General features: G+C 69.7%; 42 protein-coding genes and 1 tRNA gene. 14 read left to right on the top strand and 29 right to left on the bottom strand.

Going from position 1 to position 42,800, the window contains the following annotated elements; all coding sequences use genetic code 11:
* Nucleotides 1-192: 192 nt before the first annotated feature.
* From QN141_10295 to QN141_10285, 3 genes are read right to left on the bottom strand one after another with little or no spacing between them, the layout of a single operon-like run.
* Nucleotides 193-1,422: an alcohol dehydrogenase catalytic domain-containing protein gene (locus QN141_10295; GenBank protein MDR7558865.1), complete on the bottom strand. Its 1,230-nt coding sequence runs from the start codon at nt 1,420-1,422 to the stop codon at nt 193-195.
* Nucleotides 1,419-2,501: a class II aldolase/adducin family protein gene (locus QN141_10290; protein MDR7558864.1), complete on the bottom strand. Its 1,083-nt coding sequence runs from the start codon at nt 2,499-2,501 to the stop codon at nt 1,419-1,421. The genes QN141_10295 and QN141_10290 overlap by 4 nt, the downstream gene beginning before the upstream one ends.
* 53 nt (nt 2,502-2,554) lie before the next feature.
* Nucleotides 2,555-3,724 (bottom strand): FAD-binding oxidoreductase, encoded by a 1,170-nt coding sequence (locus QN141_10285; GenBank protein MDR7558863.1) that lies wholly within the window; start codon nt 3,722-3,724, stop codon nt 2,555-2,557.
* Nucleotides 3,725-3,827: 103 nt separating this feature from the next.
* On the opposite strand from QN141_10285, the gene QN141_10280 reads away from it, so the two are divergent.
* The gene (locus QN141_10280) at nt 3,828-6,089 is read left to right on the top strand and encodes a copper-translocating P-type ATPase (GenBank protein MDR7558862.1); all 2,262 of its coding nucleotides are present in this window, start codon (nt 3,828-3,830) and stop codon (nt 6,087-6,089) included.
* 44 nt (nt 6,090-6,133) lie between these two features.
* On the opposite strand, the gene QN141_10275 is transcribed toward QN141_10280, so the two are convergent.
* On the bottom strand, nt 6,134-6,310 hold the full coding sequence (locus tag QN141_10275) for a hypothetical protein (protein ID MDR7558861.1): 177 nt from the start codon (nt 6,308-6,310) through the stop codon (nt 6,134-6,136).
* A 64-nt stretch (nt 6,311-6,374) separates the two neighbouring features.
* Nucleotides 6,375-7,346, bottom strand: coding sequence for an ATP-dependent 6-phosphofructokinase (locus QN141_10270; protein MDR7558860.1), 972 nt, complete (start codon nt 7,344-7,346; stop codon nt 6,375-6,377).
* A gap of 88 nt (nt 7,347-7,434) precedes the next feature.
* Between QN141_10270 and QN141_10265 the strand changes: the two genes are divergently transcribed.
* The 7 genes from QN141_10265 to QN141_10235 all read left to right on the top strand — a co-directional run bounded on the left by QN141_10265 (nt 7,435) and on the right by QN141_10235 (nt 14,287).
* Entirely contained in the window at nt 7,435-9,168 is a 1,734-nt protein-coding gene (locus QN141_10265; protein MDR7558859.1) for a GAF domain-containing sensor histidine kinase, read from the top strand.
* The gene (locus QN141_10260; GenBank protein MDR7558858.1) at nt 9,155-9,808 is read left to right on the top strand and encodes a response regulator transcription factor; all 654 of its coding nucleotides are present in this window, start codon (nt 9,155-9,157) and stop codon (nt 9,806-9,808) included. The genes QN141_10265 and QN141_10260 overlap by 14 nt, the downstream gene beginning before the upstream one ends.
* Nucleotides 9,809-9,945: 137 nt before the next feature.
* Entirely contained in the window at nt 9,946-10,779 is an 834-nt protein-coding gene (gene coxB, locus QN141_10255) for a cytochrome c oxidase subunit II (protein ID MDR7558857.1), read from the top strand.
* An 18-nt stretch (nt 10,780-10,797) separates the two neighbouring features.
* Nucleotides 10,798-12,609 carry a cbb3-type cytochrome c oxidase subunit I gene (locus tag QN141_10250; protein ID MDR7558856.1) on the top strand — a complete coding sequence of 604 codons (1,812 nt, stop codon included), beginning with the start codon at nt 10,798-10,800 and terminating at the stop codon, nt 12,607-12,609.
* Complete coding sequence (locus QN141_10245) at nt 12,606-13,250, top strand: cytochrome c oxidase subunit 3 (protein ID MDR7558855.1); 645 nt, start codon at nt 12,606-12,608, stop codon at nt 13,248-13,250. The genes QN141_10250 and QN141_10245 overlap by 4 nt, the downstream gene beginning before the upstream one ends.
* Before the next feature lie 14 nt (nt 13,251-13,264).
* Entirely contained in the window at nt 13,265-13,891 is a 627-nt protein-coding gene (locus QN141_10240) for a cytochrome c oxidase subunit 3 (GenBank protein MDR7558854.1), read from the top strand.
* 21 nt (nt 13,892-13,912) lie between these two features.
* Nucleotides 13,913-14,287 carry a cytochrome C oxidase subunit IV family protein gene (locus tag QN141_10235; protein ID MDR7558853.1) on the top strand — a complete coding sequence of 125 codons (375 nt, stop codon included), beginning with the start codon at nt 13,913-13,915 and terminating at the stop codon, nt 14,285-14,287.
* 23 nt (nt 14,288-14,310) lie between these two features.
* Here QN141_10235 and QN141_10230 read toward each other — a convergent pair whose 3' ends face one another.
* Complete coding sequence (locus QN141_10230) at nt 14,311-14,649, bottom strand: hypothetical protein (protein ID MDR7558852.1); 339 nt, start codon at nt 14,647-14,649, stop codon at nt 14,311-14,313.
* A 41-nt stretch (nt 14,650-14,690) separates the two neighbouring features.
* Between QN141_10230 and QN141_10225 the strand changes: the two genes are divergently transcribed.
* From QN141_10225 to QN141_10210, 4 genes are all read left to right on the top strand, one after another.
* Nucleotides 14,691-14,939 carry a hypothetical protein gene (locus QN141_10225; protein ID MDR7558851.1) on the top strand — a complete coding sequence of 83 codons (249 nt, stop codon included), beginning with the start codon at nt 14,691-14,693 and terminating at the stop codon, nt 14,937-14,939.
* 165 nt (nt 14,940-15,104) lie between these two features.
* On the top strand, nt 15,105-16,652 hold the full coding sequence (locus QN141_10220; GenBank protein ID MDR7558850.1) for a glutathione ABC transporter substrate-binding protein: 1,548 nt from the start codon (nt 15,105-15,107) through the stop codon (nt 16,650-16,652).
* Complete coding sequence (locus tag QN141_10215) at nt 16,637-17,557, top strand: ABC transporter permease (GenBank protein MDR7558849.1); 921 nt, start codon at nt 16,637-16,639, stop codon at nt 17,555-17,557. The genes QN141_10220 and QN141_10215 overlap by 16 nt, the downstream gene beginning before the upstream one ends.
* Nucleotides 17,514-18,428, top strand: a complete 915-nt coding sequence (locus tag QN141_10210) for an ABC transporter permease (GenBank protein MDR7558848.1) — start codon at nt 17,514-17,516, stop codon at nt 18,426-18,428. The genes QN141_10215 and QN141_10210 overlap by 44 nt, the downstream gene beginning before the upstream one ends.
* A 35-nt stretch (nt 18,429-18,463) precedes the next feature.
* Here the strand turns inward: QN141_10210 and QN141_10205 are convergent, their stop codons facing one another.
* From QN141_10205 to QN141_10170, 8 genes are all read right to left on the bottom strand, one after another.
* Nucleotides 18,464-19,243, bottom strand: a complete 780-nt coding sequence (locus QN141_10205) for an ABC transporter ATP-binding protein (GenBank protein ID MDR7558847.1) — start codon at nt 19,241-19,243, stop codon at nt 18,464-18,466.
* Nucleotides 19,240-21,072 carry a branched-chain amino acid ABC transporter ATP-binding protein/permease gene (locus QN141_10200; GenBank protein ID MDR7558846.1) on the bottom strand — a complete coding sequence of 611 codons (1,833 nt, stop codon included), beginning with the start codon at nt 21,070-21,072 and terminating at the stop codon, nt 19,240-19,242. The genes QN141_10205 and QN141_10200 overlap by 4 nt, the downstream gene beginning before the upstream one ends.
* Nucleotides 21,072-21,953 (bottom strand): branched-chain amino acid ABC transporter permease, encoded by an 882-nt coding sequence (locus tag QN141_10195; GenBank protein MDR7558845.1) that lies wholly within the window; start codon nt 21,951-21,953, stop codon nt 21,072-21,074. The genes QN141_10200 and QN141_10195 overlap by 1 nt, the downstream gene beginning before the upstream one ends.
* Nucleotides 21,938-23,218 carry an ABC transporter substrate-binding protein gene (locus QN141_10190; GenBank protein ID MDR7558844.1) on the bottom strand — a complete coding sequence of 427 codons (1,281 nt, stop codon included), beginning with the start codon at nt 23,216-23,218 and terminating at the stop codon, nt 21,938-21,940. The genes QN141_10195 and QN141_10190 overlap by 16 nt, the downstream gene beginning before the upstream one ends.
* Entirely contained in the window at nt 23,218-24,015 is a 798-nt protein-coding gene (locus tag QN141_10185) for a putative hydro-lyase (protein MDR7558843.1), read from the bottom strand. Before QN141_10185 ends, QN141_10190 begins: the two co-directional genes overlap by 1 nt.
* 118 nt (nt 24,016-24,133) lie before the next feature.
* A tRNA-Thr gene (locus QN141_10180) sits at nt 24,134-24,210 on the bottom strand.
* Nucleotides 24,211-24,326: 116 nt separating this feature from the next.
* Nucleotides 24,327-24,620: a hypothetical protein gene (locus QN141_10175; GenBank protein ID MDR7558842.1), complete on the bottom strand. Its 294-nt coding sequence runs from the start codon at nt 24,618-24,620 to the stop codon at nt 24,327-24,329.
* A gap of 383 nt (nt 24,621-25,003) precedes the next feature.
* Entirely contained in the window at nt 25,004-25,426 is a 423-nt protein-coding gene (locus tag QN141_10170; protein ID MDR7558841.1) for a MaoC family dehydratase, read from the bottom strand.
* 169 nt (nt 25,427-25,595) lie between these two features.
* On the opposite strand from QN141_10170, the gene moaA reads away from it, so the two are divergent.
* Entirely contained in the window at nt 25,596-26,573 is a 978-nt protein-coding gene (gene moaA / locus QN141_10165; protein MDR7558840.1) for a GTP 3',8-cyclase MoaA, read from the top strand.
* A 5-nt stretch (nt 26,574-26,578) separates the two neighbouring features.
* On the opposite strand, the gene QN141_10160 is transcribed toward moaA, so the two are convergent.
* The 8 genes from QN141_10160 to QN141_10125 form a co-directional block, all read right to left on the bottom strand.
* Nucleotides 26,579-26,719 carry a hypothetical protein gene (locus tag QN141_10160; protein ID MDR7558839.1) on the bottom strand — a complete coding sequence of 47 codons (141 nt, stop codon included), beginning with the start codon at nt 26,717-26,719 and terminating at the stop codon, nt 26,579-26,581.
* A 77-nt stretch (nt 26,720-26,796) separates the two neighbouring features.
* Entirely contained in the window at nt 26,797-27,435 is a 639-nt protein-coding gene (gene sigH / locus QN141_10155; GenBank protein MDR7558838.1) for an RNA polymerase sporulation sigma factor SigH, read from the bottom strand.
* A gap of 82 nt (nt 27,436-27,517) precedes the next feature.
* Nucleotides 27,518-28,873, bottom strand: a complete 1,356-nt coding sequence (locus tag QN141_10150; GenBank protein ID MDR7558837.1) for a VanW family protein — start codon at nt 28,871-28,873, stop codon at nt 27,518-27,520.
* A gap of 16 nt (nt 28,874-28,889) precedes the next feature.
* The gene (rlmB, locus tag QN141_10145; protein ID MDR7558836.1) at nt 28,890-29,663 is read right to left on the bottom strand and encodes a 23S rRNA (guanosine(2251)-2'-O)-methyltransferase RlmB; all 774 of its coding nucleotides are present in this window, start codon (nt 29,661-29,663) and stop codon (nt 28,890-28,892) included.
* Nucleotides 29,660-31,207 (bottom strand): cysteine--tRNA ligase, encoded by a 1,548-nt coding sequence (cysS, locus tag QN141_10140; protein ID MDR7558835.1) that lies wholly within the window; start codon nt 31,205-31,207, stop codon nt 29,660-29,662. Before cysS ends, rlmB begins: the two co-directional genes overlap by 4 nt.
* Before the next feature lie 12 nt (nt 31,208-31,219).
* A complete protein-coding gene (locus QN141_10135; GenBank protein MDR7558834.1) occupies nt 31,220-31,561 on the bottom strand; it encodes a hypothetical protein in 342 nt (113 codons plus the stop codon).
* A complete protein-coding gene (ispD, locus tag QN141_10130) occupies nt 31,530-32,696 on the bottom strand; it encodes a 2-C-methyl-D-erythritol 4-phosphate cytidylyltransferase (GenBank protein ID MDR7558833.1) in 1,167 nt (388 codons plus the stop codon). The genes QN141_10135 and ispD overlap by 32 nt, the downstream gene beginning before the upstream one ends.
* Nucleotides 32,693-33,772, bottom strand: coding sequence for a TRAM domain-containing protein (locus QN141_10125; protein ID MDR7558832.1), 1,080 nt, complete (start codon nt 33,770-33,772; stop codon nt 32,693-32,695). The genes ispD and QN141_10125 overlap by 4 nt, the downstream gene beginning before the upstream one ends.
* 161 nt (nt 33,773-33,933) lie before the next feature.
* Here QN141_10125 and QN141_10120 point away from each other — a divergent pair, with 161 nt between their 5' ends.
* Complete coding sequence (locus QN141_10120) at nt 33,934-34,329, top strand: DUF1573 domain-containing protein (protein ID MDR7558831.1); 396 nt, start codon at nt 33,934-33,936, stop codon at nt 34,327-34,329.
* 9 nt (nt 34,330-34,338) lie between these two features.
* On the opposite strand, the gene radA is transcribed toward QN141_10120, so the two are convergent.
* The 7 genes from radA to QN141_10085 all read right to left on the bottom strand — a co-directional run bounded on the left by radA (nt 34,339) and on the right by QN141_10085 (nt 42,740).
* Nucleotides 34,339-35,697 carry a DNA repair protein RadA gene (gene radA, locus QN141_10115; protein ID MDR7558830.1) on the bottom strand — a complete coding sequence of 453 codons (1,359 nt, stop codon included), beginning with the start codon at nt 35,695-35,697 and terminating at the stop codon, nt 34,339-34,341.
* Nucleotides 35,698-35,774: 77 nt separating this feature from the next.
* Nucleotides 35,775-38,237, bottom strand: a complete 2,463-nt coding sequence (locus QN141_10110; protein MDR7558829.1) for an ATP-dependent Clp protease ATP-binding subunit — start codon at nt 38,235-38,237, stop codon at nt 35,775-35,777.
* A 190-nt stretch (nt 38,238-38,427) separates the two neighbouring features.
* The gene (greA, locus tag QN141_10105; protein MDR7558828.1) at nt 38,428-38,910 is read right to left on the bottom strand and encodes a transcription elongation factor GreA; all 483 of its coding nucleotides are present in this window, start codon (nt 38,908-38,910) and stop codon (nt 38,428-38,430) included.
* 149 nt (nt 38,911-39,059) lie between these two features.
* Nucleotides 39,060-40,172, bottom strand: coding sequence for a shikimate dehydrogenase (locus QN141_10100; protein ID MDR7558827.1), 1,113 nt, complete (start codon nt 40,170-40,172; stop codon nt 39,060-39,062).
* Complete coding sequence (locus QN141_10095; GenBank protein ID MDR7558826.1) at nt 40,169-41,119, bottom strand: quinate 5-dehydrogenase; 951 nt, start codon at nt 41,117-41,119, stop codon at nt 40,169-40,171. The genes QN141_10100 and QN141_10095 overlap by 4 nt, the downstream gene beginning before the upstream one ends.
* Before the next feature lie 12 nt (nt 41,120-41,131).
* On the bottom strand, nt 41,132-41,989 hold the full coding sequence (locus QN141_10090; protein MDR7558825.1) for a type III pantothenate kinase: 858 nt from the start codon (nt 41,987-41,989) through the stop codon (nt 41,132-41,134).
* Nucleotides 41,990-41,996: 7 nt separating this feature from the next.
* The gene (locus QN141_10085; GenBank protein ID MDR7558824.1) at nt 41,997-42,740 is read right to left on the bottom strand and encodes an ECF transporter S component; all 744 of its coding nucleotides are present in this window, start codon (nt 42,738-42,740) and stop codon (nt 41,997-41,999) included.
* Nucleotides 42,741-42,800 lie beyond the last annotated feature (60 nt).

Raw genomic sequence — 42,800 nt, 5'->3', positions numbered from 1 at the left:
GGGAAGGATTCGAACCTCCGTAGGCACTCGGCCGGCTGATCTACAGTCAGCTGCTTTTGTCCGCTCAGCCACCCGCCCGAACCATCTGCATTATACGGTGGGCCCGAGGCCGCCATCAAGCGGAACAGGCGCCCCGGTGGCCCGGAGCACGACCTCGGGACGGACGGCTCGATGCCTGAGCTGAAGGCCGCCCTACGCCTGGGGCCGGAAGGCGACCTTGAAGGCGCGGGTGGCGGCCTTGCCCATGGCCGTGTGCAGGGCCCGGCGGAACTCCTCGAGGGGGAACTGGTGGGTGACGAGGTGGCTGAGATCGACCAGCCCGCGGGCCATCCAGTCCAGGACGATCTCCATGGTGCGCACGCGCCGGCCCCGCCAGGTCTCCCAGCGATAGATGTAACTCCCCGTGACCTGGAGCTCTTTCAGCCACAGCGGCGTCCAGTCCACGCTCCGGGCCCAGGAGGCCAGCCCGAGGAGCACCACGCGGCCCCCGGGGCGCGTCAGGCGCAGGCTGTCGTCGATGCTCCCTGCGCTGCCGACGCACTCCAGCGTGAGATCCGCGCCGCCGAGGAGGACGCGCTTGCCCATCATCGGGCGGCGCAGGCGGCCGCCGGTCAGGTCGGCGATCGCCGGATAGTGGCCGTCGCCGCGCTGCAGCCGCACCACCTCGTCCGCGCCCAGCCGCCGGGCCGCCTCCCCCTGAAAGCCGTGCTTCACCAGGGCGATGATCCGGGCCCCGCTCCCCGACGCGCGCAGGGCGGCGATGGCGCACTGGCCGATCACCCCTCCCCCGACCACGAGCACGGTGTCCGCCTCCGCGGGCGGGGAGGCGACGACGGCGTGCGCCGTCACGGCCAGGGGTTCGGCCAGCAGCGCATTCTCGTCGCTCACCGCCTCGGGGAGGGGGAACACCTGGGAGCGGTGGGCGACGAAGTTGGCCGCCCAGCTTCCCCCCGTATCCCGGCAGGCGCCGATCATCAACCCGGGCGCGAGGTGGCCTTCCGCCACCCGGAGGCACAGGTTGTAGTTTCCCGCGGCACAGGGCGGACACGGATCGACCAGCCCTCGCGCCAGACAGGGCAGCGCCGGCTCCACGGTGACGCGCTGACCGATCCGGAGGTCCCGGACCGCAGGGCCGACTTCGGCGATCGTCCCCACGTTCTCGTGACCCAAAACGAAAGGAAACGACGTGAGGGCGGAGAGGGCCGGGCTGGCCTCCAGACGAATCGTGTGCAGGTCACTCCCGCAGATCCCGCCCAGCCGTACCGCCACGCGCACCCAGTCCTCCCCGGGCAGCGGCGGATCGGGCACCTCCCGGAGCTGCAGCGGCGCCCACCGCCCCCACCAGGCGCGGCGGGAGACCGCACCCGCAACCTTCGTGGCGACGAACCGGGGGATGGTGGGGTGGAAGGTGAGGGCCTTCAAGACATGGGGACCTGCCGGATGAACCCCTTCTCCAGACGGTTGAAGATGTCGTCCAGCGTCGGTCCGGTGATGGTCAGGCCGTGGTTCTTCAGGCCGACCACGGCCCGGCCCGGATCGGGAGCCCGCCGCACCACCTCGGCCACCGCCTGCGCCAGCTGGATCGTGCCGCAGGGGTAGTTGATGGTCGTGGACTGGATGTCGGCCATCCAGGCGTGGACGTGGACGATGGCGCCGACCTGAGGGTGCTCGGTGTAGATCATCCAGTGCTCGATGGCGTCCACGGAGACCCGGCGCGGTGTGATGTGGGGCGGTACGCTGAGCAGCATCACGTTGCGCTGCGGGTCAAAGCCCTTGACCAGGAGCATGTCGCGACCGATGACCTGCATGTTGGCCTTGTCCACGCCGCTGGCGCTCATCCAGAAGCGCGTGCGGTCCTTGCGCACGCTCAGGTTGCCGTAGCTCAGGCCGCCGATCCCGTACAGCCGCTCGATGTGCCGCAGGTCCCGGGCGTCCACGATCTCATGGATGGGAAAGGGCGCGGGCAGGAGCTTCAACGCGTCCAGGCGCTTCCCGGCGGCGCTGAGCTGGCGGGTGAGGTCGTCCCCCTCCCACAGCTCCTCCTCCAGATCGGGATGGAACTCGTTGTCGATGACCAGCTGGGATTCGGCCAGCGGATCCAGACGGTCGTAGAGGTACTCGAAGTAGGCGTCGCCGTCCCGGACGGGGATGGGGTAGTACCCCTGCTCCAGCGTCACGAAGTAGGTCTGGACCTCCTCGCCCTCCCGCACGAGATAGATGCACAGGTTGGCCAGCGAGCGGACGAGGAGCGGGTAGGCCTGCCGCAGGACGTTATCGGGCCGCTGGTCGACGAGGGCGATGGAGACGACGAAGACCGCCTTGGCCCGGCGCCGGTAGGTCCGGGGCCTGACCGGGTCGATAAAGTTGAACACCAGACGCAGATCCGGATCCTCGGGATCGTCCACGTAGGTGTGGCCTTTGCGCGTGAACACCTCGCGCAGCCCCCGGGCCAGCCGTTCCTGAACGGGATCCGGGCGGTCGCCGACAAAGGTGAATCTCATGGCACCCTTAGATTCCCACGCCCGGGAGCGCTATCCTGCCCGAAAGGTCGGGGCTATCCAAGGATCCCCTGCGCATGCCTTCCTCGAAGCAGGCGACCCTCGGCGAAGCGCCGGAGGCCGAACATGGAGATCTCGATCTCGGGCCGACGGCCGGTGAGCAGGTCGGCCAGCGCTTCGCCCAGCGCCGGACTGAGCTTGAACCCGTGGCCGCTGAAGCCGGCGGCGAGATAGAGTCCCCCCACCTCCTCCACGGCGCCGAGCACCGGCTGCCAGTCGGGCGTGATGTCGTAGATGCTGGCGTACCCGCCGCGCACGCCTGCCTCCGCGGCCCGGGGGAAGCGGTGCGCCCACAGCGCGGCGACACGCCGGACGAAGTCGAAATCCACCCCCTGGTTGAAGCCGTCGGCCGGCACGATCTCCTCCGCGTCCCCTTCCAGGACCCCGGCCAGGACGCTGTGCCGGGCCTCCGGCCGGGCGTAGAACCCCTGCGTCATGTCCTCGATCACCACCCCGAGCCCGCCGAACACCGGCGGGGGATCGAGGTGCACCACCTGCTGGCGCGAGGCCTGGATGGGCACGGCCACACCGGCGGCGGCCAGGAGGGCGGCGGTATGCGCACCCGCGGCGACGAGGACCGTTCCGGCCTCGATCATCCCCCGGGTCGTTTCCACCCCCCGGACCGCGCCGCGGTCGATCACCAGGCGCTCCGCCCTGGTCCCTTCCCAGATCTCGACGCCGAGCCGGCGGGCGGCGGCGGCGAACCCGGCGGCTGCGGCATAGCCGTCGGCATAGCCCGCCTCGGGCTCGTAGGCCGCGCCTTCCACGTCCTCGAGGTTCATCCGGGGATCGAGCCGGGCCACCTCCGCGGGCGAGAGGATCGAGGTCTGCACGCCCAGGCGCCGCTGGAGGGCGACGTTCTCCTCGACGGCGGGGAGCTGGGCGGGTGTGGCCAGAAGAAGGAAGCCCGTCCGGGTGAAGTCGGCGGGGAAACCGGTCAGCGCCTCGAAGCGGCTGAACAGTTCGAGTCCCCGGACGGCCAGCCGGATGAGGGGCTCGTAGGAGTAGTGCAGCCGGATGATGCCGATCGTCTTCGCCGTCGGCCCGGCGCCGACCGTGGCCCGCTCCAGGAGGACGACGCGACCGGCCCGGCGGCGGCCCAGCTGAAACGCCGTGCTGGTGCCGATGACGCCTCCTCCGACGATAACGATATCGGCCGTGGGCACGAGGTTACTCTTCGTCGCGGCACGAACCTGACCCTATACACGCTATACACGGCGGCCCGTGACGGTGCGGCCTCGACCGGCGCCGACGGCCCCTGACCGCGCCATGACTCATCATCTCCCGCACCACGACCACACCGGGCATGAAACGGCTGCCCCGCCCGCCTCCGCTCCTCCCCCGCTCGCCCCGGCGATCTGCACCTGTGGCACGCCCTGCCTCTCCTGCGAGGCGGCGCGGCTGGCCGCGACCTGCGGATGCGAGTTTGAAGCGAAGCAGTTCGAGTACGCCCAGGCCCGTCACGCCGGGCAGCACAGGCACCACGATGCCGCGCACGGCATGGGCGAGGCCCACGACCACGAGGCGCAGATCGCCGATCCGCGCACGGCTGCCCATATGGAGGCGGACATGCGGCGGCGCTTCTGGTGGTCGCTGGCGCTGACCATCCCCGCCGTTCTCTACTCGCCGCTGGGGAGGAATCTGCTCGGTCTGCGCCTGCCCGAACCGGCTCCCGCCAACTGGATCCTGCTCCTGCTCACCACGCCCGTCGTGTTCTGGACCGGTTCGATCTTCGTCGCCGGCGCGCACCGGTCGCTCCGCCGGCGGACCCTCAACATGTCGGTCCTGATCAGCACCGGCGTCCTGACGGCGTATCTGTTCAGCGTGGGAATCACGCTGCTCAACGCGGGGGAAACCTTCTACGAGGCCGCGGCGATGCTGGTGACGTTCGTCCTGTTCGGGCACTGGATGGAGATGCGCAGCCGACGGGGCACCGCCGACGCCCTGCAGGCCCTGTTCAGCCTGGTGCCGCCGCGCGCCCGCGTGGTGCGGGACGGCTCCGTCGTCGAGGTGCCCAGCGCGGAGGTCCGGGCCGGAGAGATCGTCGAGCTCCGTCCGGGCGACCGCGTGCCGGTCGACGGCCAGGTGATCCAGGGCGAGACGGCGGTCGACGAATCGCTCGTCACCGGCGAGTCCCTCCCCGTCCCCAAGCGTCCCGGCGACACCGTCACCGGCGGCACCATCAACCAGTCGGGATCCATCCGCTTTCGGGCCACGAAGGTCGGCGCGGACACCGCCCTGGCCCAGATCATCCGGCTGGTCGAGGAGGCGCAGGCCAGCAAGGCCCCGGGCCAGCGCATCGCCGACCGCTGGGCGCAGGTCCTGGTCATCCTGGCCGTGGGGGCGGGCGTCCTGACCTTCCTCCTCTGGTACGGCCTGGCCGGCGAGAGCGTGCTGACCGCGCTCACCTTCGCCATCTCCGCCGTCGTCATCGCCTGCCCGGACGCCCTCGGGCTGGCCACGCCCACGGCGGTCGCGGTCGGCACCGGCCTGGGAGCCCGGCACCACATCCTGATCAAGAACGCCGCCGCGCTGGAACAGGTCTCCCGCATCACCGCCGTCGTCCTGGACAAGACCGGCACCCTGACCGAAGGCCGCCCGCGCATCGTCGACGTGCTCGGGTCCGGCACGGTTTCGCCCGACGACGTGGTGCGCCTCGCTGCCTCCGCCGAACAGCGGTCGGGCCATCCTCTGAGCAGGGCGGTCCTCGAGGAAGCCGCACGGCGGGGCCTGGGACCGGATGAGGAGATCGCGGGCTTCGAGAACCTGGCCGGACACGGCGTGGAGGCCACGGTGGCGGGGCGGCGGATCCTGGTGGGCACGGTCAGGCTGATGCGTGACCGAGGCATCGATCTGTCCCCGGTGCAGGCGACCATCGACCGCCTGCTGGCGGAGGGGAAGACTTTGATGGCCGTGGCCGCGGACGGCGCGGTGGTCGGGGTCTTGGCCGCGGCCGATCCGATCCGGGAGAGCTCGCGCCGTGCGGTGGCCGGACTGCGCCGGCTGGGCATCGAGGTGGCCATGATCACCGGCGACAACCAGCAGACGGCCCGCCGTGTTGGGGACGAACTGGGGATCGCGCGGATCTTCGCCGAGGTGCTGCCCGAGCAGAAGGCCGACTATGTGCGGCGGCTGCAACGGGAGGGGAAGTTCGTGGCCATGGTGGGCGACGGCGTCAATGACGCGCCGGCCCTGGCCGCCGCCGACATCGGCATCGCGATCGGCGCCGGGACGGACGTGGCCGTGGAGACCGCCGACGTGGTCCTGATGCGCTCGGATCCCGCGGACGTGCTGCGCGCCATCTTCCTCTCCCGGGCGACGGTACGGAAGATGAGGCAGAACCTGTTCTGGGCCTCGATCTACAACCTGCTGGCCATCCCGATCGCGGCGGGCGCCCTGTATCCGGCGTATGGGATCCTGCTGCGGCCGGAGTGGTCCGCCCTGCTGATGTCGGCCTCCTCGATCGTCGTCGCCGCCAACGCCGTGCTCCTCAAGCGGGCGGCGGGGCCGATGCAGAGCCAAGGAGGATGAGGGTGCCGGGGCGCGGCGATGCGGCCGGTCCGTGGTATGCCCGGCTATGGTGGAGGGGTGCCGGGGGTTCCCTCCGCCCTCATCGCCTGCATCCAGAGGGCGTAGACGTACAGGATGTACAGGGCCAGGACGGCCAGCATCACCCCGCCGGTCAGGGCGGAGAGCGTCGCGATGCGCCGCAGGGCGTGGGGCGCCGCTTCCCGTCCGTGTCCGCGTTCCATGGTCACCTCGGTGTCGCGCCGACGCCGGGGTCGGCCTCGGAGTCCGCGCCGACGCTGAGCAGTGTCATCGGGCCAGGACCTTCACCAGCTCCAGCAGTTTCGGGTCCAGCGTCTTCTGCTTCGACGCCACGTCCGCCAGCGGGATCGCGGCCACCTCGCCCCGGCGCAACCCCATCAGCACCCCGTTCCGGCCCGCGGCCAGCTCGGTGACCGCCGCGGCGGCCAACCGGGTGGCCAGCAGACGGTCGAAGGCGGTGGGCACGCCGCCGCGCTGGACGTGGCCGAGGATCGTGGCCCGCACGGTGAAGCCGATGCGGTCGCGGTGCTCGGCAAAGTAATGACTGAGCCACTCGGCGTCGTACCGCGCCCCCTCCGCCACCACGATGATGCTGTGCGCCTTGCCCCGGTCGTAGGCCGCGCGCAGATCGTCGATCAGGGCTTCCGGATCAGTCTCCACCTCGGGCAGGACCACCGCCTCCGCCCCGCCGGCCAGCCCCGCCATCAGCGCCAGGTAGCCGCAGTCCCGTCCCATCACCTCCACCAGGAAGGCGCGCTGCAGCGCGGAGGCCGTGGCCTTGAGCCGGTCGATCGCCTCCAGGGCGATGTTGAGGGCCGTGTCCACGCCGATGGTCATCTCCGTCCCGTAGACGTCGTTGTCGATCGTGGAGGCCACGCCGACGACGGGGTAGCCCATCTGCGACAGGGCGTGGGCGCCGGCCTGGGACCCGCTGCCGCCGATGACGATGAGGGCGTCGATCCTGTGGTTCTCCAGGACGGCCAGGGCCTGGCGGCGCCCCGCCTCCTGCAGAAACTCCGGCGCCCGGGCGCTGCGCAGGATGGTCCCGGCCAGCTGCATGATCCCGCCCACGTCGCGGGCGGACAGCGGCGCCAGCTCTCCGGCGATGAGCCCGGCGAAGCCGTGGCGCACGCCGTAGACCTCCCACCCCTGGTCGAGTCCGGTGCGGACGGCGGCGCGGATGGCCGCGTTCATCCCCGGGGCATCGCCGCCGCTGGTGAGGACCGCAATGCGTTTCATCAGTCCTCCCTCATCATACCCCGTCCCTTCCCCCTTCGCTCCTCCCCGTCCGAGGAGTCGCCGAGCCGGGGCGCGAATGGCCTGACCGATGAGTCCTCTGGTGGGGGCGCTGACCGTCGGGGTAGGCATCCACCTCGTCGTCGCCCTCTTCCTCCTCCTCCGCTATCTGGACGGCAGGGAGCGGCTGTTCGGATGGTGGTCCCTGGCCTACGCCTTCTTTGCCCTGCACGTCTTCGTCGAAGCGGTCCTGGCCATGGGGGCCTCCGAAGGCTGGTTCCTCCCGCGCCATCTCCTGTTCCTCGCCGCCGCCTGGGCGATGCTCTGCAGCTTCCGTCCCGTCTGGTGGGCCGCGGCACTGGCCGCCGCCGTCGGGGCGACGGTCGTGGTCTTCCGCGAATCGTGGTTCGCCGCCGCGGTGGCGGCATCACTGGGCGGGGCGGCGGGGTTCACTGCCAGCGCCGTGCTGCTCTACCGGCAGGAGGGCGGGCTGGCCGGGCAGAGCACGCGCCTGCTGTTCTGGGGCCTCCTCCTCACCGGCGTCCACGCCCTCGACTATCCGTACCTGCGCACGCATCCGTCGCTCGCCCCGGCGGGCGCGGCCTTCTCCGGACTGTTCACCCTGGCCTTCGGCATGGGCATCGTGCTCCTGGCCTGGGAACGCACCCGGGAACTGATCACCATGCGCACGGTGGCGGAGACCTTGAACCGGTCCCTGGACACCCGGGGGGCGCTGGGCGAGGCGCTGGCCCAGCTGATCCGGATGATGCGGCTCAGCAGCGGATGGATCTTCCTGCGCGACGGAGCGGGGTTCACGATCGCCGCCGCCGACCATCTCCCTCCCCCGCTGGCCGCCGACGGGATGGCGGCGATGCAGGGGGACTGCCGCTGTCTGCAGATGCTCCGCGAGGGGCAGCTCACCCAGGCCGTGAACATCGTCCGCTGTCAGCGGCTGGAGACCGGGGGCTGGGCCCAACCCCGCCACGCCACCGTCCCGCTGGCCTCGGCCGGCGGCGGCCTGATCGGCGTGATGAACCTGGTGCTGCCCGGCCGGCGCGTGCTGACGTCCCGGGAGCTGGCCACGCTCTCCGCCATCGGCAACCAGATGGGCCTCGCCGCCGAGCGGGCCCGCCTCTACGAAGAGGTGCGGGAAAAGGAGACGCTGCGCGGGAAGCTGCTGGAGAAACTCATCAGCGCGCAGGAAGACGAGCGCCGCCGGATCGCGCGCGAGCTGCACGACGAGGCGGGACAGGCCCTCACCGCCCTCATCCTCAACCTGGAGATGGCCGAGCATGCCGGGGCGGGGATCGAACCGCAGCGCCTGGCGCGGCTGCGGGCCATCGCCGAAGACACCCTGGCCGAACTGCGGCGGCTGATCTACGACCTGCGGCCGACGATCCTGGACGACCTGGGGCTCGCCGCCGCGGTACGATGGTATGTGAAGGAGAACGTGGAACCCCAGGGGCTCCAGGTGACGATGGCCATTACCGGCGCCGACGACCGGCTGCCCCACCACATCGAGACCGCCGTCTTCCGCATCGTGCAGGAGGCCCTGACGAACATCTTGAAACACGCTCAGGCGCGTCAGGCCCGGATCGAGATCGCGGTGACCCCGCAGGATGTGCGCCTGACCATCACCGACGACGGCCGCGGGTTCGACCTCTCCAGAGTGACCACCCGCCGCGAGGGAGGGATGGGGCTGCTGGGCATGCGGGAACGGGCCGAACTGCTGGGCGGCACGCTGCGCATGACCTCCCGCGCCGGCGAGGGGACGCGCATCGAGGCGACGATCCCGGTGGGGGCGGGACCTGATGGCACGGATTAAGGTGCTCGTGGCCGACGACCACGCCATCGTCCGCGAAGGGGTGCGGATGATCCTGGCCCGCGAGCCGGACATCGAGGTGGTGGGCGAGGCCGCCGACGGGGCGCAGGCCCTCGACCTCGTGGCCCGCTTCGCCCCCCACGTGGTGATCATGGACATCAGCATGCCGGGAATGGGCGGGATCGAAGCGACCCAGCAGCTCAAGGCCCGGCACCCCGCAGTCCAGGTCCTGGCCCTCACCATGCACGAGGACGAGAGCTACGTCTTCCAGCTGCTCCGCGCCGGAGCCGCCGGCTACGTCCTCAAGCGCGCCGCGGCCCAGGATCTGGTCCAGGCCGTCCGCGCCGCGGCCAAGGGCGAGGCCTTCCTCTACCCCTCCGTGGCCCGCAAGGTGGTCGAAGATTACCTGAAGCGCGTCGAAGCGGGCGAAGAACGCGAGCGCTACGACGGCCTCACGGCGCGGGAGAAGGAGATCCTGACCCTGATCGCCAGCGGGTTGAGCAACCAGCAGATCGCCGAGAAGCTGTACATCAGCATCAAGACGGTGCAGACGCACCGCGCCCACATCCTGGAAAAACTCGGCCTGCACGACCGCACGGAACTGGTCCGTTACGCCATCCGCAAGGGCCTGATCGAAGCCTAGCCATCCCGAGTTGAGGATCCACCTTGCTGCGGGGGCCGCGCGTCCCGGCCCGGGGCAGGAGGCTCTTGCCACCCGGGGGAATTTGCGGTTGAATCTATGCGGATGATTCAGACCCCCTTGGTCCACGAGGTCCGGCGATGATCGATTCCCCGCGGGACGCCGACGCGCCGCGCACCGGACGCCGGTACGGCCTGGTGGTGCTCCTGTTCGTGGCCCTGGGCGGGGCACTGTCCTTCGCCCTGGCCCGGACCCGGTGGTGGCTGCCGCCGGGAGCCAGCACCCAGGCGGCGGAGATCGACCGGCTCTTCACCACCACGTTGATCGTGACGGGCATCGTCTTCGTCCTGGTGCACATCTTCCTGGCCGTACTCATCTGGCAGGGCGGCCGGCGCACCGCGCCCGCCGCCTACTGGCACGACAACCGCACGCTGGAGCTGACCTACACCCTGGCTCCGGCGGCGATCCTGGTCACGCTCATCGCCATGGGCGCCGTGGTCTGGGCGCGCGTGCACGCCGCGCCGCCGCCGGACGCGCTGGTCGTGGAGGTGCGGGCGGAGCAGTTCGGCTGGGTCTTTCGCTATCCCGGGGCCGACGGACAGTTCGGGCGGACGGATGCGACCCGCTTCCTGACCCGGGACAATCCCCTGGGCATCGATCCGACGGATCCGGCCGGGCGGGACGACATCGTCGCCCGGGAGCTGCACCTGATCGCCGGCCGGCCGGTGCACATCCGGCTGAGCGCCAAGGACGTCTTACACAGCTTCTTCGTCCCCCAGTTTCGGGTGAAGCAGGACGCCGTCCCGGGGATGGTCCAAAGCGTCGTCTTCGAGCCGACGCGGGCCGGAACCTACGAGATCGCCTGCGCCGAACTGTGCGGCGTGGGGCACTACATCATGCGCGGGAAAGTCGTCGTCGAGACCCGGGGGGCCTTCGAGACCTGGCTCGCGGCGCAGCAACCCTTTGCGCCCTGAACGGAGGAGACGACGCCGATGACCGTCACCCACGAGGCCCACCCCGGGCACCGGCAGAGCTTCCTGACCCGCTACATCTTCAGCCAGGATCACAAGATCATCGGCCTCCAGTACCTGTTCACCTCGCTGTTCATGGCCGTGGTCGGCGGATTCCTGGCCATGCTCATCCGGATGCAGCTCGGGTTTCCCACGGCCAAGTTCTACTGGGCACAGTGGCTGTTCCCCGGAGGGTTCGCCAACAACCAGATCAAGCCCGATTTCTACCTGGCCGTGGTCACGATGCACGGCACGATCATGATCTTCTTCGTCCTGACCACGGCCCTCAGCGGCGGGTTCGGAAACTTCCTCATCCCCCTGCAGATCGGCGCGCGGGATATGGCCTTTCCCTTCATGAACATGCTGTCCTACTGGCTCTATCCCCCGGCCATCGTCGTGCTGCTCCTGAGCTTCTTCGTCTCCGGAGGCGCGCCGAACGCGGGCTGGACCTCCTACCCGCCCCTCTCGGCCCTCCCCAACGCCGCGCCGGGCTCGGGACTGGGACAGACGCTGTGGCTGATCAGCCTGGCCATCCTCATCGTGGCCTTCCTCTTCGGATCCCTGAACTACATCACGACCATCCTGCAGCTGCGCGCGCGGGGGATGTCGCTGCTGCGGATGCCGCTGACGATCTGGGGGCTGCTCTTTACGGCGATCCTGATGCTGCTGTCCTTCCCGGTGCTCTTCGCCGCGGCCATCATGCTGCTCTTCGACCGCCTGGGCGGCACCAGCTTCTTCGTCCCCGCCGGCCTGGTGGTCGGAAACACGGTGATCCAGCACGCCGGAGGCAGCCCGCTGCTGTGGCAGCACCTGTTCTGGTTCCTGGGCCACCCCGAGGTGTACGTGCTCATCCTGCCCCCCATGGGCATCGTCTCCGAGGTGCTGGCGACCCACGCCCGCAAGCCGATCTTCGGCTACCCCTTCATGGTCGGGTCGATGGCGGCGATCTCCTTCCTCAGCTTCGTGGTTTGGGGCCACCACATGTTCGTCAGCGGGATGCATCCGCTGGTGGGCATGGCCTTCATGACCACCACCCTGGCCATCGCCATCCCCTCCGCGGTGAAGACCTTCAACTGGCTGGCCACGCTGTGGCGGGCCCGGATCCGGTTCACCACGGCCATGATGTTCGCCATCGGGTTCATCTCGCTGTTCGTCACCGGAGGACTGACCGGGATCTTCCTGGGCTCCCCGGCCATCGACATCTACGTGCACGACACCTACTTCGTCGTCGCGCACTTCCACTTCGTCATGGCCAGCGCGGCGCTGTTCGGGATCTTCGCCGGCACCTATCACTGGTTCCCCAAGATGTTCGGCCGGTTCATGAACGAGCGGCTGGGGAAGTGGCACTTCTGGCTGACCTTCATCGGGATCTACCTGACCTTCTTTCCCATGCACTTCGCGGGCATCGCCGGGATGATGCGCCGGATCTTCTCCACCGGCCTCTACGCCCACCTCCAGGGCCTGGCCTGGGTGAATATCTTCATCTCCCTCGCCGCCTTCATGCTGGGGGCGGCGCAACTCCTCTTCATCTGGAACCTGTTCGCCAGCCTGGTCCGCGGCCAGCGCGCGCCGGCCAATCCGTGGGGGGCCACCACCCTGGAATGGCAGACCTCCTCGCCGCCGCCCCACGGTAACTTTCCGGGCGCACTGCCGGAAGTGCACCGGTGGCCCTACGACTACAGCGTGCCCGGCGCGCCTGAAGATTTCATCCCGCAGACCGTCCCCGTCACCGCCGTCCCGGCACCGGTGCACGGCGGCTCCGGCGAAGGCCCCCCGGGAGGGAAGGGGCAGTGACCGGCCCTGCGTCCACCCTGGAGCGTCCCCGCCGCACGCCCGATCTGCCCATCGGGCCCGGCGGTCCCTCCGTAGCCACCGGCGACGGAGGGGCGGCCGGGCAGGCGCCGGTCGGGGCAGCCTTGATCGCGGCCTGGCTGCTGGTCGCGGCCATCACCCTGCTCTTCGCGGCGTTCACGGCGACACTGCTGGCCCGCCGGGCGGAGGCGGACTGGCGGGGCGGGCCGCTGCCGGCCGTGCTGTGGGCGAGTACCGCCGTGCTGCTGCTGAGCAGCGGGGCGATGGAGTGGGCGCGCGCCGGCGGGCGGCGGGGCCGCCGGGACCGCCTGTGGGCCGGGTTGCTTCTGACGCTGGTCCTGGGCGTGGTCTTCGTCGGCCTGCAGTGGACGGCCTGGCGGCAGCTGGTGCGGATCGGAGTCTACATGTCCACCAACCCGCACAGCGCCTTCTTCTACCTGCTCACCGGGGCCCACGCGGTGCACGTGGCCGGAGGGCTGGGCTGGCTGGCCCAGGCCCTGGCCCGGACCCGCCGGGCGGCTTCGGCCGCCGCGGCGATGGCCGCCGTGGATCCCGCGGCCGTGTACTGGCACTTCCTGGACGTGCTGTGGCTGTACCTGTTCACGATCCTGTTCGCGCTGTAGGGACGGAGGGGTAGATGGCGACGCAGACGGTGGAGCAGACGGCGGTCCGGGGCGGGGTGAGCGACTGGAGCGGGGGCCGGTCGCCCTTCGGGATCTCCTGGCCCAAGTTGATGATGTGGCTGTTCCTGGTGCAGGACACCCTGACCTTTGCCGGCCTGCTCACCGGGTACGGCGTGATGCGTCTGGTGCAGGGCCGGTGGCCGGTCCAGTCCGAAGTGTTCAACCTCTACCTGGTCGGGGCCATGACCTTCGTCCTCATCTGCAGCAGCGCGACGATGGCCGTGGCCGTGGCGGCGGCCAAGCGCGGCGACCGCCGGAAGGTGCCCCCCTACCTCCTGCTCACCGCGCTGGGCGGGCTGCTGTTCCTGGCCGGCCAGTACTACGAGTGGAGCCACTTCATCGCCGAGGGGGCGCGCCTCTTCACCAACCCCTGGGGGATTCCCCAGTTCAGCGCCACCTTCTTCATCACCACGGGATTTCACGGCGCCCACGTTACGGCGGGCGTCCTGTACCTGCTCATCACGCTCGGGCGGTGGACCCGGCGCAGCATCCAGCCGGAGAGCATCGAGATCGCCGGGTTGTACTGGCACTTCGTCGACCTGGTCTGGGTCTTCATCTTCACCCTGCTGTACCTGATCTAGTTTCAGAGGAGGGCGCGGGAGATGTCCGAGACACACGCCAACGGAAACGGGGACGCGGTCGCCGTCACCGCGGCGCCGGCCCGTCTCGCCGGAAGGGCGGAACAGGCCCACGGGGCGGGCTACCGGATCTATGCGGTGACCTGGTTCTGGTTGCTGGCCATCACCGTGGTCGAGCTGGCCATCGTCCTGCTCCACGTGCCGAAGGTCGTCCTGGCCACCGCCCTGCTGATCATGGCCCTGCTCAAGGCGGCGCTGATCGTCGCCTACTTCATGCACCTGCGTTACGAGAAACTGTCCTTCGTCTACGCCGTCATCGTCCCGATGGTCTTCCTGGCGGTCGTGCTCTGGTCCGGCACGTTCCCCGACGCCCTGAACGTCTTCCGTCTGCGTCCCTAGGCGGCGTCTTCCGCCCGCTCCTCTCAGTCCCGGCGGGCGGGATCACGCCCCACCGCGACCGTCTCGCGCGCGTACACCCAGACGAGCCAGAGGAGGGTCCCGCCCTGCCAGCGCGGAGTCAGCCCGTAGCGGCGGAGGACGCTGTCCACCTCTTGCGGCGGGTGGAGGAAGGTGCGGAAGGGACTGCGTCGCAGGCGCATGATGAAGTTCACGAGCCGAATGCCCAACCGCGTCCACCAGGTATCCCGGGGGAAGACGGCTCCCAGCATCCGGCGGCTCCGCGCCGCGGCGGCCCCCAGCAGCGAGGGCATATCGTCGTAGCAGCAGATCACCTTGTCCAGGGTCACAATGTCGGCGGGCATAAGTGATGCCTGGGAGACGCCGTATCTCCAAGGGAGCAGCGATGACCGGCGTCGTCTGGGTGCTGGTGGCGTTCTTCGTCTGGTTCTCCTCCGCCACGCGGTGGGAAGCCGGAGTGCGCCTGGGGGTCTTCGAGACGCAAGAGGACTGCGAGCGCGCCGCCGCGGTCCTCGACCCCCGCCGCCGCTACTTCTGGGACGGCATGGAGGGCGGCCCGGCCTGGCTGGTCCGCTGGTCCTGTCAGGTGGAGCCCGCCGCCGCCCGCGACGACATGGGCGAGACCGGGCCCTGATCCGTGCGCGCTGCGTGGCGCACCACCCGCTCCGGCGTACCCGGATGATCGCACCGGTGATGCCCGGCGCGTCGTGTTCCTCCTGTCTTTCCACGTCGTATAGTAATCTTGAGAACGATACGCGGGAGAACCGGGAAGGAGGAAGAGACTCGGGAGGGAGGAGAGATGCGAAGAGCATTGGCTGTGGCGTTTCTCGGCCTGGCGATGGGGCTGACCGTTCCCGCAGCGCCCATCGCGGCACAGGCCCCGGCGCAGCTCGTCTACGCCCTGGGAGCGGAACCCGTCACCCTCGATCCCCCCAATCAAACCGATAACCCGTCGGAGACCGTGGTGCGTCACATCCACGACAACCTGGTCACCTTCGACGAGCATCTGCGGATCGTCCCGGCGCTCGCCGAGCGGTGGGAGGTCTCCGGCGACAACCTGACCTGGACCTTCTACCTGCGACGGGGGGTTCGGTTTCACGACGGGACCGAGTTCAACGCTGCGGCGGTCAAAGTCAACCTCGACCGCGTGACCACTCCGGCGAAGCCCACCCGTCGGACCAGTCTCTATCAGCCCTTCATCAAGTCCGTGGAGGTCGTCGATCCCTACACCGTCCGCATCGTGACGCCCAAGCCCTTTGGAGCACTCCTGGCGCACCTGGCCCACGGCGCCGGAGGAATCGTCAGCCCTGTGGCCCTGCGCCGCTATGGAGACAAGATCGGACTCAATCCGGTGGGCACGGGGCCCTTCCGCTTCGTCGAATGGATCCCCGGCGATCGCATCGTCCTGGCCCGCTACGACCGGTTCTGGGGTCCCCGGCCGGCCGTGGAACGGCTCGTCTTCCGTTTCGTCCGGGAGGACGCCTCCCGGGTGGTCATGCTGGAGAGCGGCGAGGCCGACGTGGCCGTGAATGTGCCGGCCCTGGAAGTCGAACGGCTGGCCAAAAACCGACGGCTTGTCCTCATCCGCAGACCCAGTAACCGGATCATCTACATCGGCTTCAACGTCACCGCCCGGCCCTTCACCGACGTCCGCGTGCGGAAGGCCCTCAACTACGCCGTGGACAAGCGGGCCATCGTCAACACCATCCTGCGCGGTTTCGGGAAGGTTGCCGACTCCCCGCTCGCTCCGGGGAACTGGGGGTACGCCAAGGTCGGGACCTATCCCTACGACACGGGCAAGGCCCGGGCCCTCTTGCGAGAAGCCGGGGTGGCCGAAGGCACTGCGGTCCGTCTGTGGTCCCCGGAAGGGCGCTATTTCATGGACCGGGCCGCAGCGGAGGCCGTGCAGGGATACCTGAGCGCGGTGGGGCTGCGCGTGGAGTTTCGCCGCTGGGAGTGGGGCGCCTACCTGCGGACCCTGGACCGCGGACCCAAGGAAGGAGGGTACGAACTCTTCCTCCTGGGCTGGGCACCGTCCACCGGGGACGCCGACTGGGGTCTGCGGCCCCTCTTCATGTGTGCCATGCTCCCTCCGGCAGGCAACAACAACACCGGCTACTGCAACCCGAAAGTGGACGACCTGCTGCAGCAGGGCATGAGCACCGCCGACCCGGAGGCCCGGGCCGCCATCTACCGCCAGGTGCAGGAGATGCTCTATGATGATGCGCCCTGGATCTTCCTCCACACCATGTACCAGCTCGTGGGGATCAAGCGGGGCCTGGGCGGCGTCCAGGTCCTCCCCATCGAGATCGTCCTGGTGCGGGAGGCGAAGTGGGCGGGTATGTAGCGCGCCGGCTGCTGTTGCTGCCGCCGGTTCTCCTGGGGGTCCTGACCGTCGTCTTTGTGCTCATGCGGGCCGTGCCGGGGGATCCGGCCCGCCTCATCGCCGGCCCCGAGGCTACCCAGGTCGAGCTGGAGGCGGTGCGACGGGAGTGGGGGCTTGATGCCCCCCTCCCGGTCCAGTACCTGCAATACTTGAGCCGGGTCGCCCGCGGGGACCTGGGCGAATCCATCAGAAGTCGCCGTCCTGTCACCGTCGAACTGGCGGCCCGCTTCCCCAACACGCTGCAGCTGGCCCTGGCCAGTCTGCTCATCATGACGGTGCTGGGGGTCTCGGTCGGGATCGTGGCCGCCACCCATCAGAACACCTTCCTGGACTACGCCAGCATGACGGTGGCGCTGGTCGGGATCTCCATGCCCGTGTTCTGGCTCGGGCTGATGCTGATGCTGTTGTTCTCCCTGTACCTGGGCTGGCTCCCGGCGACGGGGAAGGACGGCCTGGCGCATGTGATCCTGCCGGCCATCACGCTGGGGACGGCTCTGACGGCGGTGGTGGCGCGGATTACCCGGGCCAGCATGCTTGAGGTCTTGCGCCAGGACTATATCCGCACGGCACGGGCCAAAGGCCTGAGCGAGCGTCTCGTCGTCTGGGCCCACGCCTTGCGCAACGCCCTCATCCCCACGGTGACCGTGGTGGGGTTGAATTTCGGCGGTCTGCTCTCCGGCGCCGTCCTGACCGAGACCGTCTTCGCCTGGCCCGGCATCGGCCGGCTCATCGTGGACGCCATCGAGATGCGCGACTATGCCATCGTCCAGGGCGGCGTCCTCCTGGTCGCGCTGACCTACTCCCTGGTCAACCTGATCGTGGATGTGGCCTATGCCTTCATCGATCCGCGCATTCGCTATGGGTAGCGCGCCCGCCGCCCTCCCCGCCCGGCGGCCTCGGTCTCCGTGGGCGTTGGCCTGGCTGCGTCTCCTCCGGAACCGAGCGGCCATGGCGGGGCTGATCATTGTGCTGGCTTTCACGGCCACGGCGATCATCGGGGACCGACTGGTGCCCTTCGACCCGTTTCGGCAGAGCCTGGCCAGCGCGCTGCGCGCCCCCGGGTGGCCTCATCTTTTGGGGACCGATGAATTCGGCCGCGACATCCTCAGCCGGGTGGTGCACGGGGCCAGGATCTCCTCCGTCATCGGCCTGGCCGGGATGGGGTTCGGGCTGGTGGTCGGGGGCAGCATGGGCACCGCGGGAGGATACCTGGGGGGCCGGACCGACCAGGTCACGATGCGGCTCATCGATATCCTCCTGGCCTTCCCCGGCATGCTGTTGGCCCTGGCCATCGCCAGTTTCCTGGGCCCGGGTCTGGAGAATGTGCTGGTGGCCGTGGGGATCTACTCGGTTCCGCTCTACGCGCGGGTGGTGCGCGGCTCCGTGCTGACCCTGCGCACCCAGGAGTTCGTCGAGGCGGCGCGGGCTCTGGGCGCCTCTGACCTGCGCATCCTGTGGCGGCACATCCTCCCCAACGCCCTGACCCCGGTCATTGTCCTCTCCAGCCTGCGCTTTGCAGACGTCATCCTGACGGCGTCGGGTCTGAGTTTTCTCGGCCTGGGCGCGCAACCGCCCACCCCCGAGTGGGGCGCGATGCTCGCCAGCGGCCGGGTCTACCTGCGGGTGGCGCCGTGGGTGGCGGTCTTCCCCGGGGTGGCCCTGGCCTTGGTGGTCTTCGGCTTCAACCTCCTCGGGGACGGCCTGCGTGATGCCCTGGATCCCCGCATGAAGGTGTAGCGTGGCTGAAGGGCCGCGGGCCCATCACCGCGCCGTCAGACTCCGCCCGCTGACCCCAGATACGCTCTCTGCACCTCCGGGTCGTGGAGGATCTCCTCGCCGCTGCCCTCGAACCGCACGCGCCCCTGCTCCAGCACATACGCGCGATCGGCATGCCTCAGGGCCGTGCGGGCGTTCTGCTCGACGATCAGCAGCGCGATGCCCCGACGGCGCAGGTCCTGGACGATGCGGTAGACCTCGTCGATGATGCTGGGGGCCAGCCCGATGGTCGGTTCGTCGAGCAGCACCAAGCGGGGAGCGAGGAGCAGCACGCGGGCGATCTCCAGCATCCGCCGCTCGCCGCCCGAGAGGACCCGCGCCCGCTGACGCCGCCGTTCCCGCAGGATCGGGAACAGGTCCAGCAGGCGCTCCACATCCCCGCGCACACCACGGTCGGTACGGATGTACGCCCCCAACTCGAGGTTCTCCTCAACGGTGAGATTGGGAAGGATGCTGTATCCCTGCATCACGTAGCAGATCCCGCGGCGCAGGACTTCGGGGGGCGTCCGGCCGCCGATCGGTTCCCCGGCGAGGCGGATCTCACCGGCCGACGGCGGCAGGAAGCCGAAGATGGTCTTCAGCAGGGTGGACTTGCCCGCGCCGTTGGGACCGATCATCGCCACGATCTCCGCCGGCCGAACGGTCAGACTGACGCCGCGAATGATCTCTCGGCGGTCATAGCCGGAGTGCACACCGGTCAGGGTGAGCAGCGCCTGGTCGGCCGGCGCCGCCGGGTCGGGCGGCGGGGCGGAAGGGCCGCCAAGATCCCTCATCATCGTCCGTAGTACAGCTCCAGAACCTTCTCGTGCCGCTGAATCTCGCCGGGCGGACCATGGGCAATGATCTCGCCGCCGGCCATGAACAGGATCCGGTGCGCCAGGGCCATGATCACCTCCATGTTGTGCTCGATGACCAGGAAGGTGACCCCCTGGGCGTTGAGCCGGCGGATGTGCTCCGTGATCTCCTCGGCCAGCACAGGGTTGACGCCGGCCACGGGCTCGTCGAGGAGCACGAGGGCCGGCTCGCGCAGCACCGCCATGGCAATCGACAGCAGTTTCTGCTGCCCGTAGGAGAGCGCCCCGGCGGGCTGGTCGCGAAGCGGCCCTAGTCCGAAGGATTCGAGCAGTGTGCGACCGCGAGCCTCGGCGGCGGGCGGGTGACCGTGGAGTGTCGCTCTCCACAGACCCTCGCCGCGGTGCTCCTGCCCGCACATCAGATTCTCCCAGACCGTGAGGTCCGCAAAGACGCGCAGCCCCTGGAACGTCCGTCCGGCCCCGGCCCAGGCCGTCGTGTGCGGCGTCGGGGAGGACAGGGCGCGGCCATTCAGATAGAGGGCCCCCCGATCCGGTCGCTGGAATCCGGTGATGCAGTCGAACAGCGTGCTCTTGCCGGCACCGTTGGGACCGATCAGGCCGCAGATCTCGCCGCGGTAGACCTCCAGGGTGACGCCGCGGACGGCCTGCACCCCGCCGAAGCGCTTGCTCAGTCCCACCACGCGCAGCACGACCTCCCGGGCGGCACCCGGCGCGGACGGCAGCTGGTCTGCGTGGGACTGCCGCGTCACGACGGCAGCCGGCCGGATCGGCTGCTCGCTGCGGGCGATGTCCTCGGCGACGGTATCCGGTCCCAGGCTCCGTCGCCGCAGCAATCCCATCAGGCCCTGCGGTTCCCGGATGGAAACGGCCATGATCAGCGCGCCGAAGAGGATGAAGTCCACACCACCGCCTGCGCCGCCCAGCCAGGAGCGGGTGTATTCGCTGAGGAGGATGATGAAGACGGCGCCCAGCACCGGTCCGGCCACCGTCGCCCGGCCGCCGATCAAGGCGATGACCACGATCAGCAGGGAGATCCGCCCGGCCATGACGTTGTAGGGATCGATGTACAGCACGTACAGGGCGTAGACGGTCCCGCACAACGAGGTCAGCGCCGCGGACAGCGCCATGGCGTAGAGCTTGTACCGCCGGATCGGAATGCCCAGCATTCCGGCGGCGTCCTCGTCCTGGTTGAGCGCGCGAAGGTAGATGCCGGCGCGGTGACGGTCCACCACCGCCGTCACGCCCGTGGCCAGGACCAGCAGCGCCAGCGCCGTGAAGTAGTAGGGCACCTTGCTGTCCCACATGAGATAGGCGAAGCGATTTCGGTATTCCAGCGGGAGATAAAGGCCGATCGCCGCGCCGACGTACGGCCAGTTCAGAAACAGAATGCGCATGATCTCGCCCAGGGCCAGCGTGGCCAGCGCGAAGAAGTGCCGCCGCAGCCGAAGGGTGGGGAAGCCGATCAGGAGCGAGACCAGCACGGAAACGGCGGCGCCGACCCAGAGGCTCAGCCAGGGGCTGAGGCCATATCGGCTCAGCAACACCGCGCCGGCATAGGCGCCCAGCCCGAAAAACACCGCATGGCCGAAGGAGATCTGCCCTGCGTAGCCGCCGATCAGGTTCCAGGCCTGCGCCATGGCGCCGAAGAGGAAGACCAGGAAGAAAGCATTGAGCAAGAAGGTGTCGCGCAGGACGAAGGGCAGGACGATGACCAGGACGCCCGCACCGAGGACCATCCAGGTCTGCGGGGCCGGACGGCGGCCCGCGGCGGCACCGACGACGAAGCCCATCACTGCGGCTCCCCGACCAGTCCCTCCGGCCGCACCAGCAGCATGAGGACGAAGACGACGAACACGAAGAGCAGCTTGAAGGTCGGCAGCAGCAGCGTCCCCAGCACGTTTTCCACGAGCCCGATGCAGATGCCGCCGACCAGGGCCCCGTCCACCCGGCCAAAGCCGCCAAGCACCACGCTGGCAAAGGCGATGAGCAGGAAGGCATCGCCGATGGTCGGCGAGACCTGATAGAAGGGCACCAACAGCGCGCCGGCCAGGCCCACGCTGGCGATGCTGATGGCCCAGGCCAGCGCGTACATCTGCTCCGTCGGAATGCCCAGGGCCAGGGCGACATCGCGGTTCTGCGCCGTGGCCTGCAGGGCCCGGCCGGTCTTCGTCCGCCGGAGCAACACTGTCAGTCCGGCAAAGGCCGCCAGCGACACGGCCGCCGCAATCACCTTGGGAACGGCCACCGGGACGCCGAACAGGAGGATACTGCCGGCTGCCCCCGCCTCCAGCACTCCCCGGACATTGGGCCCGAAGGCCGCGAAGGCGCCGTAGCGGAGGAAGAACAGCAGCCCGAAGGTGGCAAAGATCTGCGTGGCCAACGGTGCCCGCAGGATGTGCCGCACCAGAAGCTGATAGGTGAGCCAGCCGAGGACGAAGAACAGCGGCACGACGATGGGGATCGCCGCCCCGGGGCTGATGCGTCCCAGGGCCCAGACCCAGTACGTGGCGTACATGGCCAACATCAGGTACTCGGCGTGGGCCAGGTTCACGACATCCATGACGCCCCAGATGAACGACAGGCCCAACGCCACCAGAGCGTACACCAGGCCTAGGGTCAGGCCGTTGACGGCAGCGTGCAGGAGGAGGTCCAGGTCTACCGCCGCTCCCACGGCGGGGCCGGCCAGACCACCGGCGTCTCCGCCAGATCAAAGGGGTAGACGACCTTGTACTCGTTGTCCAGGATCTGGGTCACGACGCCGGCGGCGTGCCTGTTCTGCCCCTTGGCATCGAACTCGATCCCCTGCCAGGGCATGATCGTCTGCCCTCCCGGGATACGGGTCTCACGCAGGGCGGCCTGAATCGCGGCGGGGCTGGTGGAGCCAGCGCGGTTGATCGCATCCGCCAGCGTCAGCATCCCCGTAAAGGCCCGGGCCACGACCTCGTCCATGTCGGTGTTGTGGCGCTTTCGGTACAGGTCGTTGACCTTGGCCACCAGCGGCTTGCGTCGCGCCGTGCCCAGCGCCCACGGCGCCCGCGGCAGGAAGTACCAGCCGTCCTTACCCACCGCCTGCAGGTAGTCGGGCACGGTCGTAAACCCCGCGTGCACGAAAAATCCCTGGGGCATCCAGCGCATCTCCTTCAGGGTCCGGACGATGACGATAGCGTCCACCAGGTAGTTGGCACCGATGACGACGTCGGGATTCGCGGCGCGGATACGCAGGAACTCAGCGGTCAGGCTGGCCGGAGGGGAGGTGTAGAGCTCGTTGGCCACGAGCTGGTAGTTGTACACGGAGGCGAACCCCTTGGCCACCCCGGCCGCCGTGGCCCCGAACTCGGTGTCTTCGGCGAGGATCGCCACCCGGGAAATCTTGTGGCCCCGCTTCTTGAGCTCTTCCATCATGTCGAAAAAGAGCTTGGTAAACGTCGTGTCGTGGGGGCCCGTCCGGAAGAACCACTTGAAGCCACGCTCCGTCAGGCGGGGAGACGACGACTCAGGGTTGAGGAACGGAACCCCCCGCGCTTCGGCGGGCAGGCTCGCCGTCGCCGTGACGGCGCTCTGGTAGGAGCCGATCAGGGCGGCCACGCGCTCCCGCTCGATCAGGCGCTCGGCCTCTGCGCGGCCCGTCGCCGGATCGCCCCGGGAATCGCCCCATACGACGCGCAGCCTGCGGCCCCCGAGCCTGGGCAGCCCCGCCGACGCCGCCAGCGGCAGGTTCAGGTCGGGATAGGGGGTATTGACGATCTCCACGGCCAGTTCAATGCCGTTCTTGATGGCGGCGCCGATGCGGGCCAGTGCGCCGGTCAAGGGATAGACCGCCCCGACGGTGACGGTGGCCTCCTGCGCGGCCAGCCAGCCGGCCAGCCGATCCCCGACAACCACCGTGCCAAGACCGGTCCCCGCGTACTTGAGGAACCTCCGGCGCGTCATCCTCATCACGGCCTCACCTCCTGTGTCTGCGGACCAGCAGCGAGTTCGGCGCGCACATCGGTGATGAACATATGACCCGGCGCGTGGGTGATGACCAGCGGCAGACGGGCCTGCACCGCCACGGCCTGAGGGGTGACCCCGCAGGCCCAGAAGACCGGGACCTCTCCCGGGAGGACGGGCACCGGATCCCCGTAGTCGGGCCGGCTCAGGTCCCTGATGCCCAGGAGGCCAGGATCGCCGATGTGCACCGGCTTGCCGTGGGCCAGCGGGAAGCGGCCGGAGATCTCCACGACGCGGGAGAGATCGGAGGGCGCGACGGGCCGCATGCTGACGACCAGCGGGCCGGCGAAACGTCCGACCGGGCGGCAGGGGCGATTGGTGACGTACATGGACACGTTGCGGCCCAGGGCGATGTGCCGCAGCGGAATACCGGCCTCCTGCAGCGCCGCCTCGAAGGTGAAGGAGCAGCCCAGCAGGAAGGCCACCAGATCGGGGCGCCACAGATCGTGCAGGTCATCATACTCCCCGGCGAGGTGACCATGGGCGTAGACGCGGTACCGCGGCACATCGGTACGCAGGTCGGCTCCCGGCGCGGTGCGGCGGGGCACCGGGTCCCCCGGCGCGGTACATTCCAGCAGCGGGCACGCCTCGGGGTTGCGCTCGCAGAACAGCAGGAAGTCAGCCGCCTCCTGCCCCGGCACGATCACCAGGTTGGCCTGCAGGTATCCCGGCGCAAGGCCGGCCGTGGGCCGCCGCCACTGGCCGGTCCGGATCTGCTGGCGCCAGTAGCCGGGATCATGCATCTCCGGCCTCCGTCGAGAATAGCACTGTGATTCGTCGGGAGACGATGCGGGTCCTGGTGTGTCCCGGGCTTGCGGACACAGCGAAGTCGTGAAGACAGGGGGCAGGCCGCGCCGTCGGTGGAGCCGCCGACCGGAATTGAACCGGTAACCCCCGCATTACAAGTGCGGTGCTCTGCCGGATTGAGCTACGGCGGCCCGTCGGCCCGATTATATCAGGTCCCGTCGTGGCCTTTGCCGGGACGGGGTCTTCTGAAACAATCGAGGGGACCAGCAGCCTGGCCCCCTCGTGACAAGCACTGACCCCGACCCGATCAGTAGAAGCTTCGCCGCATCAGGCGCGCCTCGAGCAGGTCCTCGTTCGCCTTGAGGCCGGCGTACAGCCAGACGAAAGGCGCCAGCAGGCCGCCGCTGAGGAAGGCGATGGAGGCCAGGATGAACCCGTGCACCCACAGGCCGGTCAGGAAATACCAGACCGGCCCCAGCACCAGAGCCGGCCAGTTTACCTGCAACCGCGGCGGCATGGGGCGGTGGTACAGCGTGGTCAGCGGATCATCTCCCCGCCGCCGTCCCACCGTCGAGCTCCAGAGGCGTTGCAGCGCGCCCACCCCGGCTCCTCCCCTTACTCCTCCTCCTCGGACTCCTCCTCGTCCGCCTCCCGGCGGGACGGCCGCTCATCGGGGGCCAGCCGCCCGTGGGTCAGGTCGGTCGTCTCCTCCATCTGGAGGCAGATGGCACAGGTTGCCCGCAGCAAACCATGCTCGCAGCGCTCCAGCATGGTCTTGGACCGGGATCCCGCCGCCTTCGAGGTGCGTCGTGTAACTCGAGCCGTGGCACTCCGTGCCAATCGATTCACCGCCTTGTGGACCCGACGCCCGCACCCGGGGGAGGGGAACACGTCGGGCGTGATTCGTGCCGGACCTATTCTACCCATCCGAGGCGCGAACGCAACCCCAAACCGCTTGCGCCTGTCTTTTCAGCGATGGTTGACTTATTCCTGCCTCCCCGTTCCCGGGCGCTCCACCAAAAGGACGGCCTCCCCTTCCAGTACGGTCTCCCCCCGCTGATTGGCGCACGCGGTGCGCAGCGTCAGGATCCGCCGCTCGGAATCCCACCGCAGCACCTCCGCCGTCGCGGTGACCGTGTCGCCGAACCGGACCGGCCGGACGAAGGTCAGGGTCTGGCTGAGGAAAATGCCGCCGGGACCCGGCAGCCGCATGCCGAGCACGGCGGAGACCAGACCGGCGGTGAGGAGGCCGTGGGCGATGCGCTCCCCGAACCGGCTCCGGGCGGCGTACTCCCGATCCACATGCAGGGGATTGAAGTCGCCGGTGATGCCGGCGAAGGCGTAGACGTCCGCCTCGGTGATGGTCTTCGTCCAGGTGGCCCTCTGACCGGTCGTGAATTCGGCCATCCCGTTCCTCCCCAAGCCGGCCCGCCGCAGGCCGCCGGCCGCATTTCCACACCAGTACATGCCCCCCGCCGTCCCTTCCTCCCGGCACGCGCCGGGATCGGTTCAGGATTCCCTTGGTCAGCAATGGGCCGGGCGCATGGTATAATTGCACCGTTATCCGGGAATCCCCATGCGCGATCAGTACGGCCGCGAACTCACCGACCTGCGCATCTCCCTCACCGACCGCTGCAACCTGCGCTGTGTCTACTGCATGCCGGCGGAGGGCATCGCCTTTCGCCCGGCCGAGGAACTGCTGCAGGACGACGAGCTGCTGCGGATCGTCCGCATCGCCGCGCTGCTGGGCGTGCGCAAGGTGCGGTTGACCGGGGGGGAACCGACGGTGCGTCCCGGCCTGGCGGCCCTGGTACGCGCCATCCGGGTTCTTCCCGGCATCGAGGACATCGCGCTGACGACCAACGGGCTGCTGCTGGACCGGCTGGCCGGGCCGCTGGCGGAGGCGGGGCTCCGCCGGGTGAACGTCAGCCTGGACACCCTCGACCCGGCGAAGTTCGCAGCCATCACCCGCGGGGGCCGGGTGGAGCAGGTCCTCGCCGGCATCGCCGCGGCGGAAGCGGCAGGCCTGGTCCCCGTCAAGATCAACACCGTCGTCGTGCGGGGCTTCAACGACGACGGTGTGGCGGCCCTGGCCGCCCTGACCCTGGACCGACCCTGGGAGATCCGCTTCATCGAGATGATGCCCTTCAGCACGGTGGGCGACTTCGCCGAGGCCGGCGTGGTCAAGTCCGAAGAGACGATGGCGAAGATCGAGGCCGCCCTGGGCCCCCTCATCCCCGTGGATCTATCCGGGGCGGATCCCGCGCGGACCTACCGGCTGCCCCAGGCCGCCGGTCACCTGGGATTCATCAGCCCCATCAGCAACCCGTTCTGCGCCCGGTGCGGTCGGTTGCGCCTTACCGCCGACGGCCGGCTGCGGCTGTGCCTGCTACGGGACGACGAGGTGGACTTGCTGGGTCCGCTACGCCGGGGGGCCAGCGACGACGAACTGCGGGAGATCTTCCGCGCCGGCGCCTTCCGCCGGCCCTTCGGCCACGCCCTGGCCGAGCAACTGTACCCGCAGGCCAGGGCGATGATCCAGATCGGCGGCTAGCGGGTTCAGTCGTCGTCAGGATCGACCAGCTCTTCCTCCCTGGGCTGGAAGACCGTCCCGCAGTAGGGGCAGACCAGGTCCCGCTCCTCCGCGGAGGCCAGCTGGAGAAAGACACGACGACAGGTCGGGCACTGAATCCGCAGCATCGCCGTAGTCCGCCGTCAGACGAAAAGGGGGATGAGCCGGTCTCATCCCCGACGGCCGCATCGCCCCCCGGGCGCCGCTAGTCCTCTTCGCCCTCCAGGTTGCGCTCCAGCTTGCGCTTCACGCGCTGCAGGGCGTTGTCGATGGACTTGACGTGCCGGTTCAGTTCGTTGGCCATCTCCTGGTAGGACTTCCCCTCCAGGTATGCGGTGAGCACCCGGCACTCCAGCTCGCTGAGGTTCTTCCGGATGCGCTCGCGCATCGTGGCCGAAGCTTCCTGGTTGATGACCAGTTCCTCAGGGTCACTGACCTTGATGCTGCTGATCACGTCCAGCAGCGTGCGGTCCGAGTCCTCGTCGTAGATCGGCTTGTTCAGCGAGATGTAGGAGTTGAGCGGGATGTGCTTCTGCCGGGTGGCCGTCTTGATCGCGGTGATGATCTGGCGGGTGATGCAGAGTTCGGCGAAGGCGCGGAAGGAAGAGAGCTTGTCCGCCCGGAAGTCGCGGATCGCCTTGTAGAGCCCGATCATCCCCTCCTGGATGATGTCTTCCCGATCGGCCCCGATCAGAAAGTAGGCTTTGGCTTTGACCCGGACGAAGTTGCGGTACTTATTGATGAGGAATTCGCTGGCGTGATCATCGCCGGCCTTCGCGCTGGCGACGAGTTCTTCATCGAGCATCTCGGCGTACGACGGAGCTTCACGACGCGCTAGGGCCATTCTCGCCTCCGCGACGAAGGTTCGGCCTGATTATACGAACGCCCCCCAGCAGCGTCAAGGAGATTGTGCGCGGATCGCCGCGCTAGGAGCGGGCGCTGAGCTGTCGGATCCGGCGCGTGCCGATCCGGATCGTGGGGGGCACGGGGCGGTAGACGCTGCGCCCGATGAAATCCCGGCGCACGACCCGGCCGTCCACGGTGACCACGCGCCAGGTCTTCACGCGGTACCCGGGCTGGGCGGTGCGGGCGACAACTGTGCCCGCGTCGAGTCGGGCGTCGTACTTCCTCACCGGCTCCTGCGGCGGCGGGAGCTCGCGGCGGTCGGTGACGACGACCTCGACCGCCTTGCCTTCCTCCGGCGTCCCGAAGGCCGTGATCGTCAACCGGCGGCCGACGAGCTCGGCCCACAACAGCACGTGGTGTCCGGTGGTGTTCCGGAAGCGGAGGTCCACCTGGTCGTAGACCACGGTGGCGTCCCGCCCCATGGGGAGGTAGGCCACGGGCCGGCTGTGGTTGAGGCGGCTCTCGATGGCGAAGTCGGCCAGCAGGGCGACGTTGAACAGGGTGCTGCTCACCTGGCAGACGCCCCCGCCGTCGCCGGGGACGAGCTCGTCGTCGACCAGCACCGGGGCCTCCCGAAAGCCGCGCTCTGCCGTGCGCGGTCCGACCGCCGCGTTGTAGGAGAAGGTCTCGCCCGGCGCCAGAATCCGGCCCCGGAGGTACCCGGCGGCGAGGGCGACGTTGTGCACACGGTTGGCGTCCCCGGCTACGACGGTGGAGTAGCGGGCCAGTGGGGCGCGGAGCTCCTCCGCCTCCGCGGTGGTGAAGCCCGGCTCGGCCACGGCGACCACGGCCTCCGCCGTCTCCGCCCCGGAGGCGAGGGCCCAGGCGATCTCGCGGACGGTGGCCTCGACGTCGAGGGTCAGCCCCGGACGGCCCGGCCGGACCACGACCACCATGCCGCGCTCTACCGTGACCTGGGCGTCCTGGGGCCGGGGCGCGAGTTCGGCCGCCAGGCCCGCCACCAGACGGCGCAGCGCCCGGCGATCCACGCTGACGCGAAGCGGCACCCGCAGGCCGGAGGAGATCAGGTGCGCCGTCGTTCGGGCCCGCAGCCACCACGGCCCCGCCCGTCCGGCCTGCACCGCCTGGCGGAGGGCCTCCTCGACGTGCACGCGCAGCCCGAGCTCCGCCGCGGTGAGGGTAACCTCATCCGCCGCCAGGCGCAGCGTCAGCGGACGGGTGCGGATCTCGGCCGCCACCTCCTGGAGGAGGTCCGCCGCCTCGGCCTCCGTCAGCCCGCCGACGGCGACATCTTCGATGGAAACTCCGGGGAGGATCCGATCCGGATCGAAAACCCCGGCCTGGGCCAGGGCCAGGGCGGCCCCCAGGCCGAACCCCAGCACGAGAACACCCAGCCCCGCCAGCCCCCGCGTCATCCCCGGGTCCCGAGACCTACGCGCCGTGCGTGCGATCCGACGCTTCCCCCGCGCTCATCTGCCTTACCACCTCATAGAGAAGCACGCCGGCTGCCACGGACACGTTGAGCGAGGAAATCCTCCCCCGCATGGGGAGACGGACCAGTCGGTCGCAGTGTTCCCGGACCAGTCGTGAGATGCCCCGGCCTTCGCCGCCCAGGACGAGGGCCAGGGGCGGGACGAGCGGGGCGCGGTGGTAGAGCTCTCCGGCCCGGGGGTCGGCGCCGACGACCCACAAGCCCGACTCCTTCAGGACCTCGATCGCCCGGACGAGGTTGGTGACGGGAGCCACGGCCACATATTCCACCGCGCCGGCCGAACTGCGCGCGACCGCCGGCGTCAGCCCTGCGGCGCGGTGGCGGGGAATGATCACGCCGTGGACCCCGGCCGCCTCGGCGGTACGGATGATGGCGCCGAGGTTCCGCGGATCCTCCACCCCGTCCAGGACCAGAATGAAAGGCGCCTCGTTGCGTCCGCGCGCCACGGCGAGGATCTGCTCGACGTCGGCGGGAGGGCGGGCGGCGGCCAGGGCGATCACGCCCTGGTGGGAGGCGGATGTCAGCGCATCCAGGCGGTGGGCATCCACCGGCTGCACGACAACGCCCCGACGCCGGGCTTCGCGCACCAGCTCGCGGAGGGCGCTCCCCCGCGCCGTGTGCGCCAGGAGGATCTTCCGAATGGGACGGTCCGCGCGCAGCGCCTCCAGAACGGCCCGTCGTCCCGGAATGACGCCCTCGGCACCCGGGCTCATCTGCCCCCGCGGCCGGCGCCGTCCCGCCTCGTCACCCGCCACCGCGGGCCGGTGGGCAGGTCTTCGACCTGCACGCCCGCTTCAAAGAGGCGGGCGCGGATGCGGTCCGCGGTGGCGAAATCCTTGAGCTGTCGGGCTCGCTCCCGCCCCTCCAGGATGTAGGTCACCTGGTCGATGAACGACGGCCCCGGCGGTGCGGGGAAGAGGTGTGTGGCCTCTTCGTGGAGGGCGGCGGCCAGCGCCCTCACCCGCGCCGGGACCTCGGGGTCGGCCACGTCGGCCTCGATGGCCAGGCCCAGGATGCTCAGCATCCATTCCAGCGCGGCCACGGCCTCGTCCAGTCCCGGCTGCAGCGCGGCGGCGGGAGTTTCGCCTTTCAAGACCCGGTCGGTCTCGCGGTTGAGGACGGCCACCAGATCGAAAACGGCGGCCAGGGCCCCGGAGGTGTTCAGGTCGTCGTCCAGGGCGGCCTCGTACTGCGCCCGGCAGCGCCCTGCGGCCTCGGCCAGGGCCGCGGCGGCCGGACCGGGCGCCGGAGTTCCCCCGCGCCGCCGCACCGTCTCCGCCGACACCAGAGCGGAGCGGATCCGCTCGACGGCGCGCCGGGCGTCTTCGAAGCGGGCCGGGTCATACTCCATCGGTTTGCGGTAGTGGACCGAGACCAGCAGGTAGCGGATGACCTCCGGCGGGTAGTGCGCCAGGGCGTCGGCGATGGCCACGTAGTTGTGCTGGGACTTCGACATCTTCGCCCCGCTGATCTGGAACATGGCGTTGTGGACCCAGTAGCGGGCAAAGGGCGTCCGCCCGGCGTAGGCCTCCGACTGCGCGATCTCGTTCTCGTGGTGCGGGAAGATGAGGTCGTCCCCGCCGCCGTGGATGTCAAAGCCCATCCCCAGGTACTTCAACGACATCGCCGAGCACTCGATGTGCCACCCGGGTCGGCCCGGCCCCCAGGGGCTGTCCCAGCTCGGCTCGTCCGGCTTGGCCCGCTTCCAGAGGACGAAGTCCGCGGGGTGCCGCTTGAACTCGCCCGGTTCGACGCGCGCCCCGGCCCGCAGTTCATCCAGGGTGCGTCGGGAGAGTTTGCCGTAGCCCGGATGCTTCGTCACGTCGAAGTAGACGTCGCCCTCCGCATAGTAGGCGAAGCCGCGCCCCACCAGTCCCTGGATCATCTCGATCATCTCGGGGATGTGCTCTGTGGCGCGGGGCTCGATGTGGGGAGGCAGGATGTTCAGCGCTCGCGCCGCGCGGTGGTACTCCTCGATGTACCGGCTGGTGATGGCCTCGACGGAGACGCCTTCCGCCCGGGCCCGGGCGATGATCTTGTCCTCCACATCGGTGATGTTCTGCACGTGCCTGACGGTGTAGCCCTGCGCCTCCAGGAAGCGGCGGAGGACGTCGAAGACCACCGCGGCGCGCATGTGTCCCAGGTGCGCGCTGTCGTACACCGTCGGGCCGCAGATGTAGATGGCGACGCGGCCCGGTTCGCGGGGCACGAACTCCTCGATCCGTCCGGTCAGCGTGTTGTGCAGGCGCAGCGGCATCGGACTCCTCGCCTAGCGCGGCCGGGGGATCTCGAAGGCGTCCAGTTCCCCGCACAGTTCCCACTGGGTCCGCACCCGCAGGGTCCGGGGGTCGCGCCGCCGGCTCCGGCGCAGGTCAACCGCTCCGTCGTCGGTCACCGCCCGCAGGTACAGCTCCCCGTACTCGTACCGCGTCTCGACGATCTTGACCACCCGGTGGAAACGACCCGCCCGCCAGAAGCCCGTCACGCGCGGATGGACAGCCATGGGCCGCTCGAGTTCGACCGCCACCGGTTCGCTGAGCGCGGCGCGCTCGAGGAACAGCAGCGGCGGCAGCACCGGCTCAGCGTCGGCGCGTGAGCGTGGCCACGGCATAGGCCGCGATGCCCTCCCCTCGTCCCACGGCGCCCAGGCCTTCCGCGGTCGTGGCCTTGATGTTCACCAGGGCGGGATCGATCCCCAGCACCTCGCCGATTCTGGTCCGCATCCGGGGCACGTAGGGAGCCAGCGGCGGGGCTTCGGCCAGGACGACGGCGTCCAGGTGGACCACCCCCCAGCCCGCTTCGGCCACCATCCCGCCCACGCGGGCCAGGAGGAGGGCGCTGTCCGCGTCTCTGTACGCCTCCCGGGGCGGGAAGTGCGTCCCGATGTCGTCCAGACCCGCCGCGCCCAACAGCGCGTCCATCACGGCGTGCAGCAGGACGTCCGCGTCGGAGTGGCCGGCCAGCCCCCGGGGGTGGGGAATCTCAACGCCGCCCAGACGCAGGGGGCGTCCCGGGACCAGCCGGTGGATGTCCATCCCGAAACCGGTCCGCACGCTCATCCCACGACCGCCGAGGTAGCCCTCGGCCAGCAGCAGGTCATCAGGAACAGTGATTTTGATGTTCGTCGGAGAGTCCTCCACCAGGCGGACGGGATGGCCCAGCCGTTCCACCAGCACCGCGTCGTCAGAGCCGCGGAACCCCTCCGCCTCAGCCCGCCGGTGGGCCTCCCGGAGCAGATCCGGCCGAAAGGCCTGCGGGGTATGGGCGAGCCACAGCCCCTCGCGGTCCACCGTGGCCGTCACCCGGCCGTCCTGCACCGCTTTGAGCGTCTCCCGCACGGGAAGGCCCGCCGAGGCGGCCCCTGAGGCCGCGGCGGCGCGGATGACGGCCGCGATGACCTCGGGCTGCACCAGCGGGCGCGCGCCGTCGTGCACCAGCACGACCTCGGGTTCTCCAACCCCGGCCAGCCCGGCGGCCACGGACGCCTGGCGGTCGCTCCCCCCGGCCACGACCGTCGTCGGCAAAGATCCCCGCTCACGGCGGGCCAGTTCCTCCCCCTCCCGCAGACGGTCGGGAGGGACCACCACGACAACCCGCCCGACCTCCGGGCAGCGGGTCACGGCCTGGAGGGTGTGCGCCAGGAGCGGCCGACCGAGCAGGGGGACGAAAGCCTTGCCCCCCGGGGCACCCAGGCGCCGCCCCTGCCCCGCGGCGACGACGATCGCCTCCGCCGGCGGGCCGGTCATCGCCGCTCGGCGGAGGAATGGAGGCCTTCCTTGGGCCGCCCGAAGATCATCCGGCCGGCCACGGTCTGCAACACGCTCGTGACGATGATCTCGGACTTCTCCCCGATGTACTTCTTGCCGCCCTCGACGACGACCATCGTCCCATCGTCGAGATAGCCGACCCCCTGCCCCGCCTCCTTGCCGTCCTTGACGACCTGGACCGTCAGCTCCTCGCCGGGCAGCACGATGGGGCGCAGCGACTGGGACAGCTCGTTGATGTTCAGGACGCGGACCCCCTGCAGCTCGGCCACCTTGTTCAGGTTGAAGTCGTTGGTCACGATCCAGCCGCGCAACTGCTTGGCCATGGCCACCAGCCGGGCGTCCACGTCGAGACCGCCGTCCTTGGGGTCGTCCACGATCTGCACGGCGTCCAGCTCCTGCTGCAGGCGGTGGAGGATGTCGAGCCCGCGGCGGCCGCGGTTCCGGCGCAGCGTGTCCGTGGAATCGGCAATGCGCTGCAGCTCATTCAGCACCGACCGCGGGACCACCAGCGGGCCCTCCAGGAATCCCGCCTTGACGACGTCGGCAATGCGGCCGTCGATCACCACGCTGGTATCGAGGATCTTCGGCACGCCGCGCCAGCGGCTCCGCTCCCGGGGCCCGGGGCGATCCAGACGCAGCAACGCCCCCGCCACTTCCTCACGGCGCTGCATCACCACGTGGAACCCCAGGTAGCCGAAGACCAGGACCGCGGCGAGGAAGAGGTAGACCCCGATCCCCGGAATCCGGGAGAGGGGGTAGCCGACCAGAAAGGCGATGACGAGCCCGCCGGCCAGACCGGCCGCCCCCAGCAGGATGTCGCGCAGCGACACCCGGGCCAGCGCCGACAGGACCCAGCCCATCAGGCGTTCGAACCGCCGCCAGCACCACAGGGCGACCATCGAGCCGAGCAACCCGCCGCCGAGCAGCCCCACGGCGGTCAGGGGGATGCGCAGCGCGGTCAACCGGGGCAGGACGAAGACGATCTCGCTACTGAGTTGTGCTCCGAGCACGGCGCCCAGCACCGCGCCGGCCAGACGGATGATGATCCAAGACATGAGTCCACCCTTCCTATCACTATACCGCATTCGGGGAACGGAGGGCTCCTCCCGCGCGGGGCGGTTTCTTGACAGTGATTTCACGACGTCCGTATAATGCAACTCGCGGTGCGGCCGTCATCTCCCGGGCAGGGCCGCCCACAGGACCTGGGGAGGGAGCGATGAAGGACACCAACGAGATCGCGTTCCAGGACACCGTTTCCCAGTACCTGCTCCGCCACCGCAGTATCCTCGATGTCCAGACCAAACTCGCCGAGACCTCCGCGCGGGTGAACCGCGCGGTGGCCAAAGCGGTGACCACCTGCGGGTGCATTACGATCGCCGCCAGCAAGCAGCGCTACCCGGCGGAGGTGAGCCTGCGCGATCTGCAGCCCTTCATGTCGACGCACCTGCAGGGCGCTCTCTGCGAGCGGTGCCGCGAGGTCGTGGAGACCGAGATCGGGTCGACGCTGTTCTACCTGGCGGCCCTGTGCAGCCTGCTCCAGCTGAACCTCAAAGATATCCTGGCCAAGGAGTACGACCGCGTCAACGCCCTCGGGGTGTTCAACCTGACCTGAATCCCCGGCTCATGGAATGAGCCGGGCCAGCGCGTCGCCGATGCTCTCGGCCGGGACGGCGGTCGTGTCCTCCCGGCCGCGTTCCGCCGCCCCCTGCCGCGGGACGACGACCCGCCGGAATCCCAGCCGTGCCGCCTCCGCCACCCGCCGGTCCAGCTGCGGAACGGCGCGGATTTCCCCGGCCAGACTCACCTCGCCGACGGCCACCGTCGCCTCGTCCACCGGACGGTTCCGGAGACTGCTGACCACGGCCGCCGCGATCGCCAGATCGGCGGCCGGATCGTCCACCGTGACCCCCCCGGCCACGCTCACGTAGACGTCCTGGCCACTCAGCCGGCAGCCGGCCCGCTGCTCCAGCACGGCCAGCAGGAGGACCAGGCGGTTGTAGTCCACGCCCGACACCGTGCGCCGCGGCATCCCGAAGACGGTGGGGGTGACCAGGGCCTGGATCTCCACGAGCAGCGGACGCGACCCCTCCAGCGGGCAGGCCACCGCCGCCCCCGGCGCGGCCTGCGCCGCCCGATGGGAGAGGAACACCGCGGAGGGATTGGCCACCTCGTGCAGCCCGTCGCTGCGCATCTCGAAGACGCCGATCTCGTTCGTCGAGCCGAACCGGTTCTTCGTCGCCCGCAGGATCCGGTAGGCGTGATGCCGGTCGCCCTCAAAGTAGAGGACCGTATCGACGATATGCTCCAGCACCCGCGGTCCGGCGATCTGGCCTTCTTTGGTGACGTGGCCGACCAGCAGGACGGTCGTGCCGGTGGATTTGGCCAGGCGCAACAGGTCGGCCGTGCACTCCCGGACCTGTCCGACGCTCCCCGGTGCGGAGGGGAGGTCGGGTTTGTAGACCGTCTGGATCGAGTCCACGATGAGCACGGCGGGATGGGTCGTGTCGCAGACCTGCGCGATCGCCTCCAGGTTCGTCTCGGCGAAGAGCAACAGGGACGATGCGGCGACGCCCATCCGTTGCCCGCGCAACTTGACCTGGGCGGGAGACTCCTCGCCGCTGACGTAGAGCACCGTCTGTCCGGCGGCGGCGAGCGTACTCCCGACCTGGGTCAGCAGCGTCGACTTCCCGATCCCGGGCTCGCCACCGATGAGGACCAGCGATCCGGGCACCAGGCCGCCGCCCAGCACGCGGTCGAGTTCCTCCATGCCGGTGCCCGTCCGCGGCTCGGAGGCCTCCGGGACCTCGGTCATGGGGATCGGGCCAACGGCCGGCGCCGCGGCCTCCCGCCGGGAGGGCGTGGCGGGGACAGACTCCTCGACGAAGGTGTTCCACTCCCCGCAGCCCGGACAGCGTCCCAGCCACTTGGCGGACGGGTGGCCGCAGGTCTGGCAGACGTACTGCACCCGGGCGCGGGTCATACCTTCCTCTTCGACGACAACGGGCCCGGGATCATGCCGGGCCCTCTCCGCTGGGGACGGGGGTGTTCGGTGTTGCGCTACTCGCCCTTGAGCGCCGGCTCCGGCGTGCGCTTACGCTCGAAGACCAGCCGGCCGTCGCGGGCATCGACGACGACGGTGTCGCCGGAGCTGAAGTTGCCGCGGAGGAGTTCGTCGCTGAGCTGATCCTCGACCAGGCGCTGGATCGCCCGCCGCAGCGGCCGGGCGCCGAAGGTCGGATCGAAGCCTTCCCGCGCCAGCAGCTCCTTCGCCGCGTCGGTGAGCTCGAGCTCCATGTTCTGTCCGCGCAGCTCGCGCTGCACCCGCGCGATGAGGATGTGCACGATCTCCTTGATCTGCTCGCTGGTCAGCGGCCGGAAAATGATGACCTCGTCGATGCGGTTGAGGAACTCCGGCCGGAAGGTGCGGCGCAGCTCCTCGGTGATCCGCTCCTTCATGCGCTCGTAGGCCATCTCCATGGTGGCCTGCTCGCCCCCCGCCGGCCGGAAGCCGATGGCCACCTCCTTCTCCAGCAGCGGCGCGCCCACGTTGCTGGTCATGATGATAACCGTGTTCTTGAAGTCCACGGTGCGACCCTGGGCATCGGTGAGGCGGCCGTCGTCGAGGATCTGGAGCAGGACGTTGAAGATCTCCGGGTGGGCCTTCTCGATCTCGTCGAACAGCACCACCGAGTAGGGGCGGCGGCGGACCTGCTCGCTGAGCTGGCCGCCCTCCTCGTAGCCGACGTAGCCCGGCGGGGAGCCCACCAGGCGGCTGATGGTGTGGCGCTCGCTGTACTCCGACATGTCGATGCGGATCAGCGCGTTCTCGTCGCCGAAGAGGAACTCGGCCAGGGCCCGGGCCAGCTCCGTCTTCCCCACGCCCGTGGGACCGAGGAAGATAAAGGACCCGACGGGCCGGCGAGGATCCTTCAGGCCGGCGCGGGCGCGGCGCACCGCCTTGCTCACGGCACGCACGGCCTCCTCCTGGCCGACGATCCGCTGGTGGATGGACTCCTCCATCCGCAGGAGCTTCTGGCTCTCCTCCTCCACCAGGCGCGTCACCGGGATGCCGGTCCACGAGGAGATGATGTCGGCGATGTCCTCGCCGCTCACCGTGCTGACGTCGCGACGCCCCTTCTCCCGCTTCCAGGAGGACTCCAGTTCTTCCAGCTTCTGGCGCAGGACCCGCTCTTTGTCGCGGAGCTGGGCGGCCCGCTCGAAGTCCTGGCTCTTGATCGCCTCTTCCTTCTCGCGCTTGACCCGCTCCACTTTCTCCACGGCCTGGCGCACTTCTTGCGGCAGGAAGGAGGCCTGGAGGCGGATCTTGCTCGCCGCCTCGTCCATGACGTCGATGGCCTTGTCCGGCAGGAACCGGTCGGAGATATACTTCTCGGCCAGCGTGGCCGCGGCCACCAGGGCCTCGTCGCTGATCGTCACGCCGTGATGGGCCTCGTAGCGCTCGCGCAGGCCCTTGAGGATATCGATGGTCTGCTCCACCGTGGGCTCGGCGACCAGGATGGGCTGGAACCGCCGCTCCAGGGCGGCGTCGCGCTCCACGTACTTGCGGTACTCGTCCAGGGTGGTGGCGCCGATGCACTGGAGCTCGCCGCGGGCCAGGGAGGGCTTGAGGATGTTGCTGGCGTCGATCGCGCCTTCCGCCGCCCCCGCCCCGACCAGGGTGTGCAGCTCGTCCACGAAGAGGATGACCTCGCCCTGGGCCTTGCGGATCTCGTCCATCACCTTCTTCATGCGCTCTTCGAACTCGCCGCGGTACTTGGTCCCGGCCACCAGGGCGGCCAGGTCCAGCTGCACCACGCGCTTGTTGCGCAGCACCTCGGGGACGTCGCCGCGGACGATGCGCTGGGCCAGCCCCTCGGTGATGGCGGTCTTGCCGACCCCGGGCTCGCCGATCAGCGCGGGGTTGTTCTTCGTCCGGCGCGACAGGACCTGGATCACCCGCTCGATCTCCCGCTCCCGCCCGATCACGGGGTCCAGCTTGCCCTCCCGGGCCAGCTTGGTCAGATCGCGGCCGAACTCGTCGAGCGTGGGGGTCTTGCTGGTCTGCTTGGTGTAGGAGGTCGTCCCCTCCTCGCCCAGCAGGTAGACGACCTGGGCGCGAACCCGCTCCAGATCGGCGCCCATCGTCTCCAGGACGCGGGCCGCCACGCCTTCGCCCTCGCGGATCAGCCCCAGCAGCAGGTGCTCGGTGCCGATGTAGTTGTGGCCCAGCCGGCGGGCCTCGTCCAGGGCCAGTTCCAGAACCTTTTTGGCCCGCGGGGTGAAGGCCACTTCCTCGTAGGGCGTGCGCTCGCCCCGGCCGATGGCGCTCTCGATCTCGGCGCGGACGCGGTCCGGAGAGATGTTCAGGCTCTCCAGGACCTTGCTGGCCACCCCTTCGCCCTCGCGGATGATGCCCAGCAGGATGTGCTCGGTCCCTACCGCGCTGTGGTTGAGGCGCTTCGCTTCCTCCTGGGCCAGGATGATGACGCGTCGCGCGCGCTCGGTAAACCGCTCGAACATTGGACCGACCGTCCTCCTCTCCGCGGGGACGAAGGCTGCGTCGTCGGAGGCTCGATTAGCCAGTCATTCGGCCCCGGCGGAGTTCCCTCCTGCCTTGCTCTACGCCGGGCGGCGGGACGGCATTCCCGTCGCCTCCGGTACCATGCTCATCCCGCTTGTTCCCGTGGCCGAGAGGCTCCAGACGGGGGCGCTACGAGGTGACCTGCAGGACACGATAGGCCATCTTCCCCGCCGGTACGGCGACCTCGACCACATCTCCCGCGCGCCGGCCCAACAGGGCGCGACCGACCGGAGATTCGTTGCTGATCCGATCCCGGTCGGGATCGGCCTCGGCGGAGCCCACGATGGTATAGGTGATCTCTTCCCCCGACCCGAGCTCTTGGAGCCGCACGGTGCAACCCACGACGATCGTGTCCGGAGGCGCGTCGTGGTTGTCGACGACCTTCGCCGTGCGCAGCAGCTGATCCAGCTGGAGGATGCGGCCTTCCACAAACGCCTGCTCGTTCTTGGCGTCCTCGTACTCCGCGTTCTCGGAGATGTCGCCGAAGGCCTTGCTGGCCTTGATCCGCTCGGCGATCTCCTTGCGTTTCACGGTCTTGAGGAACTCAAGCTCTTCCTCGAGCTTGCGCAATCCTTCGGGGGTAAGGATGGTGTGCTTCTGATCGTCCGCCATGCTGCGGCTCCCCGCCACCTGAAGAACAAACACCGTAGGCCGAGACCCGGCCTACAGCGCCCTCCGCGCCCGCTATCCGATTCCCGCGCAAAAACACTGAGGGGTCGCCCCCTCAGTGACGCAGAGTATAGCCCAACTCCCAGGACCCGTCAAGAATGAATTGAGGCCGGCCGGCGCCGCGAGGCGGCGATCCGAATGCGCTCCACCTCTTCGTCACCGATCGCCCGTTCAAATCTCCGGAACCCGCTCATCCGGAACCCGTGGCGGCGGGCGAGCAGGGCGATCTCCTCAACCCGCTCCAGGCTGATCTCCTTGCCCAGCGTGAAGTTCTCGTAGCGGCCCTCCAGGGCCAGCAGCATCGTCTCCGCCATGCAGGCCTCGACCATCCGGGGCGGGAAGCCGAAATCGAACCCGAACTCCACCTCGCCCGGCACCTCGATCACCCCGCCGTCGATCACCAGCACATCGTCGCGACGCTCGTACACCAGCCGGCTGACGTTGCGCGGTCGCGCCACGTCGCAGACCACGGCGCCCGGGCGGAGGTCCTCGGGCTCGATCAGCGTATCGGTCGCTGAAGACACCGTGAGCACGATGTCAGCTTCGCGCGCCGCGCGGCGGACCTCTGTCTCCACAGCGACGCTGGCCCGAGCCTGGGGTCGCAGTCGGGCCTGGAGGGCTTCCAGATGCTCGCGCGTGCGCGCCACGAGGACGATCCGCCCGACGGCGCGGGCGAGGACTGCACTGCACGCCGCCCCGATGGAGCCCGTGGCGCCGACGACCGCGGCCGTGGCGTCGGCCGGAGCGATCCCCATCCGCTCCGCGGCCAGCAGGGCGCCTTCCACCGCGGTGGCGGCCGTGTAGCTGTTGCCGGTGGTCACGGCGATGGAGAGGTGGGCGGCCACGGTCAGGCCGCGATCGCCCACGATCTTCGTGAACGCCCCCAGGCCCAGGATCTTCGCCCCCAGCGCCTCCGCCATGCGTCCGGACTGGATGAGCCGGCGGTAGACGAAGGGCAGCGGCGCGGTCATCAGGGTGCGGGGCGTCAGGGGCAACCCGATGAACCATCCTTCCGCCGTGGCGCCGGTCGCGGAGCGGATCCCCGTGATGTGCGAGACCAGCCGGGGCGGCACCCAGGTGAAGACGCGCTCCACCAGCGGCGCCGGCAGCCGGCGGGTGACGGGATACCGGCGGGCGAAATCCTCGATGCGCAGCGGGTGGATGAGGAAGGCGAAGGTCCCGTGGTGGGGAGGGGGCGGGCTCATACCGCAGCCGGCTCGCGGCGCCAGGCCCGGGGAGCCTCCCGGGGGTTCAACTCCTCCATCCGCGGCAGGAACCCCGCGCGCAGCGCCGTCTCCAGATACTCGGCCGGCGTGATCTCCTCGGGGCGCTTCCCGGTGACGGCCACGATCACGCCCTGCAGCACGTTCGTGGCGAAGGACCGCCCGCCCATGTCCGGTCCGTCGGTGATCAGCATCCAGACCCCCCGGCGGCGGAGTTCCTCGACGTCCGTGGGCGTGATGGTCTGCGTGAGCACGATGCGGCCCCGCAGGTCGTCGGGCATGTACCGCCGGATGAGGTGGAAGTCTCCGGCCAGCACCTCCGCCCAGCGGAAGTAGCGCTGATACCTGGGCGTGATCTGCTCCTGCCGCTTCCCCGTGGGATACAGGTACTTGATCGGCAGCCGGCTCAACACCGGCAGCAGGATGGCCGCCAGGACCTGGACCGAGACCAGGGAGCGCAGCGGAATGGGGATCCCGAGGGCGAAGATGAGGTCGCCGAAGATGACCTCCGCCCCGGCCTCAACGAAGGCCTCCGCCATCCCGTACCGATCCACCGAGGAGACCAGGACGACGCGCCGCCCCTTGAAGGACAGGCCCTTCTGCTTCGGCAGGTAGTCGGTGATCAACCACCGCTCCCACGAGGCCTTCAGGCCGCCGCCGTCGACGAAGGGGGTGCGGCGGATGTTGCGCACGAGGCCCGCCGTCTCCCGGATGAGGTACTGGCGGCGCCCGGCGCGCAGGTAGAGGTCGGTCCCGCCCAGGCCCAGGGCGTCCACCTTCCCGTCGAGCTCCTCAAGGAGCCGCCTGGCGCGGGCCACGTCTCCGTCGGTCCCGATGCGCTCGATGACGATGGGCTGGCCCAGGATGGTGGTCTCGAAGCGGTGGTCGCGGGAACTGCTGCCGAGGCTGACCGAGACGACGCGCTTCATCGCCAGGGAGTACTACGGCTCCCCGCCGGGGAGTCCTGCCGGGGAGGAGGCGTCGCCCCGGCCGGGGGGTGCGGCCGGGGCCGCTGGGGGTCGGGCCGCCTCCGGAACCCGGTTGCGCTCGTAGATGATGCGCAGCCCCTCCAGGGTCAGCAGCGGATCGTAGTGATCAAAGCACCGGCACTCCTCGAGCACCACCTCCGCCCAGCCCCCGGTGGCCACCACCGTCGCGCTCCCGCCCAGCTCGGCTTTCATCCGGCGCACGATCTCCTCGACCTGCCCGACGAAGCCGTAGATGATTCCGGCCTGCATCGCCGTCACCGTGGACCGGGCGATGATGCCCCCGGGCTTGACGAGCTCCACGTGGGGCAGCTGCGCGGCATGCTCGGCCAGGGCCCGCACGGAGATGCCCAGGCCGGGGGCGATGGCCCCGCCCAGGAATTCCCCCTTCGCCGAGACGACGGTGTAGTGGGTGGCCGTGCCAAAGTCGACGACGATGGCCGGGCCCCCGTACTTCTCGTAGACGGCCACCGCGTTGCAGATGCGGTCCGCGCCCACCTCCTTGGGATTCTCATAGTGGATGCGCATCCCGGTGCGGACGCCGGGCCCGACGATCAGCGGGACGACGCCGAAGTACCGCCGGCAGAGCCGCTCGAAGACGTCGGTCAGGGGCGGGACGACGCAGGAGATGGCCACCGACTCCACCTGCGCGAACTGCAGCCCGATGTGGCGGAACAGCTCCCGCAGGATCATCGCATACTCGTCGTCGGTCTTCTCGCGGTCGGTGGCGATCCGCCAGTGGAAGAGGAGGTCGGTCCCCCGGTATCCGCCGATCTTGATCTGCGTGTTGTTGATGTTCAGGGCGAGGAGCATCGGCGCCTCAGCCACGCCGGCGGGCCAGCGCCACGGCCCGGTAGACCGGGACGGTGATCGCCACGGCCAGGACCACTTCGGGCAACCCGTGTGTCGCGCCGACGACGAAGGCGGCGCCCGCGGGGAGATAGCCGAAGGCCACGGCCAGGGTGAGCACGCCCACCGTATTGGTCAGCGTTCCGGCCACGGCGGCGGCGGCCGGCGCGGCGTTCTCGCCGCCCAGCAGCCACCAGGCCAGGGCGGCGCCGGCCGCGCCCGCGGCGAGGGGCAGCCAGGCCTGGGCCACGGCCACCGAGGCCACGGCGTGATAGCCGGCGATGAGCCAGCTGGGCTCGATCTTCCCCGCGGCGAAGGCCGCCTCGAAGCGCTGCGCGCCCGGCCCGAGGATGGTGTAGATCGCCGCGCCCAGGACGGCGGCCGAGGTCCCCCGCGCATACCGCCGGTGCAGGGCGGCGAAGACCACAAAGGCCACCACCCCGATCAGGATGCGCGGCCCAAAGGCGATCAGCGGGTTCTTGAAGATCGGGATCGCGCTCCGGGTAAAACTGAAGAACCCGAAGATGGCGCCGACCAGGGCGCCGACGACGGGACCCTCGAGCGTCGCGGCGATGATCACCGGGATGTGCATGGTGGTGGCACTCCCGGCGGGCGTGGGGGCGGGGATGAACCCGATCCAGGGCACCAGGCCCATGACGATGGCCACGGCGCCCAGCGCCGCAGTGATGGTCATTTCCCGCGTGGACAACCGCATCCCCCTCCGCTCCGCGGGAGGGGCAAACGGGCTGTGGGCCATCGATCTCCCTCCGTTCCA

The sequence above is a fragment of the Armatimonadota bacterium genome (genome assembly GCA_031459765.1).
Taxonomy (GTDB): domain Bacteria; phylum Sysuimicrobiota; class Sysuimicrobiia; order Sysuimicrobiales; family Kaftiobacteriaceae; genus Kaftiobacterium; species Kaftiobacterium secundum.
Note: the sequence above shows the minus strand (reverse complement) of the source record. Positions and strands in the feature narration are given on the sequence as shown.

Excerpts from the sequence above, each read along its gene's own strand:
- QN141_10290 (MDR7558864.1), bottom strand. The coding sequence starts at position 2,501 with ATGAGATTCACCTTTGTCGGCGACCGCCCGGATCCCGTTCAGGAACGG.
- QN141_10280 (MDR7558862.1), top strand. The coding sequence starts at position 3,828 with ATGACTCATCATCTCCCGCACCACGACCACACCGGGCATGAAACGGCT.
- QN141_10275 (MDR7558861.1), bottom strand. The coding sequence starts at position 6,310 with ATGGAACGCGGACACGGACGGGAAGCGGCGCCCCACGCCCTGCGGCGC.
- QN141_10270 (MDR7558860.1), bottom strand. The coding sequence starts at position 7,346 with ATGAAACGCATTGCGGTCCTCACCAGCGGCGGCGATGCCCCGGGGATG.
- QN141_10265 (MDR7558859.1), top strand. The coding sequence starts at position 7,435 with ATGAGTCCTCTGGTGGGGGCGCTGACCGTCGGGGTAGGCATCCACCTC.
- QN141_10260 (MDR7558858.1), top strand. The coding sequence starts at position 9,155 with ATGGCACGGATTAAGGTGCTCGTGGCCGACGACCACGCCATCGTCCGC.
- coxB (MDR7558857.1), top strand. The coding sequence starts at position 9,946 with ATGATCGATTCCCCGCGGGACGCCGACGCGCCGCGCACCGGACGCCGG.
- QN141_10250 (MDR7558856.1), top strand. The coding sequence starts at position 10,798 with ATGACCGTCACCCACGAGGCCCACCCCGGGCACCGGCAGAGCTTCCTG.
- QN141_10240 (MDR7558854.1), top strand. The coding sequence starts at position 13,265 with ATGGCGACGCAGACGGTGGAGCAGACGGCGGTCCGGGGCGGGGTGAGC.
- QN141_10235 (MDR7558853.1), top strand. The coding sequence starts at position 13,913 with ATGTCCGAGACACACGCCAACGGAAACGGGGACGCGGTCGCCGTCACC.
- QN141_10230 (MDR7558852.1), bottom strand. The coding sequence starts at position 14,649 with ATGCCCGCCGACATTGTGACCCTGGACAAGGTGATCTGCTGCTACGAC.
- QN141_10225 (MDR7558851.1), top strand. The coding sequence starts at position 14,691 with ATGACCGGCGTCGTCTGGGTGCTGGTGGCGTTCTTCGTCTGGTTCTCC.
- QN141_10220 (MDR7558850.1), top strand. The coding sequence starts at position 15,105 with ATGCGAAGAGCATTGGCTGTGGCGTTTCTCGGCCTGGCGATGGGGCTG.
- QN141_10210 (MDR7558848.1), top strand. The coding sequence starts at position 17,514 with ATGTGGCCTATGCCTTCATCGATCCGCGCATTCGCTATGGGTAGCGCG.
- QN141_10205 (MDR7558847.1), bottom strand. The coding sequence starts at position 19,243 with ATGATGAGGGATCTTGGCGGCCCTTCCGCCCCGCCGCCCGACCCGGCG.
- QN141_10200 (MDR7558846.1), bottom strand. The coding sequence starts at position 21,072 with ATGGGCTTCGTCGTCGGTGCCGCCGCGGGCCGCCGTCCGGCCCCGCAG.
- QN141_10190 (MDR7558844.1), bottom strand. The coding sequence starts at position 23,218 with ATGAGGATGACGCGCCGGAGGTTCCTCAAGTACGCGGGGACCGGTCTT.
- QN141_10185 (MDR7558843.1), bottom strand. The coding sequence starts at position 24,015 with ATGCATGATCCCGGCTACTGGCGCCAGCAGATCCGGACCGGCCAGTGG.
- QN141_10170 (MDR7558841.1), bottom strand. The coding sequence starts at position 25,426 with ATGGCCGAATTCACGACCGGTCAGAGGGCCACCTGGACGAAGACCATC.
- moaA (MDR7558840.1), top strand. The coding sequence starts at position 25,596 with ATGCGCGATCAGTACGGCCGCGAACTCACCGACCTGCGCATCTCCCTC.
- QN141_10160 (MDR7558839.1), bottom strand. The coding sequence starts at position 26,719 with ATGCTGCGGATTCAGTGCCCGACCTGTCGTCGTGTCTTTCTCCAGCTG.
- sigH (MDR7558838.1), bottom strand. The coding sequence starts at position 27,435 with ATGGCCCTAGCGCGTCGTGAAGCTCCGTCGTACGCCGAGATGCTCGAT.
- QN141_10150 (MDR7558837.1), bottom strand. The coding sequence starts at position 28,873 with ATGACGCGGGGGCTGGCGGGGCTGGGTGTTCTCGTGCTGGGGTTCGGC.
- rlmB (MDR7558836.1), bottom strand. The coding sequence starts at position 29,663 with ATGAGCCCGGGTGCCGAGGGCGTCATTCCGGGACGACGGGCCGTTCTG.
- cysS (MDR7558835.1), bottom strand. The coding sequence starts at position 31,207 with ATGCCGCTGCGCCTGCACAACACGCTGACCGGACGGATCGAGGAGTTC.
- QN141_10135 (MDR7558834.1), bottom strand. The coding sequence starts at position 31,561 with ATGCCGTGGCCACGCTCACGCGCCGACGCTGAGCCGGTGCTGCCGCCG.
- ispD (MDR7558833.1), bottom strand. The coding sequence starts at position 32,696 with ATGACCGGCCCGCCGGCGGAGGCGATCGTCGTCGCCGCGGGGCAGGGG.
- QN141_10125 (MDR7558832.1), bottom strand. The coding sequence starts at position 33,772 with ATGTCTTGGATCATCATCCGTCTGGCCGGCGCGGTGCTGGGCGCCGTG.
- QN141_10120 (MDR7558831.1), top strand. The coding sequence starts at position 33,934 with ATGAAGGACACCAACGAGATCGCGTTCCAGGACACCGTTTCCCAGTAC.
- radA (MDR7558830.1), bottom strand. The coding sequence starts at position 35,697 with ATGACCCGCGCCCGGGTGCAGTACGTCTGCCAGACCTGCGGCCACCCG.
- QN141_10110 (MDR7558829.1), bottom strand. The coding sequence starts at position 38,237 with ATGTTCGAGCGGTTTACCGAGCGCGCGCGACGCGTCATCATCCTGGCC.
- greA (MDR7558828.1), bottom strand. The coding sequence starts at position 38,910 with ATGGCGGACGATCAGAAGCACACCATCCTTACCCCCGAAGGATTGCGC.
- QN141_10100 (MDR7558827.1), bottom strand. The coding sequence starts at position 40,172 with ATGAGCCCGCCCCCTCCCCACCACGGGACCTTCGCCTTCCTCATCCAC.
- QN141_10095 (MDR7558826.1), bottom strand. The coding sequence starts at position 41,119 with ATGAAGCGCGTCGTCTCGGTCAGCCTCGGCAGCAGTTCCCGCGACCAC.
- QN141_10090 (MDR7558825.1), bottom strand. The coding sequence starts at position 41,989 with ATGCTCCTCGCCCTGAACATCAACAACACGCAGATCAAGATCGGCGGA.
- QN141_10085 (MDR7558824.1), bottom strand. The coding sequence starts at position 42,740 with ATGCGGTTGTCCACGCGGGAAATGACCATCACTGCGGCGCTGGGCGCC.